Raw genomic sequence first — 56884 nt, 5'->3', positions numbered from 1 at the left:
GGACCTGCTGCACCAGCACCGCAAGGCGTTCCTGACACTGACCTCGGAGATCGGCGCCATCGCGGAGTCCAACCGTGAGCTGCTGACCGCCGGTCAGCGCGCAGCTCGCGAAACCATGCTCGCGTTCGCCGGAACCGTGGAAACGTACAGCCCGCAAGGGAAAACCGTCAGCGGCGGCGTGCGCCGCCCCAGCCTGGTGGATGAGGCGATCTGATGGGCAGCAGTTTCGGCGGCATCAACACCGCACTGACCTCCCTGTACGCGCAGCGTCGCGGCCTGGACGTCACCGGTCAGAACATCGCCAACGCCAACACCGAGGGCTACACCCGCCAGCGGGTCGAGATGCAGTCCCAGGTCGGCTCCCTGTCGGCGGCGATGTACGCCAAGACCGACGGCCTCGGCACCGGCGTCGCGGTCTCGGACGTGCAGCGCCTGCGCGACGAGTACCTGGAGAACCGGGGCCGGTCCGAGCACGGTGCGAACTCGTACCTGGCCGCGCAGAGCGCGTCGTACACCTCGATCGAGGATGCGTTCGCCGAGCCGAGCGACACCGCCTTGGCCGCCCAGTTGCGGGACATGTGGGGCGGCTGGAACGACGTGGCCAACAATCCGCAGCTGGCGGCGCCCCGCTCGGCGCTGATCCAGCAGAGCGCGACGGTCGCCGACCAGCTGAACGCCGCCCAGGACTCCCTGGCCCGGCAGTGGGGCCAGGACCGCGCGCAGATGTCCGCCTACGTGGACGAGGTCAACGGTACGGCCCGCTCGATCGCTCAGCTCAACGACAGCATCGTGAAAGCGAACGCCTCGGGCCTGACCGTGAACGAGCTGGAGGACCGGCGGGACCTGCTGGCCATGAAGCTCGCCGAGCTCACCGGCGCATCCGCCGCGAAGCGGGACAACGGCAGCATGGACGTCTTCATCAACGGCGCCAACCTGGTCACCGGCTCCAACGTCCGCGAGGTGGACTTCGTCGGGGCGAAGCGGCTGGCCGATCAGGGGTCCGTCCCGGTGAACCTGGTCTGGAAGGACGACGTCACCTCGACGATCAAGGCCGGCGGCCGGATGGGCGCGGCCATCGACACGATGACCACCCTCATCCCGGACCTGTCCCGGGACCTCACCTCGGTCGCCGACAATCTGATCAACTCGGTGAACGCCAAGCACCGCGACGGCTTCAGCGTCGACGGCAGCACCGGCCTCGACTTCTTCGGCCGGAATCCGGACGGGTCGGTCACGGTCCTCATCAAGGATCCGGACAAGGTGGCGGTGGCGGCGAGCAGCGGCACGCTGGGCAACTCCGTGGCGGACGCCATCGCCGACATCGGCGACTCGGCCGACGGCCCGGACCGGGAGTACCAGTCGATGATCGGCCGGCTCGGGGTCTCCTCCCAGGGCTCGGCCCGGCGCGCCGAGATCCAGTCGGTCGTGACCGAGCAGATCGACGCGGCCCGCGAGAGCGAGGCCGGGGTCAATCTCGACGAGGAGATGACCAACCTGCTCACGTATCAGCGCGGGTACGAGGCGGCGTCGCGAGTGCTGACGACGATCGACTCCATGCTCGACCAGCTCATCAACCGCACCGGCCTGGTCGGTAGGTAAGGGGACTCATGACCGGCGGCAGAATCACCGAGAGCAGCATTCACACCCGGGTGCTGGCCAACCTCCAGCGCAACATCGCCAAGGGCGCGAAGATCCAGGACCAGCTGTCCAGCGGCAAGCAACTGAACCGGCCGTCGGACTCGCCGGCCGGCACGGTGTCCGCCCTCCAGCTGCGCGGCGAAACCCGCACCAGTCAGCAGTACACCCGGAACGCCGACGACGGTCTCGGCTGGCTGGGCACTGTGGAGGAGACGTTGGGCAGCGCGTCGACCCTGGTCAACCGCGCCCGCGACCTCGCCGTGCAGGGGCTGAACACGAACACCAACGGCGCGCAGGCCAATGAGGCACTGGCCAGTGAGATCGATCAGATCCGCGAGTCGCTGATCTCCCGGGCCAACACCCGTTACCTGGACCGGCCGGTCTTCGGCGGCAACACGGTCGAGCCGATGGCCTACCAGTCGGACGGCACCTTCGCCGGCAATCCGTACGATCCGGCGGACCCGGTCACCACCAGTGTGTCCCGCACGGTCGGTTCGAACGTCAAAGTCCGGGTCGACATGACCGGCCCGGAGGCATTCGGCGACAACGCCGATGTCAGTGCCGACACCACCGGATTGTTCCGGGTTCTGGAGAACCTTTCGGCGCATCTGCGCGCGGGCGACAACGCCGCCCTGCAGCACGATCTCACCAGCCTCGACAAGGCCGGCAACAAACTGAAATCGGCCATTTCCGAGATCGGCTCACGATACAATCGGATTACGCAGATGAAGGAATCGGCCCAGGACCGCTTGTTGTCCGTGACCTCGCAGCTGTCGGACATCGAGGACATCGATCTGCCGAAAACCATCATGGATATGCAGCTTCAGCAGACCTCGTACCAGGCTGCCCTGGCCGCCACGGCCAAGGTTATTCAACCCTCGCTCATCGATTTCCTGAGGTGACCATGACTACTCGCACCGCGTCCCGACCGATTGGGGCATCCGTGACCGACACCGAGCTGAACATGCCGATCATCGACATGGCCGTGCCGATGCCCGGCTTTCCGGCCCACCGGCAATTCGTCCTGGTCCGGCTGAACGACAACGGCCTGCTCTACGCTTTCACGTCCGTCGATGACCCGAATCTGCGATTCCTCGTCGCCCCGCCGGAGCCGTTCTTCCCGGACTACGCGCCGGAGATCGAGAACGACGTCTTCGCCGCGCTGAACACCAAGGACCCGGACCGGCTCCTGGTCATGGTCGTCATCACCGCGGGCGTCCAGGAGACCACGGCCAACCTGCTGGCCCCGATCATCGTGGACCGGGACAGCCGCCGGGCCATGCAGGTCGTCCTGGCCGGCAGTGACATGCCGGTGCGCGCCGTCATGCGCCAGGCGTACTGACGGACTCGCTCAGGTGTCCTGTCCACGGATGGAGAAGGGACTGCCGCGATGCTCGTGCTGACCAGGAGGGCCGGCGAGAGCGTGATGATCGGCGACGACGTCGTCGTGACCGTGCTCGAGACGCGCGGTGACGTCGTCCGGATCGGTATCAACGCCCCGCGCAGCGTCCAGGTGCACCGCGAAGAGGTGTACCAGGAACTGCAGACGGTCAACCGGGAAGCGGCGTCGCCCGATGAGGCGGCCGTCCGCGCGGTGACCGAGATGTTGCGTCCGGCCGGCGTCGAGCCGCCGGGCGACTGACCCTCCAGTGTGGTACCAACCTGGGCCGGCTCCCTGTGGGAGTCCGGCCCGTTGGCTTGCCCGGCAACGGTTCCCGGGTCGGGCCGGCGCCGCCGCCCAGGTGGACGGCGGCGCCGGGATCAACGGATGGCCAGCCCGCGGGCTTTGAAGAAGGTGATCGGGTCGACGGCGTTCTCCCGGGTCGCCGGTGCGCCGGCATGCACCTCGAAGTGCAGGTGCGGGCCGGAGGACGAGCCGGACGTGCCCACGTAGCCGAGGATCGCGCCGCGGGGGACGCTCTGGCCGACGGTGACCGCCGGGCGCCGCACCATGTGGCAGTACCGGGTCACCAGGCCGCCCTCGTGCTGGACCTCGACGTACCAGCCGCAGCCGCGCAGGGCGGAACTGCCGTCCACGTCGCAGCTTCCCTGGGAGACGTTGCAGACCACGCGGATGACGGTGCCGGCGGTGGCCGCGCGGATCGGCGTGTTGCGGGTGGCGGCGAGGTCGACGCCGTCGTGGGCCGGGCGGCTGGTGGTACGGAAGCCGCTGATCAGCCCGGCGGCGACAGGAAGCATCCAGGTGCCCGACACGGGCGGCAGCGGTACGGCCACCGGTGCGGCCGCGCTGCACTTCGGGATGGTGAAGGCGCGCCGCTGGACGTACGCGTCGGAGATGTAGCTGTTGTCGGCCAGACGGTCCCAGTAGCCGGTGTTCGTGACAGTCCCGCTGATGAACTGACCGGCGATCCGGCAGACGATCGAGACGGTGGCGCCGTTGCGGATGGTGCCGATCCGAGGGCTGCCCGCGGACGGGGCGCTGCGCGCGTTGAGCGGCGTGCCCCCGGTGACGACCGTGCCGGTGCCGGCGATCTTGGCCGCGGTGCCCGCCGCGACGGCGGGGGCGGGGCTGAGGGCCAGTGGGCCGCCGACGGTGCCGACCGCGGCGAGCAGAGCGAGGGCGGTGCGCTGATGTCGTCGTTTCATGGGTTTCCCTTCGGCCGTACGGGGACGCGCGCTCGGTCAGGCCAGGCTGCCGAGCGCGGGATGCCGGTTCCGGTGCTCCACCAGTGCAGAACAGTTGCGGCAAATGGATAAAAACCGGCGCGGATAGGCCGATCCGCCTTGAAGATGGAATTACCGCCGCACCAAGGAGCCCGGACACTCGGGCCCCATGGTCGCCTTCGAGGGGGACGTAGATGTCGAGATTGACGGAAATGGGCATCGCCAAGCGTCTGACGCTTATCGTGCTCGTCGGTGTGCTGGCCCTGCTGGCGCTGGCCACGATCACGGTGCAGGGGCAGAACCGGGTCGTCAGCCAGTCCGACGAGGTGCGCACGCTGGAGGCCTGCCTCGGGGCGCTCAACCACCTCGACACCCGGCAGAGCGAGCTCAAGGTCGACGCGTACCGGTCGGCGCTCAAGCACGACGTCACTCAGGATGTCGCCGATGACGTGGACTCGGCCACCGAGGCGGCCGACGGGGTCGAGTCGTGCGGGCTGACCGGCGCCCTGGCCACCGAGTTCGGCGGGATCCGGCCGGACGTCAATGACTTCGGCACCTTCATCGCCGGCTTCGTCCAGCAGTCCCTGACCCCCGGGGCGGCCGCCGCCCCGAACACCGATCAGATCGCCGAGCGCAACCACGCCGTGGACGACCAGCTCGGGGCCCTGAACGAGAAGGTGACCGCCGCCGCCCACGAGGAACGCGCCGCCATGGCCGACGCGGTGAGCGACACCAAGCGGGCCGCCTGGATCGTCGGTCTCGCCGGGCTGCTGCTGCTGGTCGGGCTGTCCATTCCCCTCGCCCGGTCGATCCTGCGCCCGGTGCAGCGGCTCGGCGAGATCATCGAGGCGCTGCAGCGGGGTGATCTCACTCAGCGCAGCGGCATCACGACCCGCGACGAGGTCGGCCGGATGGCGACCGGGCTGGACGCGGCCGTCGAGTCGATCCACCGCTCGCTGACCACCATCGGCCAGGAGGCCGAGACCCTGGCCAGCTCGGCGACCGAGCTGTCGGCCGTGGCCGGGCAGATCGCCGACTCCGCCCACGACACCGATGCGCAGACCTCCTCGGCGTCGAGCGAGGCCGAGGAGATCTCCCGCAACGTGCAGACGGTGGCTGCGGGCTCCGAGGAGATGGGCCTGAGCATCCGGGAGATCTCGCGCAACACCAGCGAGGCCGCGCAGATCGCCGCCGTCGCCGTCGCCGAGGCCGCGCAGGCCACGGAGACGATCCGGCAGCTCGGTGAGTCCTCGGCCGAGATCGGCAACGTGATCAAGCTGATCACCTCGATCGCCGAGCAGACCAACCTGCTCGCCCTGAACGCCACCATCGAGGCGGCCCGGGCCGGCGACGCCGGCAAGGGCTTCGCGGTGGTGGCCAGCGAGGTCAAGGACCTGGCCCAGGAGACCGCGCGGGCCACCGAGGACATCGGTACCCGGGTGAACGCGATCCAGCAGGACACCAGCGGCGCGGTCGACGTGATCAGCCGGATCAGCGAGGTCATCGCCAAGATCAATGACTTCCAGACGACGATCGCGAGCGCCGTCGAGGAGCAGACCGCGACCACCGGCGAGATGAGCCGCAGCATCGGTGAGGTGGCGTCGGGCAGCAGCCGGATCGCCGCGAACATCTCCGACGTCTCCACCGCCAGCGCCACCGCCGTGCACGGTGTCACCCAGACCCGGCAGGCCAGCGAGGAGGTGGCCCGGACGGCCGAGCAACTGCGCACTCTGGTGGGCGCTTTCCGGCTCTGACCGGGCGCACCCGGACTGCACCTGGCGCGGCCCCGGTCCACAACACCGGGGCCGCACCGTAATCCCCAGGACGAGAAGAGCTCGTCCGGCGGGAATCGGTCTCGGGAGTCATCGTGGGTGCAGAGCGCGAATCGGTCATGGACGGCACCACCCTCGCCACGCCGGCGCCCGCCCTCGATCTGCGGGCCGACGCCCATGTGCACACGGGGTTCGCGGCGGGCCGGGACAGCGTGGGCCTGATCGTCTCCGCCGCCGACCATGCCGGGCTGGCCTCCGTCACCTTCGCCGACCAGGTCGGGCCCGAGACGACGTGGCTGCCCGCGTACGCGGACACCATCCGCCGGGCCCGCCGGCGCACCGAGCTGAACCTGCGCATCGCCGCCGAGGTCGAGGTCGTCCAGCGCGACGGCTGGCTGGCCTGGCCGGGGGATCTGGGGCACCTCGAGGCAGTGTCGGTGGCCGTGTCCCGGCTGCCGCTGGCCTCCGGCCCGGCCCTGCCGCGTGATGTGCGGGCCCAGCTCGCCACCGGTGAGCTGACCCCGGAGCAGGTCGCCGAGATCGTGGTGACGGCGACGATCAAGGGCATGGACCGGGCCTCCCGGTACGCGCCGGCGCAGCTCGCCCGGCCGCTGAGCCTGCTGAGCCAGGTGGGCGTCGACGAGTCGGCGGTGACCGGGGACATGCTGGCGGCGCTCGCCACGGCCTGCCTCGTCACCGGTACGGCCGTCGAGATCAGTGAGGCCTGGCGCGGCCCGTCCCCGCTGGTGGCGGCCACGCTGCGAGAGGCTGGTGTGGCCCTCGTGGCGGCCAGTGACGCCCGGTACGCCGGCGAGGTCGGCCAGTGGCAGTACCTGCGCCGGGTCTGATCGGAAACGGCCGCAGCTCGTAATCGCGTACGTACTCTCAGTCATGCCAGCACTTCAGCATGGGAGAGATGCCATGAGTATGGTTCAGCAGGCCGTCGAGATCGGTGCCCCACTGCACGCGGTGTACGAGCAGCTCGCGACGTTCGAGAACTATCCGCGGTTCATGACCGGCGTGCAGCGGGTGACCCGGATCGGCGACGACCAGACCCACTGGATCATGGACGTCGAGGGCCATCGCCGGGAGTTCGACGCCCAGATCACCGAGCGCTCCCTGGACGAGCGGGTCTCCTGGGCGACCACCGAGGGACCGCTGCTCGCCGAGACGATCACGCTCCGGCCGATGGGCGAGACCCGGACCCAGATCGTCGCCCAGCTCGAGGCCGACGTGGCCTTCCTGCTGCCCAGCGACCGGCACGGTCAGGAGACCCTGCGCCGGCGGCTCAAGGCCGACCTGGACACCTTCAAGGGCCTGATCGAGACCGGCAAGCTGGGTGACCTGCAGCTGCGCGGGGCGAGTTCCAAGCAGCTCGCCGGCCGGCCGGGCAACCCGGCGTCACCGGCCTCGGTCGCGGCCCGGGCCCGGGGCGGCCGGCCGCATCCGGGGGCCGGCTGGGGCACCAGCGCCGGCGAGTTCAGCAATGCCGACGCGGGCACGGACGTGGACATCACCTCGGCCCCGGGCATCCGCAGCGCCGCCGACCTGGACGACGTACTGGCCCCTGGCCGCCGGATCGGCGGCTCGCGGTCGGTGAGCGGCGGTGCCGCCCCGATGGGCGGCAAGTCGATGGGCTCCCGCGACGTCCGCGGCGACGGCGTCGTCCACGAGGAGGAACGCGGCGGCGACCACGACTGGTGACACCGGCCGGCTCACCGCGCCGATTCGAAGGTCACCACCAGACGGGCACCCCGGGGCTCGGCCCGCTCGTAGCGGACCGAGCCCCGGTTGGCTTCCACCAGGTGCCGCACGATGAACAGGCCCAGCCCCGCGCCGCGCACGAACCGGTCGAAGAGCTGCGGCACCAGCACCTCGGGGATTCCCGCCCCGCGGTCCTGCACCACCAGCTCGATCGACTCACCGGCCGGGCCGGCGCTGATGACCAACGGCGGATCGCCGTACTTCAGGGCGTTGCCCAGCAGGTTGTGCACCACGTGCCAGAGGTGCTGGCGGTCGGCCAGCGCGGCCAGATCTTCGTCGATCTCGATTGCCACGTCGGCCGTGCACTTGAGCTCCGCCGCCACCGCGGTGACGACCTCCCGCACCGGCACCGGGGTGCGCCGCGCGGTGACCGCCCCGGTGTCCAGCCGGAACAGCAGCTGCAGGTCGTTCATCATCTTGACGAGCCGGCGGGTGTTCTTGTCGATCTTCGTGGTCAGCTCGAGGCGGGTGTCCTCGTCCAGCTCGGCCCAGTCGGCGCTGAGCAGCTCGGAGAGGCTCGCGATGGAGCTGATCGGCTGGGCCACGTCGTGGGTCAGCATCGAGGTCAGGTCGTTCTTGAAGGCCAGCGCCGCGGCCAGCCGTGCGTTCGATTCCCGCAGCTGCTCGTTGCTGCGTTCCAGCTCGCCGGCCCGCTCCCGGAGCTCGTCGGCGACCCGCTTGCGGTCCGTGATGTCGACGTAGGTGGCCACGTAGGCCCGGGGCCGCCCGTCGGCGTCGGGGATGGGCGCCATGGTGGCCAGCACCGGGATGTCCGTGCCGTCGGCGTGCCGGACCAGCCAGTCGCCGGTCCCGGCCGGCGGCAGCGGGGCCGGATCCGGGGCGAGCGGCTCACTGTGCCCGGTCAGCTCCCGCCAGCGCCGGTTGACGTCGATCACCCGGTGGTTGGCGTCGAGCACCATCACCGCCTCGTTCATCGACTGCAGCAGCGTGTCCGCGAACTCGCGGCGCTCGCGCAGCTCGGCGACCAGCTCCCGTTGCTGGCGGTCGGCGCCCTCCAGTGAGCGGACCAGGAAGCCGATCAGGGCCAGCACGGCGAGCGCGGCCAGGATCGCGCCGGTGCTGATCGCAGCTGCGGGCCGGCTGATCCCGGTGCGCACCGCCAGTGCGCTGATCAGCGCGGCGACCACCGGCACGGCGATGACCGCGGGCAGCGTGTGCCGGATCTTGGTGCCGGGTCCGGCGGCCGCGGCGGTACGCAACGGACCCGCTTCCGGCCGCGCGAGGATGGCTCCCAGTGCCAGCGTGAGCAGTGCGCCGGCGTCGTACGGCGTCATCACGCTGTCCGGCCCGCCGCCGTCCGGGAAGGTCGGCGCGAACATCCGCGGCACCAGCGCGACCAGAGCGATGATCGTGGCCCCGGCCAGCAGGGGATCGGCGATCCGGAACCGGGACTGCTCACCGGGCCGGCGGATCCGCACGTCGATGCCGGTCAGGGCCAGCCCGGTCAGCAGGGTGGCGACCGCCGCGGCCGGATGCCGGGCCAGCGCGGCGGCTCCCAGCAGAGCGGCCAGCCCGGCCAGGACGTACGCGGTGACGCGCGACACCGGCGTGGACCGGGTCGGCGCCAGCAGAAACAGAGCGAGCCCGGCGGCCAGCAGTGCGGCCGCCGGGCTCGACGTCAGGGTGTTCTCTCCGGCGGAAGAGGTGAGCAGGTTCAGGGCGCCGAAGACGGCCACCGCGACACCGGCGCACCCGGCGAGGATCCGGGACAGCCTGCCCACGTCGTGCGCCGCGATCTGCACCGGTGGAACCCCTCTAAATATGGGCGTTTCCGCCCAAGTGTGAGGGAGTGATCATATCGCGGCGGATGGGATCAAGTGGTCACGCCGAGTGAGACTGTCCGGCCCACTCGAAGCCGTCCTCGATGGTGACCTTGGCCGCGACCAGCACGAGCCGGTCGGCGTGCTTGTTGGCGTGGTGCCCGCAGAACACCAGCGAGCCGCCGCTGCTGAGGGCGATCTCGGCCTTGGCGGCCGCGCTGCAGCTGTCGCAGCGGTCGACCAGGGACGGGACGGTGACGATCTCGGGCGACAGCATGGTGGTCATCATCGCTCTCCTTGCTCGGTGGCGGTGCAGCGGTCCTGACAGCGGGTACTTCGGCCCGCCGGAGGGGCGCCTTAGCCCTCGGGACCTCGTCGGGGACCCTGCAACTGAGGCGCAACCGGCAAGGTCCCTGGTGACTCTGTCCCGTCGTCAACCTTTCCCTCAGACGCCACCGGCCATGCCCCGTCACACGGGTGAAGTCGTTCGCCTGTGGCTTAACGGGAGGGAACCCAGAATGACTCGCAACGACGGCCGGCGCCGCACCGCGCGCTTCGCGCTGACCGCCGGCATCGCCACCGCGGCCGCAGTGACCGGCGTCACTGGCACCGCACTCGCGGGTACGCCCACCGCACTGCCCACCGGCCCGATCCGCGTGGCGGCCACCGCGGACGCGATCGCCGGCAGCTACATCGTGGTGCTCAAGCCCGGTACGGCGGCGGCCGCCCAGGTCACTTCCGCCTCCCGGGCCCTCGTGAAGCGGTACGGCGGCAAGGTCCGCGCCAACTACCTCTCGGCCGTACGCGGCTTCCAGGCCACCATGACGGTCGCCGCGGCCCGCCGGCTCGCCGCGAACCCCGCCGTCGACTTCGTCGAGCAGGACGCCACCGTCCGGATGGCCGACACCCAGACCGCGCCGACGTGGGGCCTGGACCGCATCGACCAGCCCGCGCTCCCGCTGTCGAAGACCTACACCTACCGCTCCGCGGCCGCGGTGACCGCGTACGTGCTGGACACCGGCATCCGGACCAGCCACACCGAGTTCGGTGGCCGGGCGAGCCACGGCTGGGACTTCATCGACAAGGACGCCACCGCCCAGGACTGCAACGGGCACGGCACCCACGTGGCCGGCACGATCGGCGGCAGCACGTACGGCGTCGCGAAGGACGTCAAGCTGGTCGGCGTCCGGGTCCTGGACTGCACCGGGTCGGGCTCGTACTCGGCGATCATCGCCGGCGTCGACTGGGTGACCACGCACGCGCTCAAGCCGGCTGTGGCCAACATGAGCATCGGCGGCACGCTGAGCTCCGCGCTCAACGCCGCGGTCACCAAGTCCATCGCCTCCGGGGTCACCTATGCGGTGGCGGCCGGCAACGAGAACAGCAACGCCTGCAACTCCTCGCCGGCGGCCACGCCCAACGCGATCACGGTCGGCGCCACCGAGAGCACCGACGCACGGGCCTCGTTCTCCAACTTCGGCTCCTGCCTCGACATCTTCGCGCCGGGCGCGAAGATCACGTCCGCGGGTTACTCGGCGGACACCGGCACCCAGACGATGAGCGGCACCTCGATGGCGGCCCCGCACGTGGCGGGCGCGGCGGCTCTGGTGCTGGGCGCCGACCCGGCGGCCACGCCGGCCCAGGTGCTCACCGCCCTCACCACGAAGGCGTCGGTCGACAAGGTGACCTCGCCGGGCACGGGCTCGGTCAACAAGCTGCTCAACACGGCCTGGCTGAACACCACCGCGGGCACCCCGAGTCCCACGCCCACCACAGCCCCCACCACAACCGCCCCGACGACTGCCCCGACCACCGCGCCGACGACCGCCCCCACGACGACCGCCCCGGCCACGACCGCGCCGGTCGCGGCGTGCGGGCCGTTCACCATGGGGACCGACGTCCGGATCAGCCGGTTCGGCACCGCGTGGAGCAGCGCGGGCATCTCCGGCTGCACCGGCACCGCGTCGGCGACCTCCAGCGTGACGGTGACCGTCGTGCACGGCTACCGCGGTTCGCTCGTCGTCTCGCTGGTGAGCCCGCGCGGCACGAAGTACACGCTGAAGCAGGCCGACAAGACGGACACCGCGGCGAATCTGGCCCAGACCTACCCGATCAACCTGTCCGGTACGTCGCGCAACGGTACGTGGACGTTGCAGGTCAAGGACTCCTTCGGCACCACGACCGGAATCCTGGACAAGTGGAAGTTGACGCTCTGAAAGCTCGGAAAGCCGTACCGGTGTGCTGCCGCGCCGATAGCGTGTTTCGTGAGTAGAGCCAAGGAGGCCGCCATGACTGAGGCCACGCAGGAGCGCCCCACGGTCCTCGTCGTCGACGACGAGGAAGACCTGCGCGACATCATGCGCCGGATGCTCGAGCGCCGCGGCTTCGCCACCCTGGTGGCCGGCGACCGGGAGCAGGCCGTCGCGGTCTGCCAGGACCATCCCGGGGACATCGACGTGCTGGTCACCGATCTTAACCTGCCGGGCGACTCGGGCGGCGAGCTGGCCCGCACCGCGACGGGGCTCCGGCCCGACATGGGCGTGGTGTTCATCTCGGGCCTGCCCAAGGACATCGCCGTCACCAAGGGCCTGATCGGCTCGGACGCGTTGCTGGTCAAGAAGCCGTTCACCGCCGATCTGCTGCTCGAGGCCCTGCGCTCGATCCTCGACCGGAGACCACCGGCTGAGTGACGACCTGAACGAGAACGCCGCCGGAGCTGCTCCGGCGGCGTTCTCTGCGTTCCGGGGTCGGCTGAACGGTGGAGGTGCCGTCGGCCGCAAAGCCCTTCATCCGCTGGGGCTCCTGCCGCCAGAGGGTCCACTGTGGCGCGGCTCCTGGCCTGCACCCGTTCGCGATCCGAGCCGGCACCCGCCCGCGCCGAACCTGAATGTCAGACAGCAATTGTTTGACATACAGGGGGAACGACGTGACGGCCAGGCGCAGGACGATCGGAGTCGCACTGACGGGTGTGGTGGTGGCCGGCGCGGGTGTCGCGCTGACCGGTACGGCGAACGCCGCGACGACAACCGAGACGACGACCACCTACAGCACCGACGACGCCTACACGTCCAGCACCCGCCGGACGGCGAACTTCGGCTCGGCCGACAAGCTGGTGGTCGGCAAGGAGTCGGGGGAGACCCGGCTGTCCTATGTGAAGTTCACGCCCAAGATCGCCGCGGGTGCCACCGTCACCGCGGCCGAGCTGCGGCTGCCGGTCGAGAGCAAGCCGGTCGCCGCCACGCTCAACGTCTTCTCGGTGGCGAGCGGGTGGTCGGAGCAGAAGCTCACCGCGGCCAACGCGCCGGTCCTCGGCCCGCTGGTGGCCTCGATCAAGCCCAAGCTGACCGACACCGCTCTGCGCTTCGACGTCTCCAAAGTGGTCACCAAGCCCGGTACCTATTCGTTCGCGCTGAAGTCGGCGGCCATCGCCGGCGTCACCCGGCTGCGGGCCATCGAGTACGGCACCGCCACCGCCGGTGGCCCGGAGCTGGTCCTGACGGTCAAGCGGACCACGACCACGGCGACCAAGCCCACGACGCCGCCCACCACCACGCCGACGACCGTCCCGCCGACGACCGTTCCGCCGACCACCGTCCCGCCGACCACGACGGCGCCGACGACTACGCCGCCGACGACCGTCCCGCCGACCACCACGCCGCCGACCACCGTCCCGCCGACCACCACGGCGCCGGTCACCGTTCCGCCGACCGCGGCGCCGCCGGCGGAATGCGTCACCGGTGCGCTGCTGGTTCCGTCCTGCGGCGTGCTGTGGGGCGCCGCGGCCGGTGGGTTCACCGACGCCCCGCGCGACCAGGCCCTCAAGACCTGGGAGACGCTCACCGGCCGCACCGCGACGATCTTCCACCAGTACCACAAGGGCGACGAGCAGTTCCCGACCAAGGCCGAGATCGCCATGACCCAGGACCCGCAGCGCCCGCGGGTGCTGCTGCTGAACTGGAAGGTCGCCTACAACTCGACCTGGGCCAAGGTCGCCGCCGGCCAGCAGGACGCCCGGATCGACAAGTGGTCCGCGTACGTCAAGCAGAACTTCCAGCAGAAGTTCTTCCTGGCCCTGCACCACGAGCCGGAGAACGACGTGCAGACCACCGCCTCGTCAGGGATGACCGCCAAGGACTACGCCGCGATGTACCGGCACGTGATCACCCGGCTGCGGGCCAACGGCGTCACCAACGCCGTCAACGTGATCGCCTACATGGGCAACGAGAAGTGGATGGCCCAGTCCTGGTGGAAGGACCTCTACCCGGGCGACGCGTACGTCGACTGGGTCGGCCTGGACTCCTATGTCAGCGTGGAGAAGGGCTACTACCACTACGGCGACATGGGCGACATCCTCGACCGGCAGCCCACCGGTGGCGGCCCCGGCTGGTACGACTGGGCCGTGCAGAACCACCCCGGCAAGCCCATCATGGTGGCCGAGTGGGGCATGTACCACCGCCGCGCGACGATCACCGACAAGTCCGCCGCGTTCGCCTCGGTCGTCCCCGAACTGAAGGCCCATCCGGCCATCAAGGCCGTCGTCTACTTCGACACCGCCAGCGACGACGAGGGTGACCGCGACATCTCGGTGAACTCCATGCCGAGCAGCCTCACCGCGTTCCGGAAGGTCGCCGCCGACCCGATGTTCACGGTGACCATCGGCAAGTGACGCCGCTCAACCCGCTGCCGGGCCGGTCCGTTCGCGGGCCGGCCCGGTCGGCTGTCCGGGCCAGGGCACAGTCAGTTCGCCGCGGCGCCACCGCGCCGGGCCGGGCAGTACGGGCCACTGCTCGCGGAACTTCTCGACGGTGGCCCGCCACCGTTGCCGCGGACCGAACGGCGTGGCCGACGCGTCCCAGGCGGCGCCCAGGGTCCGCAGCAGGTCATGGATCGGGGAACCGGGCACGTTGTGGTGGATCAGGGCCTTGGGCAGGCGTTCGGCGAAGGTGGCCGGATGGTCCAGGTCGGACAGTCGCGCCGACAGGGTCAGCGTCTGCGGCCCGCCCGCGCCGACCACCACCCAGGTGGCGATCCGGCCCAGCTCGTCACAGGTTCCCTCGACCAGCAGGGCGCCGGTGGCCGTCATGGTGGCCCACGCGGCGGGCACCTCGTCCTGGTCGTACTGGCGCAGCACGTTGAACGCGCGGACCACCTGGGGGCGCAGGCCGGCCAGCTCGAAGCCGCCCCGGCGGAACTCCAGCAGTGGCGGGTCCGCCCACGGCTGGGCGTCGCTCACCCGTACCGGATCGATCTCGAGACCGACCACCGCGATGTCCGGGCGGACCGCCGCGGCCAGCCGGTCGCGCAGCTCGACCGCCGTGACCGGCGTCGCGCCGTAGCCCAGATCCACGACCAGCGGTGCGGCCGCGCGGGCCAGCAGCTCCCCGCAGCGGTACGCGACGAAGTTGTCCACCCGGCGCAGCCGGTTGGGGTTCGTGGTGCCCCGGGTGACCGTACCGACCGGCTTCATGGCGTCAGCTCTGCTCCCGGGCCACCTTGTGCTGGGCCGCCTGCGCGATCGGGCGCACCACGAGCCGGTCGACGTTGACGTGCTGCGGCCGGGTGGCGACCCAGGCGACGCAGTCGGCGATGTCCTCGGCGACCAGCGGCTCGCGCACGCCGGCGTAGATGGCGTCGACCTTGGCCGGGTCACCGAGGCGGTTGAGCGAGAACTCCTCGGTGCGCACCATGCCCGGGTCGATCTCGATGACCCGCACCGGACGGCCGGCGAGCTCCAGGCGCAGCGTGCCGACCAGCGCGTTCTGCGCGTGCTTGGCCGCCGTGTAACCGGCGCCGCCCTCGTAGACCGTGAAGGCCGCGGTCGAACCGACGGTCACCACCGTGCCCGCGCCACTGGCCTCCAGGGCCGGCAGCAGCGCCTTGGTGACCCGTAGCGTGCCGAGGACGTTCACCTCATACATCCACTGCCAGTCGGCGACCGAGCCGGCCTCGACCGGGTCCATCCCGCGCGCGCCGCCCGCGTTGTTGACCAGCAGCGCGACCGGCGCACCGAGCTCGCCTACCGCCGCGGCCAGCGCGTCCACGGAGGCGTCGGACGTGACGTCGCACACCACGGCAGTGGCGTCGGCGCCGATCTCGGCGACCAGCTTCTCCAGTCGGTCGGCCCGGCGTGCGGCGGCCACCACGTGGAAGCCCTCGGTGGCCAGCCGGCGGGCCGTGGCCTCGCCGATCCCGCTGGACGCCCCGGTGACGACGGCGATCTTCTTCTGCACCATCCTTTGATCCTGCCTCACCGCGGCGGGAGAGCTGGGTCACCCCCGGCCTCCTGGCGTTGGGTTGAGGGCCCGTGGATGGGGAAGATGAACGACGGCGTAACAGTTCCCCGTTACGTTCCACTGTTTCCGCGAAGGGACATGACGTGGCTGAGCTGCGGGCTGCAGGCCCCTGGCCGACCCCCCGGCGCATCGCCACTCTCTCCGTGCACACCTCGCCACTGGAGCAGCCGGGCACGGGTGACGCCGGTGGCATGAACGTGTACATCGTCGAGGTGTCCAAGCGGCTGGCCGAGCGGGACGTCGAGGTGGAGATCTTCACCCGCGCCACGTCGAGCGAGCTGCCGCCGGTCGTCGAGATGGCGCCGGGCGTGACTGTGCGCCATGTCACCGCCGGCCCGTTCGAGGGCCTGTCGAAGGAGGAGCTGCCGTCGCAGCTCTGCGCCTTCACCAACGGCGTGCTGCGGGCCGAGGCCGCGCGCCCGCCCGGCGCGTACGACCTGATCCACTCGCACTACTGGATGTCCGGGCAGGTCGGCTGGCTGGCCCGGGAGCGCTGGGGTGTCCCGCACGTGCACACCGCGCACACCCTGGCCAAGGTCAAGAACAGGTTCATCGCCGCCGGTGACCGCCCCGAGCCCAAGGCCCGGGTGATCGGCGAGGAGCAGGTCATCGCCGAGGCCGACCGGCTGGTGGCCAACACCCGCTTCGAGGCCCAGGATCTGGTCAGCTGTTACGACGCCGACCCGACCCGGCTCACCGTGGTGCAGCCGGGGGTGGACCTGGACCGTTTTCGACCCCGGTCCACCCGGGCGGCCGACCGCCGCCGGCTCGGCCTGCCCGAACGCGGGTACGTGGTGGCCTTCGTCGGCCGGATCCAGCCGCTCAAGGGCCCGGACGTGCTGATCAACGCGCTGGCCACGCCCGCCCTGCGCGACGAGGACGTGACCGTGGTGATCTGCGGTGGCCCCAGCGGCAGCGGCCTGGACCGGCCCACCGCCCTGATCGAGCTGGCCGCCTCCCTCGGCATCTCGCACAAGGTCCGCTTCGTGGCCCCGCAGACCGGCGAGGCCCTGGCCGCGCTGTACCGGGCGGCCGACCTGGTCGCCGTCCCCTCGCACAACGAGTCGTTCGGTCTGGTCGCGCTGGAGGCTCAGGCCTGCGGCACGCCGGTCGTCGCGGCGGCCGTGGGTGGCCTGGTCACGGCGGTCACCGACGGCGTGAGCGGGGTGCTGGTGGACGGGCACGATCCGGACGACTGGGGCCGGGTGCTGGCCGATCTGCTGCTGGCACCGGCCCGCCGGCTGCGGCTGTCGATCGGGGCGGTCCGGCACGCCACCAACTTCTCCTGGGACCGCACCGCGGACGGGCTGCTGCGGGTCTACCGCGAGGCGGTGACCGAGCACCGTGCGCTGATCGAGGCCCGCCTGGCAGGCTCGTTCTCATGGTGACCGAGATCGGCGCGCTGATCGAGCGGGTCTGCGCGGAACGCGAGCTGGAGTGCGAATCCACCGGCGACGCCTCGTGGGTGGTGACGCTGCCCGGCACCCACAAGCTCAAGACGGCCTGCAACCTCATCGTGGGGGAGCACGCCCTGCGCATCGAGGCCTTCGTGATGCGCCACCCGGACGAGCGGAGCGAGGAGCTCTGGGCCTGGCTGCTGCGCCGCAACGCCCGCATGTACGGCGTGAGCTTCTCGATCGACGCGGCCGGCGACGTCTACCTGACCGGCCGGGTGACGCTGAAGGGCCTGGACGAGGACGAGCTGGACCGGCTGCTGGGCGCGGTGCTGACGTACGCCGACGAGTCCTTCGACTCGATGCTGGAGATCGGCTTCGGCTCGTCCATCAAGCGCGAGTGGGAGTGGCGGGTCAAGCGCGGTGAGTCGCTGGCCAACCTCCAGGCCTTCGCCCACCTCGCCGACAAGGAGACCCCCGGGTAACCTGAACCGGTAACTGTTAAGAGCGTTACCAGTTGGGGGACCGGGTGCCGACCGGGCGCAAGTGGTGGACCGACGCGGCCGGTGGACTGCCGGCGACGTACTGGTATCTCTGGACCGGTCTGCTGATCAACCGGGTCGGCGGCTTCGCCGTGCTGTTCCTGAGCCTGTATCTCACCGCGCAGCGCGGAGCGTGCCCGGCCCTGGCCGGCCTCATCGTCGGCGGGTACGGCATCGGCGGCGTCGCCGGCACCCTGCTCGGCGGCGTGCTCACCGACCGCTGGGGCCGCCGCTCCACGCTGCTGGCCTCGCACTTCGCCACCGCCGCCCTGCTGGTCGCCCTGGCGGTCAGCACGGATCTGCGGCTCGTGGCCGGGCTGGGTCTGCTGCTCGGCGTGGCCCAGTCGATGCCCGGCCCGGCGTTCGTCGCGGCGATCATCGACGTGGTGCCCGCCGAGCGCCGCTCCCGGGCGTTCAACCTGCAGTTCTGGGCCTTCAATCTGGGCCTGGCCGGGGCGTCGCTGCTGGCCGGGTTGCTGGCCGAGTGGAGCTATCTGGGCCTGTTCCTGATCGATGCGGCGTCGACCGGGCTCACCGGCGTACTCATCGCCTGGAAGGTCCCGGAGACGCTCATCCGGCGGCCGCCGACGGCCGCGACGACCGGCGCGGGGATGCGCACGGTCCTGGCCGACCGGATCTTCCTGGTCTTCGTCGGCCTGACCCTGCTGCAGGCGCTGCTCTATGCCCAGACGAGCACGATCGTGCCGCTGGCGATGAGCGACGACGGGCTCAGCCCGTCGAGCTACGGACTGGTCACGGCGCTGGGCGGGACGCTGATCGTGGTGGGCCAGCTGTTCGTGCCCCGGCTGATCGACCGGCACCGCAAGGACCGGGTGCTGGCGACGGCGGTGGCGGTGATGGCGGTGGGTTTCGCGACGCTGACGTTCGCCGACCGCCTCGGCGGCTACCTGGCGGCGGCGGCGATCTGGACGGTCGGGTCGATGCTGGCCGCCCCGCCGAACGCCGAGATCAATGCGGAGTTGGCCCCGGGCGAACTGCGCGGACGCTACCAGGCGGTCTTCTTTCTCACCTTCCCGGCGGCGGCCTTCCTGGCGCCGGCGCTGGGCGGGGTGAGCCTGCAAGCCTTCGGCCCGGCGCACTGGCTGATTGTCGCCGCAGTGGGCGTCGTGGCCGCGATCCTGCATCTGGCGGCGGGCCCGAGCCGGGAGCGAAGAGTGAATGCCGTGGGGGTAACGGCGCCGGCGGCGGCGGGCGACACCCATCCCCATAGGCGTCGCCCGCACTAACCGCCGGTCTCGGGTAACGCCGTCCCCCAACGGCTGATGCCACCCGTCCCCGAACGCCGATCCGCGGCGGGCCCGAAAGCCCGACCCGTTCCCCGAACTGACGGCTCGGCGTCCATCGACCACGCTAGTTGGGCCGGTCAAGGGCCACAAGCGGGTTGGCTGTCTGCCATCTGTCTGAACCGTCACACCTGGCAACTTCACCCTCACGGATGATGCCCGCCTCGGTCGTCCGGCTGTCAACCGCTGGCCGTCCGCCGTCGGTCCCTACTTCTTCGAGGCCTTCTTCCGGGCCCCGGCCGTCTCGATTTTGATGAGCCGCTGCACGAGCTCCGGCTTCTTCAGCTCGCCGGTGCCCTTGACCCCGTGCCCCCGCAGCCGCCGGCGCAGAGCATCGACCTTCATCGCGGCGATGGCGCTCTCGCTGACGTCCGGGGTGTTGGGGGTGTCGTTGCCCGAGGTCGGGTTCTTGCCCTTCGTCGCCTTGGCCGTGTTGGTCGCCTTGGCCGAGCCCGTCGCCTTGGCCGTGCTCGTCTTCCTGGCCGTGCTCGTCTTGCCGGCCGAGCTCGCCTTGCCGGCCGAGGGGCTCTTCTTGGTCGCGGCGACCTCGGCCTTGATGAGCTTCTTGACCAGCTCGGGCTTCTTGAGCTCGGCGGTGTCCTTGACCCCGTGACCGCGCAGCTTGCGACGCAGGCCGTCGACCTTCATCGCGGCGATGGCGCTCTCACTGACGTCCGGGGTGTTGGGGGTGTCGTTGCCCGAGGTGGGATTCTTGCTGCTGCCCCGGGTGCTCTTCTTGGCCGAGGGGCTCTTCTTGGTCGCGGCGACCTCAGCCTTGATGAGCTTCTTGACCAGCTCGGGCTTCTTGAGCTCGGCGGTGTCCTTGACCCCGTGACCGCGCAGCTTGCGACGCAGATCGTCGACCTTCATCGCGGCGATGGCGCTCTCGCTGACCTGGGGGGTGTTCGGCGTGTCGTTGTGCTTGGTCGGATTCTTGGCGGACTTGGTGGCAGCCACGCTGTTCCAGCCTTTCTCTCGGGACATCGGGGGGTGACGTCTGCCGACTACTGCTACCCCGTGAGCGCTCGGCGGACACAGAAAGCCCCGAACCGGCTCAGCGGAGGTGCGTGGCCGCCGAACAGGGGGGCGAGAACCCACTCGGCCGACTCCAGGAGCATCGATGGCTCAACCCGCCTCCATCCTCGCCGCGGACTCCACCCTGCAGCGCACCGCGCTCGCCCTGCTGCTGGAGAAGCGCATCGTCGCCACGGTCCGCGCCCGGACCGGCGTCGTCGTCGCCGTGAACGACCAGTTCTGCGCGCTGGTCGGCCGGTCGGCCGAGGACGTGGTCGGGGCCGGGCTGGGCAAACTGTGGCGCTCTCCCGGCCCGGTGATCGACCGGATGCTCGGCGCCGCCCGGACCGGTGAGTACCCGGAACAGGTGATCGAGGTTCTCGACGACTCGGACGCGCACCGGTGGCTGCGGCTCAACTGCCGGCCGGTCGAGCCCGCCTCCGATGCCCCGGAGCCGCCGGAGGGCCGGCTGCTCCTGGTCACCGCCTACGACATCACCGAGGACAGGCGGCAGCTGGCCGAGCTCACGGGCAAGTACGCGGCCATCGACCGGGCCCAGGCCGTGATCGAGTTCAACCTCGACGGCATCATCCTCAGCGCCAACGAGAACTTCCTCGCGCTGACCGGCTACGCCCTCGACGACCTGGTGGGTCAGCACCACCGGATGCTGTGCGAGCCGCGGTACGCCGAGAGCGCCGAATACCAGCGTCTCTGGGAACGGCTGCGGGTCGGTGAGGTGGAGAGCGGCGAGTACAAGCGGATCGGCCGCGGCGGGCGGGAGGTGTGGATCCGGGCCACCTACAACCCGATCCTCGACCTGGACGGACGGGCGTACAAGATCGTCAAGTACGCCATGGACGTCACCGGGACCCGGCTGCGCAACGCCGAGTACGAGGGCAAGGTGGCCGCGATCGACCGGGCCCAGGCGGTGGTGGAGTTCGACCTGCAGGGCACGATCCTGGACGCCAACCGCAACTTCCTCGATCTGATGGGCTACTCCCGGGACGAGGTGGTCGGTCAGCACCACCGGGTCTTCGTCGAGCAGGAAGAAGCGACGACCCCCGCCTACCAGGCGTTCTGGGAGAAGCTGAGCCGTGGCGAGTTCTTCTCCGGTGAGTACAAGCGGATCACCAAGGGCGGCGCGGAGGTCTGGCTGCGGGCGACCTACAACCCGATCCTGGATCTGGACGGGCGGCCGGTCAAGGTGGTCAAGTACGCCACCGACGTCACCGAGGACAAGCTGCGCAACGCCGAGTACCAGGGCAAGGACATGGCCATCAACCGGGCGCAGGCGGTCATCGAGTTCGACCTCGAGGGCCACATCCTGCTGGCGAACGAGAATTTCCAGCGCACCCTCGGCTACTCGGCGCGCGAGCTGGTGGGCCAGCACCACAGCATGCTCTGTGACGGCGAGTACGTGACGTCGGCCGAGTACCGCGACTTCTGGCTGCGGCTGCGCAAGGGCGAGTACCTCAGCGGCCGGTTCCACCGGGTGGGCAAGTTCGGGCGGGACGTGTGGATCCAGGCCACCTACAACCCGATCTACAACATGCGCGGTGAGCCGTACAAGGTGGTCAAGTACGCCCACGACATCACCGACCAGGTGCAGCTGGAGCAGCTGCTGTCGGCCAAGACCCGGGAGATGAGCGACTCGATCAACGCGCTCACCGGGTCGATCGACGAGATCACCGTCAGCGCCCAGCAGGCCAGCAAGCTCGCCGGCGAGACCCAGCAGAACGCCCAGGAGGGCTACGAGGAGCTGCGCAAGTCCATCGAGGCGATCGACCTGATCGAGAAGTCGTCGGACCAGATCGCCGCGATCGTCAACGTCATCGGCGAGATCGCCGGCCAGACGAACCTGCTCGCGTTCAACGCCTCGATCGAGGCCGCCCGGGCCGGTGAGCACGGGGTCGGCTTCTCCGTGGTGGCCGGTGAGGTGCGCCGGCTCGCGGAGCGGTCTTCCGAGGCGGCCCGGGAGATCACCCGGCTGATCACCGAGTCGACCAGCCGGGTCGGCCAGGGCGCCACGGTGTCGCACCGGGCCCAGGACGCGTTCGGGCAGATCCTCAAGAGCGTGGCCTCGACCAGCGAGTCCATCACGCAGATCGCCGCCTCGACCCAGCGTCAGCAGACCGCGTCGCGCTCTGTGCACGATCTGATCAATGACCTGATCGGCACCGATGCCGCGATGGCGCCCGAGGGATCGCGGCGCTGAGCCATGACGACCGATGCACTGTTCGGGGTGTTCCGCGCGGGTGACCTGCGGGTGGCGCTGCCGCTCGACGAACTGCGCGAGGTCATCGTGCGGCCGCCGCGGTTCAGCCCGCTGCCCGCCGCGGCGGCCGGCCTGCTGGGTGCGGTCAACCTGCGGCACGTGGTGATCCCGGTGCTGGATCTGTGCCGGCTGGCCGGGCATGCCGACGGCAACCCCGACGGCACGGTGATCGTCATCGTGGTCGTCGGCGATCAGCTCTTCGGACTGCTCGCCGACGAGATCGAGGGCGTCACCCGGGTGAGCTCCGGCGCGTTGCTGGAGACCACGGTGGCCGGGGACGGCCCCGCGCTGCTCTCGCACACCTTCGAGCGACCGGAGGACGGCGAGGTGGTGTCACTGCTGGACGCCGGGGCCATCGCCCGGCTGCCGGGCATCCCGATCGTGCGCGACGCCGGTCCGCGGGGCGTGGTGATCGGGACCGGCGGGGAGCCCGCCGATGACTCCCGGCGCACGGTGCTGCTGCTGGGCTGCGGCTCGATCGGCTTGTGCATCGAGGTGGGCCACGTGCACTCGGTGATCCCGCGATTGACGGTGCACCCGTCGCCGCTGGGAGGCGCCAACTGCCGTGGTGTGGTGCACCTGCAGGACACCGCGGTCCCGGTGGTCGACCCGCTGCGGCTGTTCGGGCTGGGCAGCGTGCCCGACGAGGGGAACCTGCGGGGTCTGGTCCTGGCGATGCCCCGGGGCCTCGTGGTGCTGATGGTCTCCGACATCGCGGACATCATCACCGTCCCGGCCGGCGACGTGCTGCCGTTGCCCGCGGTCGGGATGCACAAGGGCGGCTTCCTCACCGGGGTGCTGCGGACGGAGCCGGGCGGTCAGCATCTGGTGCTGGACGGTGCGGCGCTGCGCGCGGACGCGGAACTGGATGCGCTGGGCAGCCTGGGCGTGCCGCTGAAGGGGCGTACGAAGCAGGCCCCGCCGCCCACCGTGAGCCGGCCGGAGACGGAGAGCCCGGACGGTCGCCGGGTCGTCCCGAGCGTGCGGAAGTTCCTCACCTACAGCGTGGGCCGGGAGGCCGCGACGCCACTGCACCAGATCACCGAGATCCTGCCCTATCCGGAGGACATCATCCCGCTGGACAGCGGCGGGGCGCTGCTGGGCATCTTCACTCATCGGCGGCTGTCGGTGCCGTTGCTGTCCCTGCCCACCCTGCTCGGCCTGGCGGGCCGGCCGGACCCGGCCACGGCCCGGGTGCTGCTGGTGGACACGCCGAGCGGGGAGCTGGTGGGCTTCGTGGTCCCCGGGTTGCACGCGATCGAGGAATCGGTGTGGGAGGAGCCTGCCCGCGACGATTCCGGTGCACCGGGTGCGGTGTTCCAGCACGGCCCACTGGTCAAGATCGGCACAGAGGAGGCGGGCCGGTTGCTCCCGCACGTCGACCTGAAGGAGCTGGTGGCGGCCGAGCTGGTGAGCCACTAGTGCCGGCCCGCGTCACCCACTAGTCGCGGGCCGGAACGCCGACCGTCTCCGCGGCGACAGAGGGCGGCGTGGCGTTCTCGTCCGGCAGGCCCTCGCCCGCGGACGCCGGTGGCGCCACCGGCTGCGACACCGCGGAGACCGCACTGTCCTGTTGCAGCGCGGCCACCCTGCGTTCCCGCGCCGGGCCCGACGCGAGCTGCCCCGCCGCCACCACGATCCCGATCCCGGCGCAGCCCAGCCACAGCACCGTGCTGCCCAGGTGCTGCTGCACCACGCCGCCCACGATCGGCGCCAGGGCCGATCCGGCCGACCAGGACAGCGAGTTCACTCCCTGGTAGCGCCCGCGCAGCGCGGCCGGCGAGAGCTCCGCGATCAGCGCCGAGTTCGACGGTGCCTGCAGCATCTCGCCCAGGGTCCAGATCACCACCGACACGGCATACAGCGCCACGGTGCCGGCGAAGGCGTTCAGGCCGAACCCCACGCCCAGGATCAGGGTGGCCAGAGCCAGCACGCGGGTGCGGTTGTGGCCGTCGATCAGCTTCGGGACGAAGAGCTGGCCGGCCACGATCATCAGGCCGTTGATGGCGATGACCCAGCCGAACGTGGCCGGGCTCAGGCCGTCGGCGCTCATCGCGATCGGCAGCGTCGACAGGTGCTGCATGACCACCAGCACGACGAAGAAGTTGAGCAGCAGGAAGCCGACGAACACCCGGTCGCGGAAAACCGTGCCCAGGCCGGGGCCGCCGCGGGTCCGGACCGCCCCGGCCGGCCGCGCGGTGCGGGCGGGCCTGGTCTCGGCCAGGAAGATCAGGCTGATCACGGCGGTCACGAGGGCGGTGCCCGCGTCGACGATGAACAGCAGCAGGTAGTCGAACTGGGCGGCGAATCCCGCCAGGACGGCCGCGCAGGCGAAGCCCAGGTTGATCGCCCAGTAGTTGAGCGAGTAGGCCCGGATCCGGTCCCGGTCGGGCACGACGTCGATCATCATGGCCTGGAACGCCGGGCGGACCCCCTCGGCGAAGACGCCCAGCAGCAGAGCCCCGGCGGCCAGCTGCCAGAAGCCCTCGGCGAAACCCAGCGCGAGCAGCAGGGCGGCCGTGCCGAACTGGGCGGTGAGCAACGTCGGGCGCCGGCCCCAGCGGTCGGTCAGCACGCCGCCGGTCATGGTGCCGACGGCGCCGCCCACCCCGTACGCGCCCAGCACCAGGCCGGCCTGGCTCTGGCTGAAGTGCAGCGCCTGGGTGAGGTAGATGGCCAGGTAGATCACCACGAAGGCGCCCAGCCGGTTGATCAGGGTGCCGGTCCAGAGGAACCAGAACTGTCGCGGCAGACCGCCCGTTGCCTGCTGTAACCACCCGCGCACGCTGACCCCCGTAAGCACCGGAACACCCCTACAGCCTTACAACCTAGTGATCGGGACCCGGCGGCGCAGCCGGGTTTCCACGTGGTGGTCGCCACTGAGGGTCGGCGCACGCGCCCGTCGGGGCTGCGGCAGGATGGAGGGCATGACTGTGGGGACCCTTGTGCTGCTGCGGCACGGCGAGAGTGAGTGGAACGCCAAGAACCTGTTCACCGGCTGGGTCGACGTCGACCTCACGGCCAAGGGTGAGCAGGAGGCCCGGCGGGGCGGCGAGCTGTTGAAGGAGCACGGCCTGCTGCCCGACGTCGTGCACACCAGCCTGCTGCGCCGCGCGATCCGCACCAACGAGATCGCGCTGCACGCCGCGGACCGGCAATGGATCCAGGTGCGGCGCTCGTGGCGGCTCAACGAGCGCCACTACGGCGCCCTGCAGGGCAAGGACAAGAAGCAGACCAAGGAGCAGTACGGCGAGGAGCAGTTCATGCTCTGGCGCCGCTCGTACGACACCCCGCCGCCGCCGATCGACGACAGCGACGAGTATTCGCAGTTCGCCGACCCGCGCTACGCCCAGCTGCCGCCGGAGCTCAAGCCCCGCTCCGAGTGCCTCAAGGACGTCCTCCTGCGCGCCCTGCCGTACTGGTACGACGCGGTCGTGCCGGACCTGCTGACCGGCAAGACCGTGCTGGTCACCGCGCACGGCAACTCGCTTCGCGCCATCGTCAAGCACCTCGACCAGATCTCCGACGAGGCGATCGCCGGGCTGAACATCCCGACCGGCATCCCGCTGCGCTACGACCTGGACGAGAACCTCCGCCCGGTCACCGCCGGCGGCGCCTACCTCGACCCCGAGGTCGCCAAGGAGGCCGCCGCGGCGGTCGCCAACCAGGGCCGCTGACCTCCCGTCGGTCGACAGCGGAAAGGCCGGGCCGCCCCCGTGGCGTCCCGGCCTCTTCGCGTCCGTGCGTCAGTTCTGGACGGGCTTGCCGGTGATCAGGTAGATCATCTGCTCGCCGGCGTTCACCGCGTGGTCGGCGTACCGCTCGTAGAAGCGCCCCAGCAGCGCGCCGTCGATCGCGGTCTCCGCCCCGTACGGCCAGTCGTCGTGCAGCAGGACCTTGAACAGGTCGCGTTCGAGGTCGTCCATCGCGTCGTCGTCCTTCTCCAGCTCGGCCGCCAGGTCGGCGTCGGGGCTGGCCAGGACCGTGGTGATCTTGTCGGCCATCCGGTCGGCGACCTCGGCCATCTGCCGGAAGACCGGCCGCAGCTCGGCCGGCACGGCCGGTGACGGGTGCCGGCGCAGGGCGGTCTTGGCCACGTGCTCGGCCAGGTCGCCCATCCGCTCCAGGTCGGCCGAGATGTGCAGGGCGGTGATGACCATCCGCAGGTCGGACGCGACCGGCGCCTGCCGGGCGATGGTGTCCGCCACCTTGGCCTCGACCTGGCGGTAGATGTCGTCGACCTCCGCGTCGCGCGCCACCACCGCGTCGGCGGCCTCCCGGTCGGCCTTGAGCAGGGCGGTGGTCGCCTTGCGCATCGCGGCGCGGACCGATTCCGCCATGGTCACCAGCAGGCGACTGACCTCGGTGAGGTCGGCCTGAAACTCCTCGCGCATGATTTTCGTCCCGGGGTTCGGGGCTGCCGGCGAACCGGTGGCAGCCGGGTTGAGCTGGACTCGCGGGGCCCAGGCTAGGCGGGCGCGGCGGCCTGAACATGAACGGCGGTGAACGACGCCGGGCCTGGTGGTGAACATTGTTCGAAGCGCGCCGGTTTTGTCCGGTTAGCCGTACGGTCCAGGTAAACAATGACCCTACGATCGCAGCGTGGATCCGGTGTTCGGCACAGCCCTCGTTCTCGTCGCCCTCGCCATCGGCGGGGTGGCCGGGTTCCTGCTGTCCCGGCGCAGCCGGACCGGGCCGCCGGTCACCGCGGCCCGCAAGAAGCCGGCCGCGGCCCGGTCGACCGAGGGGGGACGAAAGATCGACATCGACGAGGAGCGCCTCGGCAAGCACGGCATGAAGGGCCTCGGCCGCAAGAGCCTGGACTCGCTGCGCGTCGGCGTGGTGGTGCTCGACGCCGAGGACGAGCCGGTGCTGGTCAACCCGGCCGCGCGGGCCATGGGGCTGCTGCGCTCCGGTGGTGCTCCCGGGACCATCGCGGCCCATCCGATCCTGCGTACCCTGGCCGGCCAGGTCCGCCGCACCGGCGTGCGCCGCGAGGTCGAGCTCGACCTGCCGCGCGGCCGCGCCGGCGGGGCCCAGGCCCCGCTGGGGCTGCACCTGCGCGCGGTGGCCCTCAATTCCACGCACGTCGCGGTCGAGGCGGCGGACGTGACCGAGTCGCACCGGCTGGCCCGGGTCCGCCGGGACTTCGTCGCGAACGTCAGCCACGAGCTCAAGACCCCGATCGGCGCGCTGCAACTGCTCGCCGAGGCCCTGCTCGACGCGACCGAGCTGGCCGATCGCTCCGAGGATCTGATCGCGGCCCGGCGGTTCGCCGAGCGCATCCATCACGAGTCCGCCCGGATGGGCCGGCTCGTCAACGAACTGCTCGAACTGACCCGGCTGCAGGGCGCCGAACCGTTGCCCGCCCCGGAGCCGGTCGCCCTGGACTGGGTGATCGCCGAGGTCGTCGACCGCACCCGCACCACGGCGTCGGCGAAGCACATCGAGGTCGTCTACACCGGTCCCAAGGGCGCGACCGTGTACGGCAGCGACAGCCAGGTGGCCACCGCGGTCACCAACCTCGTCGAGAACGCGATCGCCTACTCGGGCGAGGACACCCAGGTCGCCCTGACCATGCGCCAGGACGACGACTGGATCGAGATCGACGTCACCGACCAGGGCATCGGCATCGCCCCGCACGACGTCGACCGGATCTTCGAACGCTTCTACCGGGCCGACCAGGCCCGGTCCCGCTCGACCGGTGGCACGGGCCTGGGCCTGGCCATCGTCAAGCACATCGCCACCAACCACGGCGGCCGCGTCGAGGTGTCCAGCACACTGGGTGGTGGCTCGACGTTCACCCTGCGCCTACCGGCGCGCCCCCCGGAAGCCCCTTTGCCGTTACCGGCGGCGATTGAGATCGAGTCCGGCCCGGCCGGGCTCCCTTCGGCCTGACCAGGCCGCCCTTCAAGGAAGGAACCCCCATTGGCTCGCGTGCTCGTGGTCGAGGATGAGGAGTCGTTCTCCGACGCCCTGTCGTACATGCTGCGCAAGGAGGGCTTCGAGGTGTCGGTCGCGGCGACCGGGACCTCGGCGCTGACGCAGTTCGACCGGACCGGCGCCGACATCGTCCTGCTCGACCTCATGCTGCCCGAGATGTCCGGCACCGAGGTGTGCCGGCAGCTGCGACAGCGTTCCGCCGTACCGATCATCATGGTGACGGCCCGGGACAGTGAGATCGACAAGGTGGTCGGGCTGGAGATCGGTGCCGACGACTACGTCACCAAGCCGTACTCGCCCCGCGAGCTCGTCGCCCGGATCCGCGCGGTCCTGCGCCGGCAGGGCGCGGAGGCGGCCGAGGTGACGACGCCGACGCTGGCGGCCGGCCCGGTCCGGATGGACGTGGAACGGCACGTGGTGACGGTGGACGGCTCGTCGGTGCAGCTGCCGCTGAAGGAGTTCGAGCTGCTGGAGCTGTTGCTGCGCAACGCCGGCCGGGTGCTGACCCGGGGCCAGCTGATCGACCGGGTCTGGGGGGCCGACTACGTGGGCGACACCAAGACGCTGGACGTGCACGTGAAGCGGCTGCGGTCGAAGGTCGAGCCGGAGCCCTCGGCACCGCGGTTCATCGTCACGGTCCGGGGTCTGGGGTACAAATTCGAGCCGTAGGCCGGTGGCACGAACGTGCGATGTGGAGGGCTGTGACCAGCCGATAGCTTCGGGTCACCACGGCGAGCGAGCACGCGACGCCGGGCCCGAACAGAGGTTGCCTCCATGAGCGCTTTCCGCCTTGCCCCGCGCCGTACCGCCGTGCTGCTGGCCGTGGCCGGCCTGGCCGCCGCGTCGATCACCGCCTGCGACGACGGTGCCGGTCCGACGTCCGGCGCCGCGCCGGCCGCCCAGGCGACCGCCGACGCCGGCGGAAAGACCGCGGCCGGTGGAAAGACCGCGGCCGGCGGAAAGACGGTCTCCGCGGCCGCCCTGTGCGGCTACCTCAAGGAGAACGTCGCCGAGTGGAAAGCGGTCGGCAGTGAGGTCGGCGCGATGGCCCAGATGACCATCGGCATCTTCGACTTCTACGACGCCAACGGGGCCGTCCCGCAGGGCGCCGAGATCGACGAGAAGTCGAAGGCCGAGTGCCCGGACGTGCGCGACGAGGCGTTGAAGGCCGCGGGCATCCAGTCCTTCACCGCACTGTGAGACGGGCGCCGGCCTGGCGGGGCCGGCGCCCGGCGCTGTCACGGGGTGACGGCGATGTTCGTCAGGCCGCTGGTCGCCCCGGTGACCGTGTTCGAGGCGTGGACCACGTTCAGGTTGCCCGCACACTTGGACGTCGACGTCACGTTGATCGCCCACTTGCCGGCGCCGCCCAGGTCACTGCGGTTGTCACGCCAGACGTTGCCGCAGCCGGAGCCCGCGGTCGGGTTGTGCGTCTCGTAGCCGTTCGCGAAGACACCCGGGGCGCTGAACGTGCCGGTGTTGCTCTCGATCAGGTAGTTGCTGCCCTTCACGTCCAGCCAGGAGTCGGCCGAGTTCTGGCCGGCGATACCCTGCCCGTTCCAGATGTTGCCGCGGATCACGCCGCCGACCGTGCCCTCCTTCACGTCCAGGTGCTCGGCCGCCACGTCCGGGCCGACCCGGTTGTTCAACACCTGGATCCGGTCCGAGGCGTCGATGCCGCCGGTGTTGCCGTAACAGGACCAGTTCGAGGTGGCCGAGCCCAGGTAGATGCCCTCGCCGTACTGGGGCTGGGCGGTGCCGGTGCGCTCGATCCGGGAGTCGCGGATGACGCCGTCCGCCGACGAGCGCCGGAAGTGCACGCCCTCGTCGCCGATGTCGTGCACGAAGACGCCGTCGATCGTGACGTGCGGGGAGGCGTCGATCATGATGCCCTTGGCCGCGCCGGTCACCGTGAAACCGCTGAGCGTCCAGTGCGCGGCCCCGTACAGCCAGAAGCCGTAGCCGGGGTCGAAGCCGGCGGCCGGCACCGAGCAGCCCGGGTTGGTCCCCGATGATTCGGGATTGGTCAGGATCGCCGTGGCCGGGCCGGTCAGGGTGATCGGTGCGGCGGCCGTGCCGGCCACGCGGCCGAGGAACGCGCCGCGGTAGGTGCCGGGCGCCAGCCGGATCGTCTGACCCGGCCGGGCGGCGGCCAGAGCGGCACTGAGCTGGTCAGCGGTGCTGACGTCAACGACCGGACCGGTCGCCGGCGGGGTCGTGGCCGGCGGCGCGGTGGGCGGTGCGGTGGTCGGCGCGGTGCCGCCGGCGCAGGGTGCGCCGTTGATCGTGCACCCCACGGGTACGCCCAGAGCAGCCACGTTGAAGCCGAAGCTGACCGTGGCACCAGGCGCGACCGTGCCGTTCCACGAGGCGTCGGTGAACCGGTGGTGGTTGCCGGTGCTGGTCCGCACCGAACTCCACGAGCTGGTCACCGTGGTGCCGGCCGGCGGGTCGAACTCCACGGACCAGCCGGTCACGGTCGCATCGCCGGTGCCGCCCGCCACGAGGACAAGAGCGCAGACGAGCAGGGGAAGTCGGAGGGACATTCAGTTAGTTAAATTAACTGATGGACTTCCGTCAATGGTCAGCTCGCCTGTGGCGGGGTGGCCGGCTCGCGTCCGCCGCGCTTCTTCGGCGCCCGGGCCGCCTCCGCGGCGACCGTCGCCGGGTGCGGCGCGACCAGCTTGGACTGCAGCCGGATGTCGCAGAGCCGGGCCAGCTCGTCGTACGCCTCCTGGCCGATCAGCGCGATCAGCTCGGGCGCGTACGACTTGTACATCGGCTCGGTGCCGACGTGCGCGTCCGGTGAGGACGTGCACCACCAGTCCAGGTCGTGTCCGCCGGGGCCCCAGCCGCGCCGGTCGAACTCGGTGAGCGTGGACAGCAGGTACTTCGTGCCGTCGGGCCGCTTCGTCCAGTCCTGCTCGCGGCGCACCGGCAGCTGCCAGCAGACGTCCGGCTTGTAGGTCAGCGGGTGCACCCCGTCGCGCAGAGCCTGGGCGTGCAGCGCGCAGCCACCGCCACCGGCGAAGTCGGCGTCGTTGAGGAACACGCACGGCCCGTCCTTGGACTGGGTCGCCGTCCGGCGGGCCGGCTTCTCGCCGTCGAGGGTGTCCATCACGGTGTAGTTCTTGAAACCGCGCCGGTAGTGCTGCCAGGTCTCGGGCGTCAGCTTGGCCGCGGCGTTCTTGGTGCGGGCCTCGTCGTCGGCGTCGGTGAAGAACGCCCCGTGCGAGCAGCAGCCGTCCTGGGCCCGGCCGGCCACGATGCCGTGGCAGGCGGAACCGAAGACACAGGTCCAACGGGACAGCAGCCAGGTCAGGTCGGCCCGGACCACGTGCTGGTCATCGGCGGGGTCGGTGAACTCGAGCCATTCCCGGGGGAAGTCGAGGGGAACTTCGCGGGCACGGGCGGCGGCCGCCTCGTCCATCACGATGCGTATCTGGGTGCGGCGACTCACCTGCGACAGCGTACGCGTGCGGGTGGTGAACCCCCGTGCGGCGGAGCGTTTCGCCCGCTTATATCCAGACTGAGAACTGGCGGGTGTGCCGGACGGGTCTACCCTTGAGCGGTGACTTCCCGTGTCCCCGTACTCCTGTCCAGCTCCTCCGTCTTCCCCGAGCCGACCGCTGCCGCGTTCGAGATGGCGGCGACGGTGGGCTACGACGGTGTCGAGGTCATGGTGTGGACGGACGCCGTCAGCCAGGACGCCGGCGCACTGCAGGGCCTCGCCGAGCACTACGAGGTCCCGGTGCTGTCGGTGCACGCGCCCTGCCTGCTGGTGACCCAGCGGGTGTGGAGCCCGGACCCCTGGGAGCGGCTCGACCGGGCCGCCCAGCTCGCCGAGACCCTGGGCGCGCCGACCGTGGTCGTGCACCCGCCGTTCACCTGGCAGCGTGACTACGCCCGCAACTTCGCCGGCGGCCTGGCCGAGCTCCAGGTGCGCCATCCGGACATCACGTTCGCGATCGAGAACATGTATCCCGTCCGGATGGCCGGGCGCACCTTCGTGCCGTACGTGCCGGGCTGGGATCCGACCGAGGCCGGCTACGACGCGTACACGCTGGACCTGTCGCACGCCGCCGCCTCGCGGACGGACTCGATGGAGCTGGCCGACCGGATGGGCAAGGGCCTCAAGCACGTGCACCTGGGCGACGGCACCGGCGAGGGCCGCGACGAGCATCTGGTGCCGGGGCGGGGCAATCAGCCGTGCGCCGAGCTGCTGCAGTCGCTGGCCGGGCGCGGCTTCCAGGGCTCGGTGGCGCTCGAGGTCTCCACCCGCAAGGTGACCAGCCGGGCGGTCCGCGAGGCCGATCTGCGCGAGTCGCTCGCCTTCGCCCGGCACCACCTGGCGCCCGCGGCGACGGCGACCCCGGCCGCTACGCGGGGGTGAGCGTCGCGGCGCGCTTGCGGGCCCGGTGCGCGGCCACGTGCGAGCGGGTCGCGCAGCGTTCCGAGCAGAAGCGCCGGCAGTTGTTCGACGACGTGTCGAGATAGACGTTGCCGCAGCGCTCGTCGGCGCAGATGCCGAAGCGGGCGCTGCCGTACTCGCAGAGCCAGACCGACAGGCCCCAGACCGCGCCGGCCAGGTATTCCGCGCTGACCGAGGCGCCCCGGCTGGTGACGTGCATGTGCCAGTCGGAGGCGTCGTGCCCGGAGATGCGCGGCTGCACCGGGTACGCCTCCAGCAGCGCGTTCAGCTCGGTGACGGCGTCGGCGTCGCGCCCGGTGGTGCCGTACTCGAACACGTCGCGCAGCCGGCGCTGGGCCCGGCGGAAGACCCCGAGGTCCTTCTCGCCCACCTCGTCCCGCATCCAGGCCTGGTCCGCGCTGAACAGTGCCCGGAGACCATCGAGGTCGGCGAGCCCGGCGTTCACCAGCTCGACGGCCGTCCGCGCGTACGCATCGAAGTTCACCCGACAACCGTAGCCGCACGGTGGAGCATTAAGACAGCTCTACCGCGACCCGTACGAGAGCGGGCGATACGCTCGGCGCATGCTCCGTTCCGTCTTTCTCGCCGCCGCCGGGTCGTCCCGGATGGAGCGGCTGATCTCCTCCGCCCCGGTCAGCAAGGGGGTCGTCCGCCGTTTCGTGGCCGGCGCCGGTGTCGACGACGCCCTGCGCGCGAGCCGGGAGCTCGCCGACGACGGCCTCGCGATCAGCCTGGACTATCTGGGCGAGGACACGCTGACGGCCGAGCAGGCGACCGCCACCCGCGATCAGTATCTGACCCTGCTGGGCCGGCTCAGCGGCGCCGGCCTGACCCCGGCGGCCGAGGTCAGCGTCAAGCTGTCCGCGCTGGGGCAGAAGGTCGACGACCGGATGGCGTTCGGCTACGCGCAGGAGATCTGTGCCGCGGCGGCCGCGGCGGGCACCACGGTGACGCTCGACGCCGAGGACCACACCACCACCGATTCGACCCTGGAGATCCTCGCCGAGCTCCGCAAGGACCACCCGGGCACGGGAGCGGTCCTGCAGGCGTACCTGCGCCGGACCGAGGGCGACTGCCGGGAGCTGGCCACCACCGGCTCGCGGGTGCGGCTCTGCAAGGGCGCGTACGCGGAGCCCGAGTCGGTCGCCTACCAGTCCGCCCTCGACGTGGACAAGGCGTACGTGCGCTGCCTCAACATCCTGATGTCGGGCGACGGCTACCCGATGATCGCCACCCACGACCCCCGGCTGATCGCCATCGCCGAGGACCGGGCCCGCTGGTTCGACCGCTCGGCCGACGAGTTCGAGTTCCAGATGCTCTACGGCGTACGCCCGGAGGAGCAGGCCCGGCTGGCCGCCGCCGGCCACACCGTGCGCGTCTACGTGCCCTACGGCGACCAGTGGTACGGCTACCTGATGCGCCGCCTGGCCGAGCGCCCGGCCAACGTGGCATTCTTCGGCCGCGCTCTGACCAGCAAGAAGTAAGTCACCTTTCGGGGGAGAACACGCCACACGGGGCGTGTCGGCTTGACTTTTTGTGGTTATTTCACGGAACGCATCGCCTTGATCACAGGAGTCTCGATACCGTACTGATGACACGCGCGCCCGCCCGCCGCGGCGCACGGCCTGACGGCCGCGGCGGAGGCGCCTGCGAAAGGATCGGTGCGAGGAGATGACGGGTCCAGCCCAAGCCGAGGAGCGCCTCGCCGAGGTGCGCTTCCTGACCGTGGCCGAGGTGGCCGCCCTGATGCGGGTGTCCAAGATGACCGTCTACCGGCTCGTGCACGGCGGCGAGCTCAGTGCCGTACGGGTCGGTCGTTCGTTCCGGGTGCCGGAGCACGCTGTCCACACGTACCTGCGGGGAGCGTTCAGCCAAACGGCGTGACCATGGGGCCGTGTTGGTCCCCACCCGGCCGGGCCGCTACGCTGGAGCGGTCCGCCCCCGTGACACTCGTGCGCTTCCTGTTCGGCGCCGGTGCGGGGCGGGCCGCCGTCAAGCTCGGTCGGGTGTGCCTGCGGGTGCGCTGGGACCGGCCCCACATGGTTTCGAGAGGCATTTCGTATGGGCTCCGTGGTCAAGAAGCGTCGCAAGCGTATGGCGAAGAAGAAGCACCGTAAGCTGCTGCGCAAGACCCGCGTCCAGCGTCGCCGTCTCGGCAAGTGATGTCCGGCCGGGCGTGATGCCCGGCCCGGTCACTTGCCTTTCCCACCGCCGCATGCGAAAGGCGCGCCCGTGGTGACGTCTTCTCCCGCGGCCCCGCCGAGGGTCGTCGTGGTCACCGGGGTCAGCCGTTTCCTCGGTGCCCGGGTTGCCGCCCGGCTCGCCGCGGATCCCCGCATCGAACGTGTCATCGGCCTGGATCCGCTCGATCCGCCCCCCGCCCTCGCGGGCCTGCTGGCAGAGGTCGAGCTGATCCGGGCTGATGCGCGTGCCGCAAGCGGCGCCATCGCCGAGCTCGGCGCCGAGGCGGTCGTGCATCTTTCGGTCACCAGTGCGCCCGATCCGCACGGCGGTGGCCGCGCGGCGATGAAAGAGCAGAACGTCATCGGCACGATGCAGCTGCTCGCAGCTGCTCAGGGTGCCGACCGGCTGCGCAAGCTCGTGGTGCGCTCCTCCACCGCTGCGTACGGCGCCTCGTTCCGCGACCCGGCCGTCTTCACCGAGGACACCGAGCCCCGGGCCGTCCCGCGGGGTTCCTTCGCGCGCGACATCCTCGACATCGAGGGCTACGTGCGGGGTTTCCGCCGCCGCCGGCCCGAGGTCGCCGCCACCGTGCTGCGGTTCGCGCCGTTCCTCAGCTCCACCGCCGAGACCTCACTCACCCGCTACTTCGCGCAGCCGGTGATCCCGACCGTGCTCGGCCGCGACGCCCGGCTGCAGTTCGTGCACGTCGACGACGCGCTGGAGATCCTGCACCGCTCGGTGGTCGAGGACCACCCCGGCACGTTCAACGTCGCCGGCGCGGGCGTGCTGGCGCTCTCCCAGGCCGTGCGCCGGGCCGGCCGGATCTCCCTGCCGCTGCCCGAGGGCACCCTGTCCTCGGTCGCCGCGCTGGCCCGCAACGTCGGCGTCGGTCAGATCGGCCTGGACCAGATCGACCTGTTCGTGCACGGCCGGGTGGTCGACACCAGCCGGCTGGTCAAGGAGTTCGGCTTCAGCCCGCGCACGACCGCGGCCGCCTTCGACGACTTCATCCACGGTCACCGCACCGGCCAGGCGTTGAACGCCGACCGGCTGGCCGCTGCCGAGCGCGCGATCCTCGACGGCATCCGCCGGGTCCGGGCCGCCGCGACGCAGGACCAGGAGCACGCATCCTCATGACCCAGGACGAGTATCACGCCGCGCTTCCCGGGCACGCCGACTTCGAGCTGCCCGCGGCCCGGGCGCCGAAGCCCTTGAACGGCAACCGGCCGGGCCGCCGCCGGGCCCTGCCCGCCGTCGACGGCCACGCAACGGCCCAGATCGAGGCGAGTGCCCCTGAGCCCGAGCCGCAGCCGGGTCCGGTCGACGTCTGGGACCAGCGGGTGGCCAACGGGCTCGCCTTCCTGCGGCGGCGGCTGGCCGGGGCGTACGAGGTCGACGACTTCGGCTTCGACCCCGAGCTCAACGACGCGGTCTTCCAGCCGATGCTCAAGGTGCTCTACCGCGACTGGTTCCGCACCGAGGTGTTCGGCATCGAGAACGTGCCGGACACCGGCGGCGGTCTCGTGGTCGGCAACCACTCCGGCACGCTCGCCCTGGACGCCCTGATGCTCACCGTTGCTCTGCGCGACCAGCACCCGAGCGACCGGCATCTGCGGCTGCTCGGCGCCGACCTGGTGTTCCGGCTGCCGGTGCTGTCCGAGCTCGCCCGCAAGGCCGGCGCCACGGTGGCCTGCAACCCCGACGCCGAGCGCCTGATGAGCGAGGGCGAGCTGGTCGGGGTCTTCCCCGAGGGCTTCAAGGGCATCGGCAAGCGCTTCTCGGAGCGTTACAAGCTCCAGCGTTTCGGCCGGGGCGGCTTCGTCTCGGCGGCGCTGCGCACCGGCACCCCGATCGTGCCGGTGGCGATCGTCGGGGCCGAGGAGATCTATCCGATCCTGGCCGATCTCAAGCCGCTGGCCCGGCTGCTCGGCATGCCGTACTTCCCGGTCACGCCGACGTTCCCGTGGCTCGGGCCGCTGGGCCTGGTCCCGCTGCCCAGCAAGTGGCTGATCGAGTTCTGCCCGCCGATCCCGACCGCGCACCTGACCGAGTACGCCGACGATCCGATGGTCGTCTACAACCTGGCCGATGAGGTCCGCGAGACGATCCAGGCCACATTGCACACCCTTCTGGAGAAGCGCCCGGACCCGTTCGGCTTGTAGCATGTGCAGTGAGGGGCGGCCCCGACTTTCGCAGTCGGACACCGCCCCTCGCCACGTTCAGGCCCTGCTCGTTCAGCTCCCGAAGAGGTTGCCCAGCAGCCCGCCGAGCAGGCCCTTGTCCTTGTCGTCGGGGACGACACCGGCCGGGTCCTCGGTGAGCAGCGGCTCCGGGGTCTCCGCCGGAGTGCTGGTCGCCGGCACCTCGGTGTCGGGCTGGACAGCCTTGCTGCCGCTGGTCGGGTCGACCGTGGGCTCCCCGGTGTCCTTCGGCTTCGCCTTCTTGCCGGCGTCGCCCTTGTTGCCGCTGCCGGTCTTCGCCTCCTGCTGGGCCTGACCCGACGGTTGCTCGTCGGGGGAGCCGGTGGCGGCACCGGTCGTGCAGTCGCGCAGCTTCGGACCGATCGCGTCGCCGCCGGACTGGGTCACCGTGTCGCAGGCGAGCCCGGCGCGCAGGTCCTTGGCCCGCTCGTGCACCGAGTCGAGCAGCTTGACCGAGGTCAGCGCCCGTTCCCGGTTGGCCGGGCTGAGCCGGTCCAGCCGCGGGTTCAGCACCCGCCGCTGGTTCTCGACGAAGGTGTCGACCGAGGTCAGCGGCGTCTTGTCCTTGCGGGCCACGGCGGCGGACGTGAGCAGCTTGACACCCTGGCGGGTGTCGTTGTCCATGTCGCCGAGGACCTGACGGAACCTGGGGTTGTCACCCTTCATCGCGGCCGCCTCGGCGAGCCGGTTGCGGGCGAAGGTCAGCGACAGCTGACCCCGGGTGACGTCGGAGCCGGCCATGGCCAGCTGGGCCCGTTCGGTGGAGCGCTTGACGCCGTACAGGGCGTCGCCCGGTGCCGCGTTCTCGCTCGCTGCGGAGATACCCGAGACGGCCATGGCACCGGCGGCGACGCCGATGACGATCGCGCCGCGGGCACGGATCCGGCGGCCGGTCTTGCCGAGCATCTTGCGGACCGGCTCGGCCGGCTCCTGCTCGGTGGCTGTGGCGGTCGCCCCGATACCGTCCCGCTCGGCCGTGGCCACGAGCATCGCTCGCAGGCCGGTGCGGAACTCGGGATCCACCTGGACCCCGGACCGTGCCGCGGAGAGGCTGTGCCCGATGGCGACCAGCTCGGCGAGTTGCTCGTCGGCCTGCCCCCGGGTGTGATGGCGACGGCCGCCGTTGGTCTCGTCGAGCAGCTCCGCGAAGCGCTCGGCGCTCCGGCGATCGAAGATGTTCAAGTTCACCGCGGGCACCTCCCTTCGCTCGTGACTGATTCGCCGGTGAGATTGCCGGCGGTCGCGACGGAACCGGCGGGCCGACGGCCCACCACTGGTCGCATCCGGACAAACGCGCGACGGGCGGGCCCGGTTACGGGTGTCAGCTGGGCGGCGAGGCCCACAGAGATCGACATACGGTGAATTGCCGTCACCACTGGAACCCTTCGGGCAGCAACCGGGCCAGTGCCCGGACGGCCCGGTACTGCAGTGCCTTGATGGCACCTTCGTTCTTGCCCATGGTCTGCGCGGTCTCGGCCACCGAGAAGCCCTGCAGGAAGCGCAGCACAATGCACTCCTGCTGTTCGGGGTTGAGCTGCTTGACCGCGGTGAGTAGCGCCACGTTGGTGATGTGGTCGACGACGGCGGCCTCGGGGCTGCCCTCGGGACCACGGTCCTCACGGTCGGCGTCCAGCACGTCGCCGGTGGTCACCTCGAGCCGGTAGCGGCCCGACTTGAAGTGGTCGGCGACCAGGTTGCGGGCGATGGTGACCAGCCAGGCGCCCAGGTCCCGGCCCTGCCAGGTAAAGCTGCCGATCCGCTTGAGCGCCCGCAGGAACGTGTCGGAGGTCAGGTCCTCGGCGAGCTGGCGGTTGCCGACCCGGAAGTAGACGAACCGGAAGACGGTGTCGACGTACCGGTCGTAGATCAGGCCGAAGGCGGCCGACTCGCCCGCCTGGGCCCGCTCGACCAGGGCCCACACCTCGGCGGCGGCGTCACCCGGGTCGGGCCGCGCCGGGTATTTCGGTGGTTCGGCCTCGCTCGGCGGCCCGGTGGTGCTCTGGGTCGGCACCACGACCGTCTCGTCGGTCGTCCCGGTCCGGCGGTCCGGGCCGGCCTGCTGCGGCGGCTGCGCGGGCCGGCCCGGTACGGCCACCCGCCCGCTGCCCGGCTTGGCGTTCCCCGTGGGCGGCAGGTGCCGGCTCGGGGACTCGTTGATGTGCGGCCGGTTCCGGGTCCGCTTGGGTCCGTCGCTGCGGATCGCGTGCGCGATCGTGCCGTCGATGCCCCGGCGGAGGGCGCTCAGGCCCTCCGAGAGCGCGAGACGCGCCGCGAACACATCACGGCTGTACGGATCGCCGGCGTACACATGACTCACTGCGCCTCCTTGACCCGGCGGGCCGTCGATGAGGGGTGTCCAGAACCGGATCCACAACAAAAGGGGTGGGGCGGCCGCAAAGGGCAGGCCGACCTCACCCACGGATGTGGACTCCGTTACACAGACGGGAAGTATTGCGGAGCTTGACCACGGGCAGTCGCACACTGTGTGCGCTGTGCGAAATTACTCCGAAGTGGCGCAGACTGCACATCAAGAACATCTGTCACCATGTAGGACACCTCGAAAGGGGGCCCGGACCGGCTGTCCGGCCACCCGATCGAGGGTCTTCTGTGCCAGACTCGGGCGTCGTGGAGAACAGCGCGCGCGACCCCGTCCGCACATCCGCGCGGCAGCGCCCCGACGCCCCCGCCTTGATCTCCGGCGACACTGTCGTCACGTGGGCTGAGCTGGACGAACGCGTCTCGCGCGGGGCCGCTCGGCTGGCCGCCGGCACCGCCGCCGGCGATCGGGTGGCGCTGGTGCTGGGCAACACCGTCGAGTTCGCCGTCGCCTACTTCGCCGTGCTGCGGGCCGGGCTGGTCGCCGTGCCACTCAATCCCGGCTACACCGCCGACGAACTGACCTTCGCGCTGACCGACAGCTCGGCCGCCCGGGTCGTTGCCGACGATGCGGTGCTGGGGCGGTTGCGGTTGTCCGAGGGGGTAGCCGTACCGGTGCGGGAGCTGGCGTCCGGGGCAGCGGACCTGCCGCACCCCGCGCCCGCCGCCGACGACCTCGCGGTCCTGCTCTACACCTCCGGGACCAGCGGGCGGCCGAAGGGCGCCATGCTCACCCACCGTGCGCTCGCCGCCAATCACGATCAGCTCGCGCTCATCGAGCCGCCGGTGCTGAGCGCCACGGACGTGGTCCTGCTCGCCATCCCGTTCTTCCACGCCTACGGCCTCAACACGGGTCTCGGCGCGATCGCCCACTACGGCGCCTGCGGCGTGCTGGTGGACCGCTTCGAGCCGGCGGCGACCCTGTCCCTGATGGCGAAACGGCAGGTCACGGCCGTGATCGGGGTGCCGTCCATGTATGCCGCGTGGGCACGCGAGCCCGCCGCGCGCGAGGCCCTGGCGGCGGTGCGGACGGCCGTGTGCGGCGCGGCCCCGCTCGACCCGGCCGACGCGGCGGCCTTCACGGCCGCGACCGGCAAGACCGTGCTGATCGGGTACGGCCTGACCGAAGCCGCCCCGGTGCTCACCACGACCGCGGTCAGTCACCGGGAGAAGACCGGCTCGATCGGCCGCCCGCTGCCCGGGGTGTCGCTGCTGCTGCGCACGGCCGACGGCGAGGTGCTGTGGCGCGACGGGCTCGTCGCGGACGTCCAGGAGGACGCCGAGCTGGACCTCGACCTGGAGGTCAGCGCGGGCACCGACCCGGGCGAGATCGTCGTGCGCGGCGCGAATCTCTTCTCCGGATACTGGCCGGACGGACGGGACGGCCCGGACGCCGACGGCTGGTGGGGCACCGGCGACATCGCGTACGCCGACGCGGACGGCGACCTGGTGCTGGTCGACCGGATCGGCGAGCTGATCCTGGTCAACGGCTTCAACGTCTATCCGGCCGAGATCGAACGGGTGCTCGACGGGCACCCGGGCGTGGCCGAGGCGGCGGTGATCGCCATCCCCGACCAGCTGACCGGGCAGGCCCCGTACGCCTACGTCGTGCCCGCCCTCGACCCCCCGCCCACCCCCGCCGAGCTACAGGTCTACTGCGCCGCCCAGCTGTCCCGGTTCAAGCTGCCGGCCGGCATCGAGCTGGTCACCGAGCTGCCGCACTCAGCCATCGGCAAGGTACGGAAAGGCGCTCTGCGATGACCCGGATCACTCTCATCAGCCGGGCGGGCTGTCACCTGTGCGAGGTGGCCGAGCAGACCCTGGACCGGATCGCCCCCGGGCAGTGGACCCGGGTCGAGATCGCCGACTCGGTGGAGCTGGAGCGCGACTACGGCGACCGGGTCCCGGTGGTGCTGCTCGACGGCAAGGAGCACGGCTACTGGCGGGTCGAGGAAGATCGCCTGTTGCGGGATTTGGGTAGACCGGCAGGCACCCCCCGCCTGTAATCTCGCGCGGTGGCTCGAACTCATCTCGTCTGGGACTGGAACGGCACCCTGCTCGACGACCTGTCGCTGGTCGTCTCGTCGACCAATCACACCTTCAAGGCGGTCGGCGGGCGCAGCGTCGACGCTGACGAGCACCGCCGGAGGTTCCGCCGCCCGGTCGCCGAGTTCTACGCCGAGATCCTCGGCCGGGCGGTCGACGCCGAGGAGTTCGAGGAGCTCGACCGGATCTTCCACCAGGCGTACCGGGTCGGGTTGACCACCACCACGCTGGCCGCCGACGCCGAGGCCGCGATCAAGGCCTGGCCGGGCAGCCAGTCGCTGCTGAGCATGTGGTTCCACGACGAGCTGATTCCGGCGGTGCGGACGTACGGCCTGGCCGGCATGTTCACCCGCATCGACGGGCGGCCCACCGAGGTCGACGGCGGGCTCAAGGCCGGCCACCTCGCGCGGCACCTGGCCGAGCTGGGCATCCCCGGTGAGCAGGTGGTGCTGATCGGTGACTCGCTGGACGACGCCGAGGCGGCCGAGTCGGTCGGCGCCGCCTGCGTGCTCTACACCGGCGGCTTCACCGAGCCGGCCCGGCTGCGGGCCAGCGGCCGCCCGACGACGGACACCCTCGTCGATGCGGTGCGCCTCGCGCAGACACTGTGATACTCGTCGTCGGAATGTCGACGTCATTGGCATACCTGGGTGGCGAGCGGTAATACTCGGCAGAGGGCCGGCGGATAACACGCCGACTCGATCTTTGTCCAGTTCCGCTATCAAGATCGCGATTTGTGCACGCCTTCACAAGCGCCTACTCTGTGACTCCGACGAGCCCCGCTATCACAGCCGGTCCCAGCAGGCGTCACCGGTCCAGGACCTGCAGCAGGGCTCACCGTAGGTTCGCCTCGTCGGCACGGAGTCAGATGAGTCAGCAGCGTCAAGGAAACACGTCGGCCACCACCGGCGCAGTCCCGGCCTTCCCGGATCTTCCGGAGGCGACGATCGCGCGGCTACCGGAATACCTTCGCGCCCTGCACAACCTCGCCGAGACCGGTTCCGAGACGGTCTCCAGCGAGGGTCTCGCCGCGGCGGCCGGGGTCAACTCGGCCAAGCTGCGCAAGGACCTCTCCCACCTGGGGTCGTACGGCACCCGCGGCGTCGGTTACGACGTCGCGCTGCTCATCGACCAGATCGAGTACATCCTCGGCCTCGACCAGCGCCGCGCCGTGGCGCTCGTCGGCGTCGGCAACCTGGGCCACGCACTGGCCGGTTACGACGGATTCGCCAGCCGCGGGTTCCGCATAGTGGCCCTGTTCGACGCCGACGCCGAGCAGGTCGGCAAGCCGCTCAACGGCCTGACCGTGCGGCACATCGACGAGCTGGGCCAGGCCGTCGTCGAGGAGGGCATCACCATCGGCGTGATCGCCACCCCGGCGGGCGCCGCGCAGGCCGTCGCCGACGATCTGGTGGCCGCGGGGGTCACCAGCATCCTCAACTTCGCGCCCTGCGTGCTCTCCGTCCCGGCGGGCGTCGACGTGCGCAAGGTCGATCTCGCCATCGAACTGCAGATCCTCTCCTTCCACGAGCACCGCAAGGCGTCGCTGACCGCGATCCCCGGCGGGCGTTCACCGGAGGCGGGCAACCAGGAGGCGGTCGGGTCGTGAATCTGCTCAGCGTCGGTGCGTCCTACCGGACAGCCGGAGTCGACACCCTCGGACGCCTCACGATCGCCGGCCCGGACATCCCGGCCGTGCTGGAGAAGCTCGTCGCGCAGCCGTACGTCGGCGAGGCGGTGGTGCTGTCCACCTGCAATCGCGTCGAGATCTACGCGGCCGTCTCCGGCTTCCACGGCGGCCTCGGCGACGTCTGCAACGTCCTCGCCGAGCACTCCGGCATCGGCGCCAAGGACCTCGCCGCCCACCTCTACGTGCACTACGACGAGGCGGCCGTGCGCCACTCGTTCCGGCTCGCGGCCGGCCTCGAGTCGATGGTCGTCGGCGAGGCGCAGATCCTCGGGCAGCTCCGCGACGCGTACCACGCGGCGACCGAGACGGACACCGCCGGCCGGCTGCTGCACGAGCTGATGCAGCAGACGCTGCGGGTCGGCAAGCGGGCGCACGCCGAGACCGGCATCGACCGGGCCGGCCAGAGCGTCGTCACCGCCGCCCTGGAGGTGGCCGCGGCGACCCTCGGCGGCGAGCTGTCCGGGCGCACCGGCCTGGTGATCGGCGCCGGCTCGATGGGCGCGCTCTCCGTGGCCACGCTGACCCGCGCCGGCGTGGGTCCCCTGCAGATCACCAATCGCGGCGCGGCCCGGGCGGGCCGTCTCGCCGAGGCGTACGGCGCCACCGCCGTCCCGTTCGACGCGCTCGACCAGGCGATCGCCGCGGCCGACATCGTGGTATGCGCCACCGCGTCCACCGAGCCCGTGCTCACCGCCGCCATGCTGGCCGGCCGGGAGAAGCCGCTGGTCGTGCTCGACCTGGCCGTGCCGCGCGACGTGGCTCCCGAGGTCGGCGAGCTTCCCGGGGTCACCGTCGTCGACATCGACAGCCTGGCCTCGAGCCGGCGCACCCTGCCGGCCGCCGCCGAGACCGCCGCGGTGGAGCAGATCGTCGCCGCCGAGGTCGAGCACTTCCTCTCCTGGCTGCGCGGAGCCGAGGTGGCGCCGACCGTGGCCGCCCTGCGCACCCGCGCCGACGACGTGGTCAGCGCCGAGCTGCGCAAGCTCTCGTCGCGCCGGCCGGAATTCACCGAGGAGCAGCGGGCCGACGTTTCCCGTACCCTGCACCGGGTCGTCCAGCAGCTGCTGCACTCGCCGACCGTACGGGTCCGGCAGCTCGCCGCCGAGCCCGGCGGAGACCAGTACGCGGCCCTGCTGCGGGAGCTGTTCGACCTCGACGTCCCGCACGCCACCAAGGCCGACGCCGTACCCGAGATCGGAGGACAAGCGTGAGCACACCGCTGCGCCTCGGCACCCGGGGCAGCGCCCTCGCGCTCGCCCAGTCCCAGCTCGTCGCCGACTCCTTGACCGCCGCGACCGGCCGCCCGGTCGAGCTCGTGCGCATCGTCACAGCCGGTGACCGCTCCCGCGCGCCGGTCGCCCAGCTCGGTGTCGGGGTCTTCGTCTCCGCGCTGCGCGACGCACTCACGGCGAAGGAGATCGACTTCGCCGTCCACTCGTACAAGGACCTGCCCACGGCCCAGCACCCGGGCCTGCACATCGCGGCGATCCCGCCGCGCGAGGATCCGCGGGACGCGCTCATCGCGCGCGACAACAAGACCCTCGCGGAGCTGGCGCCGGGCGCCACGATCGGCACGGGCGCGGTGCGCCGAATCGCGCAACTGCATGCTTTGGGCCTACAGTTGCAGGTCACGCCGATCCGCGGCAATGTCGACAGCCGCATCGCGAGGGTGCTCGGTCCCGAGGCCGACCTCGACGCGGTCGTCCTGGCCCGGGCCGGCGTGGTGCGTCTCGGCCGGGCCGCCGAGATCACGGAGACGTTGGACCCGATGCTCATGCTGCCCGCCCCCGCCCAGGGTGCGCTGGCGATCGAGTGCCGATCCGACGACGCAGACCTGGTCGAGCTGCTGGCCGCACTCGATCATGCACCGTCCCGCGCCGCCGTCACGGCGGAACGGGCGATGCTCGCCACGCTCGAGGCCGGTTGCTCCGCACCGGTCGCGGCACACGCCGAGCTCGCCGAAGGCGAGCAAGGCGACGAGATCTACCTGCGCGGTGCGGTGATCAGCCCGGACGGGGCCCGAGCTGTCCGGCTGTCGCGCACCGGAACGCCCGCCGACGCGGCGGAGATCGGCAAGGCGCTCGCCGCCGATCTCCTCGACAACGGCGCCGACACCCTGATGGGGAGCACAGAATGACCACCCGCACCGCCCGCAAGTCCGCAGGGCGTATCGCTTTCGTCGGCGCCGGACCCGGCGATCCCGGCCTGCTGACCCGCCGGGCTCACGACACCCTCGCCGACGCCGACCAGGTCGTCTACGACCGTGGGGTGCCCGAGTCGCTGCTCGCGGCCATCCGGGCGGAAGCCAAGGGCGACACCCAGTTCAGCCCCGCCGAGGGCGCACCCGGCGACGTCGCCAAGGTGCTGCTCTCCGCGGCCAAGTCCGGCCTGTCGGCGGTGCACCTGGTCGCCGGTGACCCGTTCGGTCACGAGGCCGTCGTCAAGGAGGTCCAGGCCGTCGCCCGGACCGCCGTGCACTTCGAGGTCGTGCCCGGCCTGGGCCAGGCCGAGGGGGTGGCCACCTACGCGGGTGTGCCGCTGCCCGGCGTGCGCACCGCGGCCGACATCGACGACGTCACCGCGCTCGACTTCGACGCGCTGGCCGCGGCCGCCGTCAAGGGCTCGTTCGCGGTCGCCGTGGACGCCGGTGACCTGGCCGCCGTCCGCGACGGCCTGCTGGCCGCGGGCGTCGAGCCCGGCACGCCGGTCGGCGTGACCGGCGACGGCACCGGCGAGACGCAGTACACGACGACCTCGTCGGTGGACAGCTTCGTCGCGGCGGCGCTCGGCTTCACCGGCCGGGTGGTGCTCACCGTCGGCGCGGAGGTCGCCCAGCGCGACAAGCTGAGCTGGTGGGAAAACCGCCCCCTGTACGGCTGGAAGGTCCTCGTCCCGCGCACCAAGGAGCAGGCGGGCGCGATGAGTGCCCGGCTGCGGGCGTACGGGGCCATCCCGTGCGAGGTGCCGACGATCGCCGTCGAGCCGCCGCGCACCCCCGCGCAGATGGAACGTGCGGTCAAGGGCCTGGTCGACGGCCGGTACGCCTGGGTGGTCTTCACCTCGGTGAACGCGGTCCGCGCGGTCTGGGAGAAGTTCGCCGAGCACGGCCTGGACGCCCGCCACTTCGGCGGCGTCAAGATCGCCTGCATCGGTGAGGCGACCGCCGACGCCGTCCGCGCGTTCGGCATCCAGCCGGAGCTCATCCCGGCCGGGGACCAGTCCAGCGAAGGTCTGCTGGCCGAGTTCTCGCCGCACGACGAGATCCTCGACCCGGTCGGCCGGGTGCTGCTGCCGCGGGCCGACATCGCCACGGAGACGCTGGCCGCGGGCCTGATCGAGCGCGGCTGGGAGGTCGACGACGTCACGGCATACCGCACGGTCCGCGCGGCCCCGCCGCCGGCCGACATCCGCGACGCGATCAAGTCGGGCGGCTTCGACGCGGTGCTGTTCACCTCGTCCTCGACGGTCCGCAACCTGGTCGGCATCGCGGGCAAGCCGCACGCCCGCACGGTCGTCGCGGTGATCGGCCCGAAGACGGCCGAGACGGCCACGGAGTTCGGCCTGCGCGTCGACGTCCAGCCGCAGCACGCGTCGGTCCCCGACCTGGTCGAGGCCCTGGCGTCGTACGCGGTGGAGCTGCGCGAGAAGCTGGCGGCGATGCCGGCCAAGCAGCGCCGCGGCTCGAAGGTCCAGGGCCCGACGGCCCTGCGCTTCCGCTGATCTCACGCGGACCGGCCCGGTGACGGGCCGGTCCGCTGCACTGCCGGGCCGGCTCCGTGTCGGCCTCGGGTTCGCCGGACCGGCGCTGTTGCCGGCCTGGCCGGGGCGGTTGCCCGACCGGCCCGGTTCCGCCGGCTCACGCGGCCGGCCTGGCTGAGGGAGTGAGCATGGCGTTCCCCGATGTGCGTCCGCGGCGACTGCGACGCACCCCCGCCCTGCGGCGCCTGGTCGAGGAGACCCGGGTCGCCCCGGCCGAGCTGATCCTGCCGCTGTTCCTCAAAGAGGGTCTGACCGAGCCGCGGCCGATCAGCTCCCTGCCCGGGGTCATGCAGCACTCCCGGGAGTCGTTGCGCAAGGCCGCCCACGAGGCCGTCTCGGCCGGGGTCGGTGGCCTGATGCTCTTCGGCGTCCCGGACAACGCCAACAAGGACGAGACCGGTTCGGCCGGCCTCGACCCGGACGGCATCCTCAACGTCGGACTCCGTGACCTGATCGCCGAGGTCGGCAACGCCACCGTGGTCATGGGTGACCTGTGCCTGGACGAGTTCACCTCGCACGGTCACTGCGGCGTCCTCGCCCCCGACGGCACGGTCGACAACGACGCCACCCTGGAGATCTACGGTCGGATGGGGGTCGCCCAGGCCGAGGCCGGGGCGCACGTCGTCGGCCCGTCCGGGATGATGGACGGCCAGATCGGGGTGGTCCGCAAGGCCCTCGACCAGGCCGGTCACCAGGACGTCTCGGTGCTGGCCTATTCGGCGAAGTACGCGGGCGCCTTCTACGGCCCGTTCCGGGAGGCCGTCGAGTCGAGCCTGCAGGGCGACCGCCGCACCTACCAGCAGAGCCCGGGCAACGTCCGCGAGGCGCTGCGCGAGGTCGAGCTGGACGTCGCCGAGGGGGCCGACATGGTCATGGTGAAGCCGGCGCTGCCGTATCTCGACGTGATCGCCGCCGTGCGGGAGCGGGTCGACGTGCCGGTCGCCGCGTACCAGGTCTCCGGCGAGTACGCGATGGTCGAGGCGGCCGCGGAGAAGGGCTGGATCGACCGGCAGGGCGTCATGCTGGAGACCCTGACCTCGATCAAGCGGGCCGGGGCCCAGATCATGCTGACCTACTGGGCCACCGAGGCCGCTCAGCTGCTGCGCGAACGCTACTGACGCCGTACCCCTCATGTAACGAACTTGCATGGGTTTTCCGCCGCGGGTGGGCTCAGTCGTCGTTCTGGATCGTGCCCGTCGCGCGGGCATCCGCGAGCCGGATGCCGGCCGGGCCCGCGACCACCAGCGTCAGCTTTTCGTCCGGCTCCTTCCACCGGTCACCCCGGACCTGCACCGGGAAGGTGAGACCGGTCGCGCCCGCGGGCACGACCCGGCAGCCCAGGTACGGCGTGAAGTCGGCCCCCACCCACGCGGACCCCGGCACCGTGCTCGCACAGACCGTCACCGACCGGCTCAGCGGCCGGGACAGCGTCACCGCGAACACCAGCGACGTCGTGCCGCGGTCTCCCTCGGCCACGCTCGCGTCCGCAACCGACAGTGCCGCCCGGGAGTGGAAGCGGGCGACCTGGGGATCGTGGTCGCTGGAGCCCTTCGAGCCGTTCGTCTCGTCCGCCGCCGCCCAGTCGGCGTTGAGGTGCGCCGCCCGCATCTCGATCAGGTCGCCGTGCAGGGCGTCGTTGACGAAGAGATGGTCCAGCGTCTGCGCCGAGCCGTCGAAGACGTACGAGTACGCCGACGAGGGCGCGTCCGCCACCAAGTCGTCCCACAGGTTGTGCAGCCCGGCCTCGTACAGCGGGCGGAGCTGATCGCCGGGCGCTGACGGCACCGGGTCGTCGGGGCGCGGGAAGACGTTCAGGTCACCGCCGTACGCGATCCGCGCCTGCCCGTGGGTGTCCTCGATCGCCGTGGTGATCGCCGCCCCGTACGCGGCCTGCTCAGCGCGCTGGCCCACCCGGGTGTCCGGCCCGGACGAGTAGTGGTTGCTGACCGCCCAGAGCTGGAACCGCTCGGCGGCACCCGGCGCTGCCTTGACGTCGAAGAGCGCGACCTGCGGCGCCCGGGTGAAGACGTTCGGGCCGTCCACGCCCGTCGACCTGTCCACGTCGGCCGGCAGGACCGCGTTCAGCGCCTTGGGGTTGGACACGTCGGCGTTGCCGGGCAGCGGGGCGCCCCGGTAGGTGACCTGCGGTGCCGCGCCCAGCACCGGGTCGGCCGCGGTGGCGGGGGCCGGCGAGAGACGGTCGGTGCGGTAGAGGAACGCGGCGGTGATCCCGCGGGCGTCGGCGCCGGTGCGGTCGTAGGCGGCCGCGTACGCCGGTCCGCCGTTGCTTCTGATCGTCAGCGCCAGCTCCTGCAACGTGTCCGGCTGCCCGTCCGCGTCGTTGACCGCGCCGCAGCTCAGGGCGCCGCCGGTGACCGTGCAGATGTCCTGGTCCTCGGCCTCCTGGGCCAGGATCAGATCCGGGGAGTGCAGCTCGGCGGCGATCTGGTCGGCCAGGTCGGCCAGCTTCTCCCGGTACGCCGCCTCGCTCGCCGGGACGTAGTCGAAGGGCGGGCTGACGCCGGGGCAGCCGGTGTTGCCGGTGAAGTCGCAGCCGTCGAACGGGTCGTCGCGGAAGTCGTACAGATTCTCCACGTTGTACGTCGAGACGGCGAACTCGGTGCTGCGCGCGGCGGCCTTCGGCGGATTGTTCCGCGACGGGTCCACACCGGGCGTGAACGCGGCGGTGGCCGGCTGGATGCCGTACTTGTTGAAGGAGTAGTAGAGGCCGCCGACCGCGTCGCCGGACAGCAGGTCGAAGGTCCTGGCCGGCGGCAGCAGCACGCTGCTGTCGGCGGCGGTCGCCTTCACGCCCATGGTGCCGAGCAGCACCCGGTCGCCGTTGCCGTCGTCGACCCGGCCGGGCAGATTGTCCAGCGGGTGCGCGTCACGGAAGACCCGCCGGGCGTACGGGTCGGCCCGGTCCAGCAGCGGATCGTCGCGGTCGATGACCCAGATCTCCGAATCGGCGGTGCCGCCGAACACGTTGCGGCCGGCGACGACCCCGGCACCGTCGCGGACCCGCAGCTGCATGCCCTCATGCCGCTCCCAGAAGCGGTCCGCGGCGGCCAGCTCGCCCGGCGGCGCCGCGTCGTCGACCTGGACGTCGCTCAGCGGCACGCCCTCGGCCAGCTTGGTGACCAGCGAGGCCCCGGACAGCTGGGTCAGCGAGAAGAACTCCGACACCCGGGCCCGGACCACGATCTCGTCGCCCACGGCCGGCACGTAACCGCCGATCAGCGACGTGAAGGCGCCCATGAAGACGAAGATCCCGTCGGAGCTGGCCGGGTCGCCGTCGGCGGTGCCCGCCCGGCTCTGCAGGAAGAAGCCGTGCTGGTCGGCGCCCGCGGCGGTGCGGGCCAGGGTGCGCTGGGTGACGACCCCGCGTACGTCGTACAGGACGCTGCTCGTGCCGTTGCCGGACGGGTTGGCCAGCGGTGACCGGTCGGTGCGCGGATTCTCGTCGTCCGACGTCGGACCCTGCACGGCGCCGACGGTCAGCGGTTCGTCGGCGGCCCGGGCCACGCCGGGGAACAGGGCGGCGGTCAGCAGCGGAACGGTGAGCAAGGGCAGGAAGCGGCGGTAGCGCACGGAGCCTCCACAGCTCAGTCGGTCGGCTCGAGTCTCTGCACCAGCTGAGCCACGTCCACGCCGTACTCGTACCAGTCCCGGTCGGACTGGAAGCCCAGCTCCGCGTTGACCTTGAGCATGGACTCGTTGTGCTGCGCGTTCCAGGTCTGCACCTCGCGCAGGCCGGGCTCGGCGGACCGCAGCTCGAACAGCATCCGGGCCTTGATCGCCCGGTCGATGCCGTAACCGCGGTGCTCGCGGACGACGATGGTGTCGTACTGGTCGGCGCGTTCGGGATGCTGCGCGGGCACGACCACCTCGGTCAGCCCGGCAACCGCGCCGGAAGCCTCGTGGATGGCCAGCACGATGTACGGCTTCAGGCCCCGGCGGTGCAGCGTGTTGAGGCTGTCCCGCAGGCGTTGCGGATCGGACGAGCTCGGCCGCAGATCCAGGTCGTTGTCATCGTCCTGCCCCTCCAGCTTGGCCTGCGCGTACGCCTCCAGCAGCTCGGCCGGCGGCCCACCGGGGTGGTACTCGACCCGGTAGCCGGCGCTGATGCCGTTGGCCATGGCGTGCAGGGCGTTCCAGTCCACGCTGGACAGGGTCAGGACGCTGCGGGTCTCGACGTATTCCTGCTCGAAGCCCAGCGCCTCGTAGAACGCGATGGCCGGGGTGTCGCCGATGGCCTCGACCCCGATGGAGGAGAAACCCTCGAGATAGGCGCGGCGCGCGGCGACCGCGACGAGCTGCTGGCCGAGGCCGCGGCGGCGCAGGTCGGGATGGACCATGACCTCCAGCACGCCGATGTCGCCGAGCAGCAGGACACTGACGTGGCCGTAGATGGTGCTCTCACCCTCGGCGAGCCGGTCGTCCTCGGCGACCCAGCTGATCCGGCGCTCGCCGGGCATGGTCTCGGCCAGGTAGTCGACCACCTGGACGTCCTGCCACGGTGGATCGTCGGGGAGATCGGCAGCCAGCACCGCGTTGTACGTCTCCACGAGCGATCGGATCTCCCCCGCCGACGCGGTCCGGGGATCCCACTCACGCACCCTCACCCGTACAGCTTGCCGGTACATGGACCTTCAGGGAAGTGCCGGGTGGACAAATGTACGCGACCCGTCACTGTGGGTTGTCGATCAGACCCGGCTGCGCTGCCCGTATTCGTTGGCCGCTTCGAACACCTTCTGCGCGTACGGCCGCACCGCGTTGTACGACAAAATGGCGTCCCACCAGGCATCCGGCCGAGCGAGATCCCGCCCGCCCTGACACAGGTACTTGGCCGCGGCCAGCGACGCGTCATCGATGTCGTTGGGATCGGAAACACCATTGTTGTCGGCATCAACACCATTGCCGACAGAGATCGAATTCCACGTCTGCGGGATGAACTGCAACGGACCCAGCGCCCGATCGAACTGCGAATCACCGTCGAGCGCGCCCTGATCGGTGTCCCGGATCTCCTGCCGTCCACCCTTACCGTCCAACGGCAACCCGAAAATCGGCGGAGCAACCGACCCGTCGACATTGAGGACGGCGCCGTTGGCCGAGCCGTGCGCGGACTCCACCTTGGCGATAGCGGCGATCGTGGTCCAGCTCAGGTGACAGCTGGGGGTGGTCCGGGCGACGACAAGCTCGGCGTAGCCATAAGCCTGCACGGCGACAACCGGGATGCCGGCCCGGGTGCCGGTGTCCTGCGCCCAGGAAGCAAGCACATCGGCCGGCCGGGCGCCGCCGACCGCACCGCCGACCTGGGGCTGGGTGCCCGGCACGACCCCGCCGACAACGGGAGCGGAGGCGCTGGGAAGGCCGCCGGGCCCCGGCGGCAAACCGGCGGAAGCCCCGGCGGAAGCGTCGGCGTCAAGGCCGAAACCGGGCGTCACGCTGGGCGTCGGCACCGACTGCAAAGCCCGCGGTACGAGATAAGCACCGGCCGTCCCGGCGGCGCCAAGAAGAAGAACGGCGATGACGGCGGGAAGAATCAGGCGGCCGCTGGGGCGTTTGGCCCAGGCTGAGGTGCTGCGGGCGGTGCTGCGCACGACGCGTACGGGATTGGCTCGGCGCAGCACGCGGGTGGCCCGGCCCTTCGAGGCGGCGGCTACTGCGGCTGCTGTGGGGGCGGTTGTGCTCGGGGTTTTGTCCCCGGGCTTGCCGTCGCCTTTCCCGGCCTTGTCGTCTTTCCCGGGCTTGCCGTCCTCGGCCTTGACCTCGTCCTTGTTCGGGGCCTCGTCTTTGTTCTGGGCCTCGGCTTTGTCGCCGGCCTTGCCTCCGGTGCCCGCCTTGCCTCCGGTGCCCGCCTTGCCTCCGGTGCCCGCCTTGCCTTCGGCAGCGGTCTTGCCTTCGGCGGCGGCCTTGTCCGGGGGACTGCCGCCCTTGTCCGCCTTGTCTGCGGGGGGAGCTTCCTTCTCGGTCCCGGTCGTCTTGTCGGTCCCGGCCGTCTTGTCGGTCTCGCCGGCCTTGTCGGCGGAGTAGGGCTTGTATCCGGTCTTGGTCTTGGCCGTCGACCCGTCGCCGCCGAGATCGCCGGCCGCTGTAGCGGCGCCGCTGGCCTGCTCCCCGTCCGGCTTGGCCGTCGCGGCCAATTCCGCGGCCCTGCCGTCCGTGGCTTCGCCGTCCGCGGTCTTGCCGTCCGCTGCCTTGCCGTCGTCGGCAGGCCGGGCGGCCGCCTTGCCGTCGTCGGCCTTCTTCTCCGGCCCGGCCTTCACCTCTGCCTTGCCTGCCGTGTCCGCCGACGCCCCAGTCGTAGCACCTGCAGCCGGTGCGGCGCCGCTGGCCGCCGGTCCTGTGGAGGCAGCCGCGTTCTCGCCCTCGTCGGTCCCTGATCCTGGCCCGGCAGCTGAAGCACCCGTAGCGCCGGTTGCCACAACCTTCGGCTGGTACGTGCCACTCGTCGCGCCGGTCGCCACAACCTTCGGCTGGTATGTGCCGCCCGGGCGACCGGTCACCCTCTCCGCCGCCAAGTCCGACTTGTCGGACGCAGGCTCGGACGTCGCCGTCCCGGAACCCGACTCGCCCGCCTGACCAACCGCCCGCACGGCATCGTCGCCCCCCACTGAGCCCGCCGCCGGAAACACCTCCTCAGGCGCCGCGCCGGAGCTACCAAGGGGCCCGTCAAGATGCGGCGCCGGAGGCCGGGGCCCGCGCCGCTTCGGGGATCTGTCCTGCCCGTCCGCCACCCGAACGACACTACCGGGCGACAGCGACCCCCGGCGCCCACGAACCCCGCCCGATGCGTTATCCACAGCCCGGACGACCAGGGCGACGAAGTGTCCCAGCGGAGCCATACCCTGTCTTCATGCCGCGCTATGACTTCCGCTGCCGCGCCTGTGGCGACACCTTCGAACTGAACCGGCCGATGGCCGAATCCGCCGCCCCCGCGACGTGCCCCCAGGGCCACGCCGACACAGTGAAACTCTTGTCCACAGTCGCCGTGACAGGCCGCAGCGGCGCCACGCCCGCCCCCCAATCAGGCGGCGGCGGAGGCTGTTGCGGCGGCGCCTGCGGCTGCTGAGCAGCCGAGCGGCTAGCAGCCACGCCCGCCGAGTCAGCCGGAAGCGGCTAGCAGCCACGCCCGCCGAGTCAGCCGGAAGCGGCTGCCAGCCGCGCCCGCCGAGTCACCGGGAAGCGGCTGGCAGCTACGCCCACCGAGTCAGCCGGAAGCGGCTGGCAGCTGCGCCCGCCGAGTCACCGGGAAGCGGCTGGCAGCTACGCCCGCCGAGTCAGCCGGGAAGCGGCTGGCCGCGACGTGGATGTCGACGGCCTCTGTGGTCACCTTGACTCCCTACGCCCAAATCGCTGCCGATGAAGGCTGATTGCCGGGCGCAGCAGCCTGCATCCTGCTCGCTGCAGGCGGTGGAGACTTGCCGAGTTACAGCGGCATGCATCCAGCCTCCATCCAGCGGCTGAGGTCACCGCCGTGCGCACCCAGGGCCGACGGCGGCGAGAGCGGCTGCACCTGCTGCCGCCGACCTGCCGGCGGCAGTTGCCCCAGCCGTGGGGGGTCAGCCGCCAAGGCGGCTTGGCGGACCGGTCGCCTGACTGACCGCGGGGCTTCAGCGGCACCGACGAGCAGGCAACACCCACGACGCCGACCGGGCAAGCCCCGACCAAGCTGGGGTGGCCTGACCAGCCCTGCCCGCGCCGGACCACAACCTAGATGGGCAACCGCAACGAAACGCCAGGCGCGGCCCGACGGCTGCCCTTGCGCCGGACCGCAACTTGAGTGGCCGGCTGAAACCGACGCCCGGCGCAGCCCGACCGGCCACCCCGCGCCGGAACCACAATCCGGGCAGCCGCAGCCGCAGCCGCAGCCGCAGCCGCAGCCGCAGCCCCAGCCGCAGCCGCAGCCCCAGCCGCAGCTGGCAAACCTGCGACGGGCCACACCACCCAGGAGTGCCCGGTCAACGCCTGACGCCCGATTGGCGACCACGCGGTCCCACACGCAAACCTGGCCGCGGACCTGAGCGTGCCGGCCCGGCCCAACCGAACAAACAACCCGAACCCCACCACCAGACCCGGACAGCCAGTCCGTCACTCAATCGCCGCCCACAACGGCGACCCAAGCCACCCCAAACCCAGAAACTCAACAACAGCGCAAAACCCGAGCGCCCACAACCAAACGCGCCGCGCCGGCTACCTCAGCCGGGAGGACGCACCCGCACACGAGCCCATCACCTATTTCCGCCCCGACGTATCACCGGGCCACCCACCCGCATCTGCTATTTCAGTCGACTGTGGCCGGTCCTGCGGCGTAACACTGTGGTGATCGTCAGGTGACCTCATGGAGTCGCACAAAGGGCTACTCCTGCGAGGCCGTCCGAACGGGTCGGTGGAATTGGCCGACTGCGGCGCAACCAGAACGTGAACCTCGTCGTTACGTCACGCGTAGTGCCGTGCGTGACCGTCGATGACCCTGACCGTGGGTCGCCCTTGCGGGGTCGGCCGTGGCGGGAGGGCGGTTACCGACCGTTCCTACGATGTGCCGTGTGATTGCGGTACGGCAGCATGAAGCGCGACTTCCCAAGGGGGCGGAGGTTCTCACCGTGTCGGGACGGACCGAGCTGCCGAGCGGGCTTGTGACCTTCATGTTTACGGACATCGAAGGGTCCACGCGGCTCGCCCGGATGCTCGGCGAAGGTTATGGCCGTGTGCTCAATGCCCATCGTGGCGTCGTGCGCGCAGCGCTGAGTAATTACGCCGGCGCCGAGCTTTTCACTGAGGGTGACTCCTTTTTCGTGGCGTTCCGGGACGCCGCCGCTGCCGTCTCCGCCTGTGTGGCAGCACAGCGTGCACTCGCCGCGTACCCGTGGCCGAGCGCTGACGCGGCACCGCGGGTTCGGATGGGTCTGCACACCGGTTGGGCCGTTCCGGTCGCCGGTGAGTACACGAGCGCCGAGGTGCATCGCGCCGCTCGCGTTGCCGCCGCTGCGCACGGGGGTCAGGTGCTCTGCTCCGAGGCGACCGCGCTGGCCGTCTCCACCTGGTCGCGCGACCTGGTTCCCAGCGGCGCGGAGCTTGTGGGGGTGGGAGCGAGCGGGGTCCGGCAGTCGCACCGGGAGCGTCGGGCGGCCCAGGCGCCGCTGATCGAAAGCGTCGACCTGCTCGACCTGGGCCCGTACCGGTTGCGTGGCTTCGACGATGCCGAGCGGCTCTTCCAGCTGGTCGCTCCCGGGCTCGCACGTGACTTCCCCCGGCCGCGCACTCCCGGCGCGCCCGTGGACAACCTGCCGGCCGCGGTCACTCCGTTCGTCGGGCGGCAGAGTGAAATCGCCGAGCTCAAGGGCTTGATCTCCACGCATCGCCTGGTCACCGTGGCCGGGGCGGGCGGGGCCGGTAAGAGCCGGCTCGCCGTGGCCGTCGCCGAGGAGCTGCGGGCGGCGTACCCGGACGGCATCTGGCTTGTCGATCTCGCCGAGGAGCATCCGGCCGAGGCGCTGGCCGCCGCGATGGGTGTTCGGCGTGAGCCGGCCCGGCCGCTGCTCGACAGCCTCATCGAGCGCTGCGCCGAGGGTCGTGTGCTGCTGATCCTCGACACCTGCGAGGCCCGGCACCACGCCGCGCGGGAGCTGGTGCGCCGGCTGCTGGCCAGTTGCCGGCGGCTGGACGTCCTCGCCACCTCGCGCACGTCGCTGCGCGTACCCGGTGAACTGGTCTGGCGGATCCCGCAGCTGGCGCCGGCCGACGCCGCGACCCTGCTGGCTGCCCGGGCCGTCGCGGCGCGCGGCGGCCGGCCCGGTCCGGGCGGTGTGGGCGCCGCGCTGGGCCGGCTCGCGGGGAAGCTCGTGGGT

Annotated in this window: 51 protein-coding genes and 1 pseudogene (1 of these 52 cut by a window edge); 36 read left to right on the top strand and 16 right to left on the bottom strand. The window is 71.3% G+C overall.

Features of this window, described 5'->3' with window-relative positions:
- The 5 genes in view from flgN to csrA are tightly spaced (at most 48 nt apart) and all read left to right on the top strand, a layout consistent with a single transcriptional unit that may run on beyond the window.
- Nucleotides 1-214: the 3' portion of a flagellar export chaperone FlgN gene (gene flgN / locus ACWEOZ_RS26935; protein WP_360545721.1), read on the top strand. It extends 272 nt beyond the left edge of the window; only the last 214 of its 486 coding nucleotides appear in the window; its start codon lies beyond the left edge, outside the window; its stop codon occupies nt 212-214.
- A complete protein-coding gene (gene flgK / locus ACWEOZ_RS26930) occupies nt 214-1599 on the top strand; it encodes a flagellar hook-associated protein FlgK (RefSeq protein ID WP_451913453.1) in 1386 nt (461 codons plus the stop codon). Before flgN ends, flgK begins: the two co-directional genes overlap by 1 nt.
- An 8-nt stretch (nt 1600-1607) precedes the next feature.
- Nucleotides 1608-2540, top strand: coding sequence for a flagellin N-terminal helical domain-containing protein (locus tag ACWEOZ_RS26925; RefSeq protein WP_451913452.1), 933 nt, complete (start codon nt 1608-1610; stop codon nt 2538-2540).
- A gap of 41 nt (nt 2541-2581) precedes the next feature.
- Complete coding sequence (gene fliW, locus ACWEOZ_RS26920; protein WP_451913451.1) at nt 2582-2980, top strand: flagellar assembly protein FliW; 399 nt, start codon at nt 2582-2584, stop codon at nt 2978-2980.
- A gap of 48 nt (nt 2981-3028) precedes the next feature.
- Nucleotides 3029-3280, top strand: a complete 252-nt coding sequence (gene csrA / locus ACWEOZ_RS26915; RefSeq protein WP_451913450.1) for a carbon storage regulator CsrA — start codon at nt 3029-3031, stop codon at nt 3278-3280.
- Between the two features lie 119 nt (nt 3281-3399).
- Here csrA and ACWEOZ_RS26910 read toward each other — a convergent pair whose 3' ends face one another.
- On the bottom strand, nt 3400-4245 hold the full coding sequence (locus ACWEOZ_RS26910; protein WP_451913449.1) for a peptidoglycan DD-metalloendopeptidase family protein: 846 nt from the start codon (nt 4243-4245) through the stop codon (nt 3400-3402).
- A 212-nt stretch (nt 4246-4457) separates the two neighbouring features.
- Here ACWEOZ_RS26910 and ACWEOZ_RS26905 point away from each other — a divergent pair, with 212 nt between their 5' ends.
- The 3 genes from ACWEOZ_RS26905 to ACWEOZ_RS26895 all read left to right on the top strand — a co-directional run bounded on the left by ACWEOZ_RS26905 (nt 4458) and on the right by ACWEOZ_RS26895 (nt 7739).
- Nucleotides 4458-6017 (top strand): methyl-accepting chemotaxis protein, encoded by a 1560-nt coding sequence (locus ACWEOZ_RS26905; protein ID WP_451913448.1) that lies wholly within the window; start codon nt 4458-4460, stop codon nt 6015-6017.
- A gap of 113 nt (nt 6018-6130) precedes the next feature.
- Nucleotides 6131-6883: a hydrolase gene (locus tag ACWEOZ_RS26900; RefSeq protein ID WP_451913447.1), complete on the top strand. Its 753-nt coding sequence runs from the start codon at nt 6131-6133 to the stop codon at nt 6881-6883.
- A gap of 73 nt (nt 6884-6956) precedes the next feature.
- Nucleotides 6957-7739 (top strand): SRPBCC family protein, encoded by a 783-nt coding sequence (locus ACWEOZ_RS26895; protein WP_451913446.1) that lies wholly within the window; start codon nt 6957-6959, stop codon nt 7737-7739.
- Nucleotides 7740-7750: 11 nt separating this feature from the next.
- Here the strand turns inward: ACWEOZ_RS26895 and ACWEOZ_RS26890 are convergent, their stop codons facing one another.
- Both ACWEOZ_RS26890 and ACWEOZ_RS26885 read right to left on the bottom strand, forming a co-directional pair.
- Nucleotides 7751-9562, bottom strand: a complete 1812-nt coding sequence (locus ACWEOZ_RS26890; protein ID WP_451913445.1) for a PAS domain-containing sensor histidine kinase — start codon at nt 9560-9562, stop codon at nt 7751-7753.
- Between the two features lie 79 nt (nt 9563-9641).
- Nucleotides 9642-9866, bottom strand: a complete 225-nt coding sequence (locus tag ACWEOZ_RS26885; RefSeq protein WP_451913444.1) for a DUF7455 domain-containing protein — start codon at nt 9864-9866, stop codon at nt 9642-9644.
- Between the two features lie 232 nt (nt 9867-10098).
- Here ACWEOZ_RS26885 and ACWEOZ_RS26880 point away from each other — a divergent pair, with 232 nt between their 5' ends.
- From ACWEOZ_RS26880 to ACWEOZ_RS26870, 3 genes are all read left to right on the top strand, one after another.
- Entirely contained in the window at nt 10099-11796 is a 1698-nt protein-coding gene (locus ACWEOZ_RS26880) for a S8 family serine peptidase (RefSeq protein WP_451913443.1), read from the top strand.
- Between the two features lie 72 nt (nt 11797-11868).
- Nucleotides 11869-12270, top strand: coding sequence for a response regulator (locus tag ACWEOZ_RS26875; protein ID WP_451913442.1), 402 nt, complete (start codon nt 11869-11871; stop codon nt 12268-12270).
- A 236-nt stretch (nt 12271-12506) separates the two neighbouring features.
- On the top strand, nt 12507-14246 hold the full coding sequence (locus ACWEOZ_RS26870) for a DNRLRE domain-containing protein (protein WP_451913441.1): 1740 nt from the start codon (nt 12507-12509) through the stop codon (nt 14244-14246).
- 6 nt (nt 14247-14252) lie between these two features.
- Here ACWEOZ_RS26870 and ACWEOZ_RS26865 read toward each other — a convergent pair whose 3' ends face one another.
- Together ACWEOZ_RS26865 and ACWEOZ_RS26860 are read right to left on the bottom strand one after the other, a co-directional pair.
- On the bottom strand, nt 14253-15047 hold the full coding sequence (locus ACWEOZ_RS26865) for a class I SAM-dependent methyltransferase (RefSeq protein WP_451913440.1): 795 nt from the start codon (nt 15045-15047) through the stop codon (nt 14253-14255).
- A gap of 4 nt (nt 15048-15051) precedes the next feature.
- On the bottom strand, nt 15052-15813 hold the full coding sequence (locus ACWEOZ_RS26860) for an SDR family oxidoreductase (protein WP_451913439.1): 762 nt from the start codon (nt 15811-15813) through the stop codon (nt 15052-15054).
- A gap of 143 nt (nt 15814-15956) precedes the next feature.
- Between ACWEOZ_RS26860 and mshA the strand changes: the two genes are divergently transcribed.
- From mshA to ACWEOZ_RS26845, 3 genes are read left to right on the top strand one after another with little or no spacing between them, the layout of a single operon-like run.
- Complete coding sequence (mshA, locus tag ACWEOZ_RS26855; RefSeq protein WP_451913438.1) at nt 15957-17261, top strand: D-inositol-3-phosphate glycosyltransferase; 1305 nt, start codon at nt 15957-15959, stop codon at nt 17259-17261.
- Nucleotides 17255-17752, top strand: coding sequence for a YbjN domain-containing protein (locus ACWEOZ_RS26850; protein ID WP_451913437.1), 498 nt, complete (start codon nt 17255-17257; stop codon nt 17750-17752). Before mshA ends, ACWEOZ_RS26850 begins: the two co-directional genes overlap by 7 nt.
- A 32-nt stretch (nt 17753-17784) precedes the next feature.
- Nucleotides 17785-19056, top strand: coding sequence for an MFS transporter (locus ACWEOZ_RS26845; RefSeq protein ID WP_451913436.1), 1272 nt, complete (start codon nt 17785-17787; stop codon nt 19054-19056).
- Nucleotides 19057-19320: 264 nt separating this feature from the next.
- On the opposite strand, the gene ACWEOZ_RS26840 is transcribed toward ACWEOZ_RS26845, so the two are convergent.
- Nucleotides 19321-20097, bottom strand: a complete 777-nt coding sequence (locus tag ACWEOZ_RS26840; protein ID WP_451913435.1) for a hypothetical protein — start codon at nt 20095-20097, stop codon at nt 19321-19323.
- 136 nt (nt 20098-20233) lie between these two features.
- Between ACWEOZ_RS26840 and ACWEOZ_RS26835 the strand changes: the two genes are divergently transcribed.
- Nucleotides 20234-22342: a methyl-accepting chemotaxis protein gene (locus tag ACWEOZ_RS26835; RefSeq protein ID WP_451913434.1), complete on the top strand. Its 2109-nt coding sequence runs from the start codon at nt 20234-20236 to the stop codon at nt 22340-22342.
- A gap of 3 nt (nt 22343-22345) precedes the next feature.
- Nucleotides 22346-23824 (top strand): chemotaxis protein CheW, encoded by a 1479-nt coding sequence (locus tag ACWEOZ_RS26830; protein ID WP_451913433.1) that lies wholly within the window; start codon nt 22346-22348, stop codon nt 23822-23824.
- A gap of 19 nt (nt 23825-23843) precedes the next feature.
- Here the strand turns inward: ACWEOZ_RS26830 and ACWEOZ_RS26825 are convergent, their stop codons facing one another.
- Nucleotides 23844-25187, bottom strand: coding sequence for an MDR family MFS transporter (locus ACWEOZ_RS26825; RefSeq protein WP_451913432.1), 1344 nt, complete (start codon nt 25185-25187; stop codon nt 23844-23846).
- A 133-nt stretch (nt 25188-25320) separates the two neighbouring features.
- Between ACWEOZ_RS26825 and ACWEOZ_RS26820 the strand changes: the two genes are divergently transcribed.
- Nucleotides 25321-26079 carry a phosphoglyceromutase gene (locus ACWEOZ_RS26820; RefSeq protein ID WP_451913431.1) on the top strand — a complete coding sequence of 253 codons (759 nt, stop codon included), beginning with the start codon at nt 25321-25323 and terminating at the stop codon, nt 26077-26079.
- 69 nt (nt 26080-26148) lie between these two features.
- On the opposite strand, the gene phoU is transcribed toward ACWEOZ_RS26820, so the two are convergent.
- Nucleotides 26149-26796 carry a phosphate signaling complex protein PhoU gene (phoU, locus tag ACWEOZ_RS26815; RefSeq protein WP_451913430.1) on the bottom strand — a complete coding sequence of 216 codons (648 nt, stop codon included), beginning with the start codon at nt 26794-26796 and terminating at the stop codon, nt 26149-26151.
- 208 nt (nt 26797-27004) lie between these two features.
- On the opposite strand from phoU, the gene ACWEOZ_RS26810 reads away from it, so the two are divergent.
- The 3 genes from ACWEOZ_RS26810 (at nt 27005) to ACWEOZ_RS26800 (ending at nt 29545) form a co-directional block, all read left to right on the top strand.
- Nucleotides 27005-28300 (top strand): sensor histidine kinase, encoded by a 1296-nt coding sequence (locus ACWEOZ_RS26810; protein WP_451913429.1) that lies wholly within the window; start codon nt 27005-27007, stop codon nt 28298-28300.
- Nucleotides 28301-28330: 30 nt separating this feature from the next.
- Complete coding sequence (locus ACWEOZ_RS26805) at nt 28331-29014, top strand: response regulator transcription factor (RefSeq protein WP_212986497.1); 684 nt, start codon at nt 28331-28333, stop codon at nt 29012-29014.
- A gap of 105 nt (nt 29015-29119) precedes the next feature.
- Nucleotides 29120-29545 carry a hypothetical protein gene (locus tag ACWEOZ_RS26800; RefSeq protein WP_451913428.1) on the top strand — a complete coding sequence of 142 codons (426 nt, stop codon included), beginning with the start codon at nt 29120-29122 and terminating at the stop codon, nt 29543-29545.
- Between the two features lie 38 nt (nt 29546-29583).
- Here the strand turns inward: ACWEOZ_RS26800 and ACWEOZ_RS26795 are convergent, their stop codons facing one another.
- Nucleotides 29584-30891 (bottom strand): cellulose binding domain-containing protein, encoded by a 1308-nt coding sequence (locus tag ACWEOZ_RS26795; protein ID WP_451913427.1) that lies wholly within the window; start codon nt 30889-30891, stop codon nt 29584-29586.
- A 38-nt stretch (nt 30892-30929) separates the two neighbouring features.
- Nucleotides 30930-31775, bottom strand: a complete 846-nt coding sequence (locus ACWEOZ_RS26790) for a hypothetical protein (RefSeq protein WP_451913518.1) — start codon at nt 31773-31775, stop codon at nt 30930-30932.
- Nucleotides 31776-31916: 141 nt separating this feature from the next.
- On the opposite strand from ACWEOZ_RS26790, the gene ACWEOZ_RS26785 reads away from it, so the two are divergent.
- Nucleotides 31917-32738: a sugar phosphate isomerase/epimerase family protein gene (locus tag ACWEOZ_RS26785; protein WP_451913426.1), complete on the top strand. Its 822-nt coding sequence runs from the start codon at nt 31917-31919 to the stop codon at nt 32736-32738.
- Here the strand turns inward: ACWEOZ_RS26785 and ACWEOZ_RS26780 are convergent.
- Nucleotides 32725-33261: a CGNR zinc finger domain-containing protein gene (locus ACWEOZ_RS26780; protein WP_451913425.1), complete on the bottom strand. Its 537-nt coding sequence runs from the start codon at nt 33259-33261 to the stop codon at nt 32725-32727. The two genes, ACWEOZ_RS26785 and ACWEOZ_RS26780, sit on opposite strands and share 14 nt — an antisense overlap.
- Nucleotides 33262-33340: 79 nt before the next feature.
- On the opposite strand from ACWEOZ_RS26780, the gene ACWEOZ_RS26775 reads away from it, so the two are divergent.
- The 5 genes from ACWEOZ_RS26775 (at nt 33341) to ACWEOZ_RS26755 (ending at nt 37123) form a co-directional block, all read left to right on the top strand.
- Nucleotides 33341-34261 (top strand): proline dehydrogenase family protein, encoded by a 921-nt coding sequence (locus tag ACWEOZ_RS26775; RefSeq protein ID WP_212986492.1) that lies wholly within the window; start codon nt 33341-33343, stop codon nt 34259-34261.
- Nucleotides 34262-34448: 187 nt separating this feature from the next.
- Nucleotides 34449-34661, top strand: coding sequence for a helix-turn-helix domain-containing protein (locus ACWEOZ_RS26770; RefSeq protein WP_125803603.1), 213 nt, complete (start codon nt 34449-34451; stop codon nt 34659-34661).
- 177 nt (nt 34662-34838) lie between these two features.
- The gene (locus tag ACWEOZ_RS26765; protein ID WP_007465623.1) at nt 34839-34940 is read left to right on the top strand and encodes a 30S ribosomal protein bS22; all 102 of its coding nucleotides are present in this window, start codon (nt 34839-34841) and stop codon (nt 34938-34940) included.
- A 69-nt stretch (nt 34941-35009) separates the two neighbouring features.
- Nucleotides 35010-36098 carry an NAD-dependent epimerase/dehydratase family protein gene (locus ACWEOZ_RS26760; protein WP_451913424.1) on the top strand — a complete coding sequence of 363 codons (1089 nt, stop codon included), beginning with the start codon at nt 35010-35012 and terminating at the stop codon, nt 36096-36098.
- Nucleotides 36095-37123 carry a lysophospholipid acyltransferase family protein gene (locus ACWEOZ_RS26755; protein ID WP_451913423.1) on the top strand — a complete coding sequence of 343 codons (1029 nt, stop codon included), beginning with the start codon at nt 36095-36097 and terminating at the stop codon, nt 37121-37123. The genes ACWEOZ_RS26760 and ACWEOZ_RS26755 overlap by 4 nt, the downstream gene beginning before the upstream one ends.
- Nucleotides 37124-37195: 72 nt before the next feature.
- On the opposite strand, the gene ACWEOZ_RS26750 is transcribed toward ACWEOZ_RS26755, so the two are convergent.
- Both ACWEOZ_RS26750 and ACWEOZ_RS26745 read right to left on the bottom strand, forming a co-directional pair.
- A complete protein-coding gene (locus ACWEOZ_RS26750; RefSeq protein WP_451913422.1) occupies nt 37196-38350 on the bottom strand; it encodes a DUF5667 domain-containing protein in 1155 nt (384 codons plus the stop codon).
- A gap of 181 nt (nt 38351-38531) precedes the next feature.
- Nucleotides 38532-39479 carry an ECF subfamily RNA polymerase sigma factor, BldN family gene (locus ACWEOZ_RS26745; RefSeq protein ID WP_451913421.1) on the bottom strand — a complete coding sequence of 316 codons (948 nt, stop codon included), beginning with the start codon at nt 39477-39479 and terminating at the stop codon, nt 38532-38534.
- A gap of 308 nt (nt 39480-39787) precedes the next feature.
- Between ACWEOZ_RS26745 and ACWEOZ_RS26740 the strand changes: the two genes are divergently transcribed.
- From ACWEOZ_RS26740 to hemB, 8 genes are all read left to right on the top strand, one after another.
- Nucleotides 39788-41299: an AMP-binding protein gene (locus ACWEOZ_RS26740; protein ID WP_451913420.1), complete on the top strand. Its 1512-nt coding sequence runs from the start codon at nt 39788-39790 to the stop codon at nt 41297-41299.
- A complete protein-coding gene (locus ACWEOZ_RS26735; protein ID WP_451913419.1) occupies nt 41296-41544 on the top strand; it encodes a glutaredoxin family protein in 249 nt (82 codons plus the stop codon). Before ACWEOZ_RS26740 ends, ACWEOZ_RS26735 begins: the two co-directional genes overlap by 4 nt.
- 9 nt (nt 41545-41553) lie before the next feature.
- Nucleotides 41554-42195: an HAD family hydrolase gene (locus ACWEOZ_RS26730; protein WP_451913418.1), complete on the top strand. Its 642-nt coding sequence runs from the start codon at nt 41554-41556 to the stop codon at nt 42193-42195.
- Nucleotides 42196-42452: 257 nt separating this feature from the next.
- On the top strand, nt 42453-43193 hold the full coding sequence (locus tag ACWEOZ_RS26725; RefSeq protein ID WP_451913417.1) for a redox-sensing transcriptional repressor Rex: 741 nt from the start codon (nt 42453-42455) through the stop codon (nt 43191-43193).
- Entirely contained in the window at nt 43190-44485 is a 1296-nt protein-coding gene (locus ACWEOZ_RS26720) for a glutamyl-tRNA reductase (RefSeq protein ID WP_451913416.1), read from the top strand. Before ACWEOZ_RS26725 ends, ACWEOZ_RS26720 begins: the two co-directional genes overlap by 4 nt.
- On the top strand, nt 44482-45411 hold the full coding sequence (gene hemC, locus ACWEOZ_RS26715; RefSeq protein ID WP_451913415.1) for a hydroxymethylbilane synthase: 930 nt from the start codon (nt 44482-44484) through the stop codon (nt 45409-45411). Before ACWEOZ_RS26720 ends, hemC begins: the two co-directional genes overlap by 4 nt.
- On the top strand, nt 45408-46994 hold the full coding sequence (locus ACWEOZ_RS26710; protein ID WP_212986481.1) for a bifunctional uroporphyrinogen-III C-methyltransferase/uroporphyrinogen-III synthase: 1587 nt from the start codon (nt 45408-45410) through the stop codon (nt 46992-46994). The genes hemC and ACWEOZ_RS26710 overlap by 4 nt, the downstream gene beginning before the upstream one ends.
- A 167-nt stretch (nt 46995-47161) precedes the next feature.
- Nucleotides 47162-48151 carry a porphobilinogen synthase gene (hemB, locus tag ACWEOZ_RS26705; RefSeq protein ID WP_451913414.1) on the top strand — a complete coding sequence of 330 codons (990 nt, stop codon included), beginning with the start codon at nt 47162-47164 and terminating at the stop codon, nt 48149-48151.
- 52 nt (nt 48152-48203) lie between these two features.
- Here hemB and ACWEOZ_RS26700 read toward each other — a convergent pair.
- The 3 genes and pseudogenes from ACWEOZ_RS26700 to ACWEOZ_RS26690 form a co-directional block, all read right to left on the bottom strand.
- Nucleotides 48204-50546: pseudogene (locus tag ACWEOZ_RS26700) on the bottom strand (lamin tail domain-containing protein); the annotation flags it as partial.
- Between the two features lie 92 nt (nt 50547-50638).
- Nucleotides 50639-51658 (bottom strand): GNAT family N-acetyltransferase, encoded by a 1020-nt coding sequence (locus tag ACWEOZ_RS26695; RefSeq protein ID WP_451913413.1) that lies wholly within the window; start codon nt 51656-51658, stop codon nt 50639-50641.
- An 81-nt stretch (nt 51659-51739) separates the two neighbouring features.
- On the bottom strand, nt 51740-53302 hold the full coding sequence (locus ACWEOZ_RS26690; protein WP_451913412.1) for a lytic murein transglycosylase: 1563 nt from the start codon (nt 53300-53302) through the stop codon (nt 51740-51742).
- A gap of 590 nt (nt 53303-53892) precedes the next feature.
- Here ACWEOZ_RS26690 and ACWEOZ_RS26685 point away from each other — a divergent pair.
- The gene (locus ACWEOZ_RS26685) at nt 53893-54108 is read left to right on the top strand and encodes an FmdB family zinc ribbon protein (protein WP_451913411.1); all 216 of its coding nucleotides are present in this window, start codon (nt 53893-53895) and stop codon (nt 54106-54108) included.
- A gap of 1531 nt (nt 54109-55639) precedes the next feature.
- On the top strand, nt 55640-56884 hold a 1245-nt coding region (locus tag ACWEOZ_RS26680; RefSeq protein ID WP_451913410.1), incomplete at its 3' end, for an nSTAND1 domain-containing NTPase.

This window comes from Actinoplanes sp. NPDC004185 (assembly GCF_053603475.1).
This window is presented reverse-complemented; position numbering and strand designations above follow the sequence as displayed.

Coding starts and splice junctions, on each gene's coding strand:
- flgK (WP_451913453.1), top strand. CDS start 214: ATGGGCAGCAGTTTCGGCGGCATCAACACCGCACTGACCTCCCTGTAC.
- ACWEOZ_RS26925 (WP_451913452.1), top strand. CDS start 1,608: ATGACCGGCGGCAGAATCACCGAGAGCAGCATTCACACCCGGGTGCTG.
- csrA (WP_451913450.1), top strand. CDS start 3,029: ATGCTCGTGCTGACCAGGAGGGCCGGCGAGAGCGTGATGATCGGCGAC.
- ACWEOZ_RS26910 (WP_451913449.1), bottom strand. CDS start 4,245: ATGAAACGACGACATCAGCGCACCGCCCTCGCTCTGCTCGCCGCGGTC.
- ACWEOZ_RS26905 (WP_451913448.1), top strand. CDS start 4,458: ATGTCGAGATTGACGGAAATGGGCATCGCCAAGCGTCTGACGCTTATC.
- ACWEOZ_RS26895 (WP_451913446.1), top strand. CDS start 6,957: ATGAGTATGGTTCAGCAGGCCGTCGAGATCGGTGCCCCACTGCACGCG.
- ACWEOZ_RS26885 (WP_451913444.1), bottom strand. CDS start 9,866: ATGACCACCATGCTGTCGCCCGAGATCGTCACCGTCCCGTCCCTGGTC.
- ACWEOZ_RS26880 (WP_451913443.1), top strand. CDS start 10,099: ATGACTCGCAACGACGGCCGGCGCCGCACCGCGCGCTTCGCGCTGACC.
- ACWEOZ_RS26875 (WP_451913442.1), top strand. CDS start 11,869: ATGACTGAGGCCACGCAGGAGCGCCCCACGGTCCTCGTCGTCGACGAC.
- ACWEOZ_RS26865 (WP_451913440.1), bottom strand. CDS start 15,047: ATGAAGCCGGTCGGTACGGTCACCCGGGGCACCACGAACCCCAACCGG.
- ACWEOZ_RS26860 (WP_451913439.1), bottom strand. CDS start 15,813: ATGGTGCAGAAGAAGATCGCCGTCGTCACCGGGGCGTCCAGCGGGATC.
- ACWEOZ_RS26850 (WP_451913437.1), top strand. CDS start 17,255: ATGGTGACCGAGATCGGCGCGCTGATCGAGCGGGTCTGCGCGGAACGC.
- ACWEOZ_RS26840 (WP_451913435.1), bottom strand. CDS start 20,097: ATGTCCCGAGAGAAAGGCTGGAACAGCGTGGCTGCCACCAAGTCCGCC.
- ACWEOZ_RS26835 (WP_451913434.1), top strand. CDS start 20,234: ATGGCTCAACCCGCCTCCATCCTCGCCGCGGACTCCACCCTGCAGCGC.
- ACWEOZ_RS26830 (WP_451913433.1), top strand. CDS start 22,346: ATGACGACCGATGCACTGTTCGGGGTGTTCCGCGCGGGTGACCTGCGG.
- ACWEOZ_RS26820 (WP_451913431.1), top strand. CDS start 25,321: ATGGAGGGCATGACTGTGGGGACCCTTGTGCTGCTGCGGCACGGCGAG.
- phoU (WP_451913430.1), bottom strand. CDS start 26,796: ATGCGCGAGGAGTTTCAGGCCGACCTCACCGAGGTCAGTCGCCTGCTG.
- ACWEOZ_RS26800 (WP_451913428.1), top strand. CDS start 29,120: ATGAGCGCTTTCCGCCTTGCCCCGCGCCGTACCGCCGTGCTGCTGGCC.
- ACWEOZ_RS26795 (WP_451913427.1), bottom strand. CDS start 30,891: ATGTCCCTCCGACTTCCCCTGCTCGTCTGCGCTCTTGTCCTCGTGGCG.
- ACWEOZ_RS26790 (WP_451913518.1), bottom strand. CDS start 31,775: ATGGACGAGGCGGCCGCCGCCCGTGCCCGCGAAGTTCCCCTCGACTTC.
- ACWEOZ_RS26775 (WP_212986492.1), top strand. CDS start 33,341: ATGCTCCGTTCCGTCTTTCTCGCCGCCGCCGGGTCGTCCCGGATGGAG.
- ACWEOZ_RS26770 (WP_125803603.1), top strand. CDS start 34,449: ATGACGGGTCCAGCCCAAGCCGAGGAGCGCCTCGCCGAGGTGCGCTTC.
- ACWEOZ_RS26765 (WP_007465623.1), top strand. CDS start 34,839: ATGGGCTCCGTGGTCAAGAAGCGTCGCAAGCGTATGGCGAAGAAGAAG.
- ACWEOZ_RS26755 (WP_451913423.1), top strand. CDS start 36,095: ATGACCCAGGACGAGTATCACGCCGCGCTTCCCGGGCACGCCGACTTC.
- ACWEOZ_RS26735 (WP_451913419.1), top strand. CDS start 41,296: ATGACCCGGATCACTCTCATCAGCCGGGCGGGCTGTCACCTGTGCGAG.
- ACWEOZ_RS26725 (WP_451913417.1), top strand. CDS start 42,453: ATGAGTCAGCAGCGTCAAGGAAACACGTCGGCCACCACCGGCGCAGTC.
- ACWEOZ_RS26710 (WP_212986481.1), top strand. CDS start 45,408: ATGACCACCCGCACCGCCCGCAAGTCCGCAGGGCGTATCGCTTTCGTC.
- hemB (WP_451913414.1), top strand. CDS start 47,162: ATGGCGTTCCCCGATGTGCGTCCGCGGCGACTGCGACGCACCCCCGCC.
- ACWEOZ_RS26685 (WP_451913411.1), top strand. CDS start 53,893: ATGCCGCGCTATGACTTCCGCTGCCGCGCCTGTGGCGACACCTTCGAA.